This window comes from Halomonas eurihalina, from assembly GCF_008274785.1.
Lineage (GTDB): Bacteria > Pseudomonadota > Gammaproteobacteria > Pseudomonadales > Halomonadaceae > Halomonas > Halomonas eurihalina.
Window position 1 is genome coordinate 168757 of the sequence record NZ_VTPU01000001.1, and the last position, 54817, is coordinate 223573.

Below are 54817 nucleotides of genomic sequence, written 5' to 3' on the forward strand. Positions count from 1 at the left end.
TAAGTCACCATGCGGAGCAAGTACAAAACCGGTCTGTTACGCACCAACCTGCTGGTCGCGGCGGCGCTCGTCGCCCTGCGTGCCATCACCGCCGACGCCTGGACCGATGCGATCCTGCTGGGCGCGATGATGGCCTGGCTGATAATGACCAGCGTGCGGCTGCCACTCGGCCATCGGCGCCTCACCATCACACTCTGGCAGTTGCTGCCGGGTCTGTTGCTGGCGGCCTTGCTGTGGGCGGCGCCGGAGCGCCACATCACCTGGATTTGGGTCTGGGCGATCCTGCTGATGTGGCCACAGCCATCCTGGATGCTGCTGTTTCACGGCTTGCTGGCGGTCGCGACCTGGTATGCCCAGCGCGAACTCCTCGGCAGCGAGCAGTGGTGGCTGGCCGGGCTATTGCTGGCCGGCCTGATGGTCCTCGGACTATCGCGCTCCCGAGCACTTCAGGCACGGCGCTTCGCCACACGCCATCGCGCCAGGCTGATGGCTGGCTGGCCGCTCTGGCCGCGGGCCCGGCTAGAGCGCGACCTCGACCGCGAACGCCGGCGTTCGACCCGTGAGTCATCGCATGTCGAACTGCTGCTGTTGCGCCTGCCGCCGCGCCGCCTGCTCCCCGCGGCCGGCCGACTGCGTCATCATCTCCAGAGCTTCGAAAACTGCTATCGTCTTGACCGCAGCACCCTGGGCGTACTGCTGATCAGTCGCGATGCCGAACAAGCGGCACAGCGCCGCCAGCGCCTGCTCGACACGCTGGAGCCTCCACTGAAGGCCCGCGCCATCCCGCTACCCTATCTGGTGTCACTGGCCCACGAGCGGCATGCCCTTGCACGACAGTCGCCCACGCTAAGGATCAAGGAGAGTCCGACGCATGCGTGACATCCGCTACCGACCACTCACCCTGTTGCTGGCCATCGGCACCCTGCTGCTGTTGGGCCAGGCCCTGTGGTTCTACCTGGCGGGCGAATACCACCGCATTCCACCACCGGCTCTGCTCGCCCCCATCATGCTGGTGGCCACCCTGCTCGCTCCGGCGGGGGGCGATCACACCCGCGCCGCCGCCGGCCTAGTACTGATCTGTGGCTTCCTGCTGATCGCCGTGGAACTCCCGCGACCGACAGGCCTGCCATCACTATGGGTCGGCCTGCCCCCGGTTCTCGCCCTGTTACTGCTCCCCCCGGCGCCAGCCCTGCTGCTCAATCTCGGCTTGACGCCGGTCTGGATGGTGCTATTGAGCGCCCCCTGGCCAGACCTCGATATACTGCTGACCTACCTGAGCCTGGTGGCCGTCACCACCCTGGTGCCCTGGGGGCGCCTGCGCCAGCGAGCCCTGCTGCATGCCACCGACCCCCGGGACCCGGAGTGCCGAGCCGTCAGCCGTGCGCACCTCCGGGAACGTCTGGCCGGCGAGATCGACCGGACCACGTTACTCGGCCAGCCTCTGTCCGTTCTGCTGATCCACCTGCCCCAGCTGGAGATCGCCGAGGAGCAGTTCGGCCACAAGGCCCGCCAGGCATTACTCGATGGCCTGTGCCAGACCATCGCCGGACGCTATCGCGCCCACGACATCCTGGGTCGAGCCGAGGACAACGTCTTCTGGTTGGTCATGCCGAACACAACCGAGAGTGGCGCCCAACTGGTCCGCCAACGACTGTCTCGGACCCTCGAACCCGTAATACTGGTGGAAACCGGCCCACTGGAGATCCTCACCGGCCTCGTCATACGACACGCCGGAGAAAGCGGCTCGTCTTTCGAGCAGCGCCTGCACGCCGCGACCCGAAGCCTGGCGACCGCTCGAGCACCCGATCCACGGAGAGCGCATTGAACTTCACCGACACCCTCTACCAGCTCTCGCCCTCGCCGCCCCTGCTGCTGCTGATTGTCGCCGTCATCGCCCTGGCGGAATCGCTGGCGCTGGTCGGCCTGCTGGTCCCCGGCGTGGTACTGATCACTGCCGCCGCCTCCATGGCCGGCCATCAGGAACTTTCCGTGACGCTGGTCATCATCGCGGCCTTTCTCGGCGCCGTGGCCGGTGACGGCCTGAGCTTCTGGCTCGGCTACACCCAACGCGAAAGGGTCACCGCTCTCTGGCCGCTCTCGCGTCACCCGGAGTGGCTCGCACGCGGCGCGCGCTTCTTCCAGTCGCATGGCTCCCTGTCGGTCGTCCTGGGCCGCTTCGTTGGTCCCGTGCGCCCTATCATCCCGATGATCGCCGGCATGTTGCGCATGCCGCCCCGCACCTTCACCTGGGCCAACCTGATCTCGGCGGCGCTATGGGCACCGGCCTATGTGCTGCCCGGCTACCTGCTCGGCCACGCCTGGCAGCGGCTGCCCGGCCTGCCCGAGGGGCTCAGGCCATGGCTGGCCGGTCTCGGCGGCCTCGTCGTGGCGCTGGCCCTGATCTTCTCCTGGCTGCGCCACCAGACCTACCGCGACGGCCATGTCTATCGCGGCCTGGCCTGGCTGTCCCGGCATCATGCTATGGGGCGCATGACCTGGCGGCTGCTGGCCATCCAGCGCGACCGCGAGCCCCCGCTGGCCTCCTGGCTGCTGCTGCTGTCATCGCTCGCCGCGCTGTCGGCCTGGACGCTGGTAGTCCTTCAGCACGATGGGCCGCTGCCCATGGACCAACGTCTCAACGCCCTGCTCGGCACCACCTCGATGCCCGGCCTGAATCGGGCCGGCCACATCCTCGCGGAAGTCGGCGACATCCTCGGTATCATTGCCTTGGTCCTGCCCTGGGTACTCTGGTGGTTATGGAAACGACGCTGGGACATCCTCGGCCACTTCGGCGCCGGTCTGATCGGCATCGCCCTGCTCAATACCCTCGGCAAGGCGCTGATCGGTCGGGCACGCCCCCTGACACCGGAACACCTGACCAACTCGCTCTCCTACCCCAGCGCCCACACCTCCACGAGCATCGTCCTGCTCGGCATGGCCGCCGCCTTCACCGCCCGCGAGCTGCCGCCGACGCAACGCTTCTGGGCCTATTGGGGAGCGATCGCCCTTGCCGTGCCCATGGCGCTATCCAGACTGGTGATCGGCGTGCATTGGCTGAGCGACCTGATCGGCGGCGCCCTGCTGGGACTGGTGGTCTGCGCCCTGGTCCAGCTCGCCTGGCAACGACGCGAACGCGCCCCGCTCTCGCCCTGCCCCTGGCTCGTACTGGGCAGCGCTTCCCTGGTGCTCGTCATCGCCAGAGTCATCGGTTTGGCGCCGGTATAGCCGTAAGACGTAAGACGTAAGACGTAAGACGTAAGACGTAAGACGTAAGACGCGAGCGTCGAGCCACGAGATTCGAAGGGCAACCCCAAGGCAATGTAGCTCGTAGCTCGTAGCTCGTAGCTCGTAGGCAGCATACCCCCAGCCCTTTTCGGGTCCAGGGGTTTCTTACCGCTTATAGCTTACGGCTTATAGCTCCGGGTTATCCCAGCGCCAGCCAGATGCCGACGCCTACCATCAGCGTGCCGGCGATGCGGTTGAGCAGGCGAACGTTGCGGCTCTTGCCCAACAGGTGACGCAGAGTTTGCCCGCCGGTGGCGTAGGTAACCAGCGCCAGGAACTCGATGGTCAGGATAAGCGCGACCAGCATCGCCAGCTGCCCCGCCAGAGGCCGGGAGGCATCGAGAAACGGCGGCAGCAGGGCCACGAAAAAGGCCCAGCCCTTGGGATTGGCCACCGCCGTGACGAAGCCTTGCACCGCCAGTTCGCGTCGTCCCGCCCTGGCCCGGGTGTCCAGTTCATCGGGCACGGCCATGCGTCCCCGTGAACGCCACATCATCACGCCCAAATAGATCAGGTAGGCGCCTCCCAACCACTTGAACACGGCGAAAAGCTCGGGTTGGCGCAGCATCAGCGTGGCCACGCCGGCTCCCGAAGCAACAGCCACCAGCCCCACGCCGGCCAGCTCGCCGACCATCATCCACAGGGTTCGTCGCACCCCCTGGGTCATGCCCAGCACCATGGCCAGCGTCATGCACATGCCTGGCGTCAGGGAAACGAGCAGAAAGGTCGGCACAAAGACCGACAGCAGGGAAAGGTTGAGCATGTCCATATCCTTATGGGCCCGCGCGAGCGACCGTCAAATGATGACGAGGGCGCATGTCGCTGCCGTTACGACGATTCGCCCCAGCGTGGCATCAGGCAATGCGGGATACCCAGTTGATTGAGGATACGCGCCACGATGAAGTCGATCATGTCCTCCACCCCGCGCGGATGATGATAGAAGCCCGGAGCCGCCGGCATCACCACGGCGCCCTGGCGAGTCAAGGCAAGCATGTGCTCCAGATGAATCGCCGACAGGGGCGTCTCGCGAGGCACCAGCACCAGGGTGCGGCGCTCCTTCAGGGCCACATCCGCGGCGCGCTCGATGAGGTTGTTGCTGGCACCGCAGGCGACGGCCGAGAGCGTGCCGGTGGAGCAAGGACAGATCACCATCGCCGAGCTGGCCCCCGAGCCGGAGGCCACCGGCGCCATCCAGTCCTCGCGGCCGAAGCAGCGGATCTGGCCGGGTCGCGCGCCATAGCGCTCGGTGAGTGCCTCGGTCAAGCGTTCGGGGCGCGCCGGCAGGTCATGCTCGGTCTCCGTGGCGATGACCATATGGGCCGCCTTGGAGATCATGACCCAGACCTCGTGCTCGGCGGCCACCAGCACCTCGATCAGACGCAGCCCGTATTGGGCCCCGGAAGCGCCGGTGATGGCCACAGTGACGGGTGGTTGCAACTCATCGTCCATGGGTTTCCTCCAATGAAGCCAGCAGCCGTTCATGGATTCCGCCAAATCCCCCGTTGGACATCACCACGATACGATCCCCGGCCCGGGCCTCGGCAACCAGCGCTGCCACCAGGGTTTCCAGATCGTCATAGGCTCGACTCGGCGTCGTGGCGGACTCGATCACCGGCGCCAATGCCCAGTCCAGTTCCGCCGGCTGATACCAGTAAGCCAGGTCGGCGCTCGCCACGCTGGCGGCGAGACGCTCCCGCAGAGCGCCCAGCCGCATCGTGTTGGACCTGGGCTCGATCACCGCCAGCAGGCGCCCCTGGCCATCGGCTGCACGCAGCCCATCGAGAGTGGCGGCGATCGCCGTGGGATGATGGGCGAAATCATCGATCACGCGAATGCCCGCGACCTCGCCTCGCAGTTCCTGGCGCCGCCGCGGGGTTTCGAAGCGCGCCAGGGCCTCACCTCCCCGGGCCAGGGAAACGCCGCAGGCATGGGTGGCAGCCAGTGCGGCCAGCGCGTTGTAGGCGTTGTAAGTGCCGCTCAGGGCCCAGTCGACCACGACCTGTTCGTCACCATGGCTGACCCGGAAGCGTCCGGCATCGTCCCGCTCGAGCGTCAATCGCCAGTCGCTGTCCGAGGACTGGCCGAAACGCTCGACCGGCGTCCAGTAGCCCTGTTCGAGCACGCGATCCAGCGCCGGCTCACCGTCGGCCACCAGCAGCTTTCCCTTGCCAGGTACGGTACGAACCAGGTGGTGGAACTGGCGCTCAATGGCCGCCAGGTCGGGGAAGATATCGGCGTGATCGAACTCGAGATTGCCCAGCACGGCGATCTCGGGACGGTAGTGAACAAACTTGGAACGCTTGTCGAAGAAGGCGGTGTCATACTCGTCGGCTTCGACCACGAAAGGTGCGCCCGGCGCCCCCAGGCGCGCCGAGATACCGAAATTGCGCGGCACGCCGCCGATCAAGAACCCCGGCGACAGGCCCGCCGCCTCCAGCAGCCAGGCCACCAGGCTGGCCGTTGTCGTCTTGCCGTGGGTCCCCGCCACGGCGATCACCCGACGCCCTGGCAACACATGCTCCGCCAACCATTGGGGGCCCGACACATAGGGCAACCCCAGATCGAGCACGGTTTCCACTTCGGGGTTGCCGCGCGACAATGCATTACCGACCACCACCAGGTCAGGGCGTGGCTCGAGGTTGTCGGCGCTGTAGCCCTCCATCAGCATGATGCCCGCGTCCTGCAACTGAGTACTCATGGGCGGATAGACGCCCGCGTCGGAGCCGCTGACCCGCAGCCCCTGCTCGCGAGCCAGCAGAGCCAGGCTGCCCATGAAGGTGCCACAGATGCCGAGGATATGAAGATGCATGCTGTCTCCGCAGGAAAGTCGTGCCAGGCGGCCTGGCGGAAAGCGGCAGACTAGCATGGCGCCCGCGCCCCCTCCAGCCATCGCGAGGCAAGGCCATGGGATGCAGCCCCCGGGCCGATAAGCTAGAATCCTCGCCTGCTCCGACCCTTCGGCGGCGCTGATACGCGACAGGAAAGTCGCCGCGCGCCCTTTGATGCGACCAGCAACAGGAAAGCCCCATGGCTCAGCACAACGCCTTTTATGCCCAGTCCGGCGGCGTCACCGCCGTGATCAATGCCAGCGCCTGCGGCATCATCGAAGCCTGCCGGCGCCACGACGACCAAATCGGCAAGGTCTATGCCGGCCACAACGGCATCATCGGTGCCCTGACCGAGGACCTGATCGACGTCAGCCAGGAGAGTGACGAAGCCATCGCGGCGTTGCGTCACACGCCGGCCGGCGCCTTCGGCTCCTGCCGCTACAAGCTCAAGGACATCGAGACCCATCGCGCCCAGTACGAGCGCCTGATCGAGGTCTTCCGCGCCCATGACATCCGCTACTTCTTCTACAACGGCGGCGGCGACAGCGCCGACACCTGCCTGAAGGTCTCGCAGCTTTCCGAGAAGATGGGCTATCCGCTTACCGCCATCCATGTCCCCAAGACGGTGGACAACGACCTGCCGATCACCGACAACTCGCCGGGCTTTGGCAGCGTGGCCAAGTACATTGCCACCTCGACCCTGGAGGCATCCCTGGATATCGCCTCCATGTGCGCCACCTCCACCAAGGTCTTCGTGCTCGAAGTAATGGGCCGCCACGCCGGCTGGATCGCCGCCGCCGGTGCCCTGGCCGGCCAGGGCGAGGGCGATCCCCCGCATCTGGTGATCTTCCCCGAGATCGACTTCGACCGCGCCGCCGTCATGGCCCGCGTCGAGGAGTCGGTCAAGAACTACGGCTACTGCGTGATCGTGGTCTCCGAGGGGGCTCGCTACGAAGACGGCACCTTCCTGGCGGATTCCGGTAACACCGATGCCTTCGGTCACCGCCAACTGGGCGGCGTGGCACCGACACTGGCCGGCATGATCAAGCAGGACCTGGGCTACAAGTACCACTGGGCAGTCGCCGACTATCTGCAACGCGCCGCGCGCCACCTGGCGTCCAAGACCGACGTCGACCAGGCCTACGCCGTCGGCGAAAAGGCCGTGGAACTGGCGCTGGACGGACAGAACGCCAAGATGCCCGCCATCAAGCGCATCAGTGACGACCCCTATGCCTGGACCGTCGAGGCTGCACCGCTGGCCGACGTGGCCAACCGCGAGAAGTTCATGCCCCGCGACTTCATCCGCGAAGACGGCTTCGGCATCACCGAACAGTGCCGGCGCTATCTCGCCCCGCTGATTCAGGGCGAAGACTTCCCGCCCTTCGAGAACGGTCTGCCGAAAGTCGCCAAGCTCACCAAGCATCGCGTCGAACGCAAACTGCCCGAGTTCAAGCTTTAAGCTTGCGAGCTACGAGCTACGAGCTACGAGCTACGAGATTCTCGTATCGTGGCTCGTGGCTCACCACTCACGGATTCCCTGCCTGATTGCTGCCCTCTTTCCATCCCGCTTAGAGGAAGCGCTGATTTATGTCGCGAGCGACGAGAGGCTGGCCACCGCCGGAACGGAAAAACCGCAGTTTACATGATGGTAAATGAAGATTTTGAGTACTGCCGGTGGCCAGGATATCGAGCGCAGCAATAAATCAGTGTTGTCCTAACGCAACAACCAGGACAACACCAACAGCAACAACAAAATCCCCGCCACGCCCTGCCAGAAGCGAGTCGGCTCGCGGGACGACTCGACCGCCTCCGATAACTCTCGTGCATCGCCGCTCGGCCCCCTCAGGGCATGAAGAAATTCCGAAAGCCGCCGGAAGCGCAGCGCACGCTGGGGAGCCAGGGCTCGGCGTAGGGTGTCGTCCAACGCCGGCGACACCTCAGGATTAAGGGTCCGGGCGCTGCGATAGGTCATCTGCTCCAGGTCGGTGTGTCGCAGCAAGTCCTTGGTCGGCAGCGAATAGGGCAATTCACCGGTGAACAGCCAATAGATCGCGGAGGCCAGCGAATACTGGTCGCTGCGCCGCCCCACTTCGTCATCAAGGGCATATTCCGGAGCACTGTGCTCGGTCAGCCCCACCTGGCGCACCAGGTTACGGGAACGTCGATGGCCATCGACATCGCGCATGTGGCAGGCACTGAAGTCGGCCAACACCACCTGGCCGTGCTTGTCGATCAAGATGTTATCGGGATGCACCTGCTGGTGCAGCAGATCGCGATGGTGCAGCGCCTGCAGGGCCTTGCCCATCTGGATGGCGATATCCAGCCGCTGCGCCAGGCTCGCCTGAGGATGCCGACGCGCCCAGGCGGTGAGCGTTTCGCCTTCGACATAGGTCATCAGATAATAGAGGAAACGGCGTGGCCGCGAGGGTTCCATGACCTTGACCACGAAGGGCGAATGCACCCGTTCGACCACCCACTGCTGCAGCAGGAAATGCTCCAGGTAGGCATTGCGGGTGGAAAGCTCGGGGCTCGGCGCCTTCATCACCATTTCCCGGTCGCTGCGCACGTCGCGAACGCGATAGACGCGGGACTGCGCCGTGCGCGACAGCACCGACAGCACCTCCAGACCATCCAGACGCTCGCCCACCGACAGCTCCGGCGGGATCGGCAGGTCACCGTAGACCTTGCCGGGCTGATCCTCTTCCTCCTCGGGCAACTCGTCGATGCGCACCAGTTGAAAGCAGAACTGGTCACCGCCGTAGCCTCGCTCTTGAGCACGCTCCTGAGCCGTCTGGGCTAGGCGCTCGCAGGCCGCATCCAGGTCGCTGGCGTCCTGGCGAATCAGGCCGACATAATCGGACGGCATCAGGGTACCCTGCACCGCCTGGGTGGTGAACAGGAAGATATCGCCCTGCTTGAGCGGCAGGCTCGCGTAATCGATGTCGATGCTGGCATCCATGCCCAGCGCCCGGGACGGATAGCGATAGCCCCCGAGATCGGTGACATGATCGCGCGAGAGCTGCTCGAACTCGGCGCCACGCAGGCGGAACACCAGGGTATCGCCCATATGAAAGAGGTGCGCCTCACGTCCGCGATAGATCATGGCGGACAACGAGCTCACATAGCTGCCATCGCTCACCTGGCGGCTCTGTCCGTAGCACCAGCCATTGAGCGAGCGCAGCACCCGGTTGACCGAGGTCTTCACGTCCCAATGGTCGGGCGTCGAGAAGTAATCAGCCAGAAAGCCACGCACACTGATGTCGCCAGCTTGTTTGGCCAGCGCATTGCGGGAAGTAGAATCACTGATCAGGGCACAGGCGCCCTTGGTCGACAATTGCAGTACCTCGGGCGTAAGGACCGACATCGAGCTACGATGCCGACGCCGATCCGGCGCCACGAAGGCCTGACCATAACTCAGAGACAGTTGCGCGGATGCCAAGATATTCTCCTCGGGCTCGCGACGAATCGCCGGCTGGACCGGCTCAACAGGGGGCCATCATACACGTCGTCCGCGACGCTGGCTCGTCCACCAAAGCCGTAACTGCCTAAAAACCATTCCCCCGGGGATTGGTAATCCCCGGGGCGGCTTCGTATAATTCGCCACATTTACTCCAACTCGACCCGGACACTCGCCAGAAAAGGACGCCCTAATGAACTTCGACAACATCCCCGCCGGCAAGGACCTGCCCAACGACGTCTACGTGGCGATCGAGATCCCCGCCAACCATGCCCCGGTCAAGTACGAGATCGACAAGGACATGGGGGCGCTGCTGGTCGATCGTTTCATGGCCACCCCGATGTTCTACCCGGCCAACTACGGTTTCATTCCCCACACCCTGGCCGATGACGGCGACCCTCTCGACGCCCTCGTGGTAACACCTTACCCGGTCACGCCCGGTAGCGTGATCCGCGCCCGCCCGGTCGGCATCCTCAACATGACCGACGAAGCCGGCGAAGACGCCAAGCTGGTGTGCGTGCCGCATGCCAAGCTGTCCAGCCTCTATGACGACATTCAGGAAGTTACCGACTTGCCGGAGCTGCTGCGCCAGCAGATCGCCCACTTCTTCGAGAACTACAAGGATCTCGAGAAGGGCAAATGGGTGAAGGTGGAATCCTGGGAAGGCGCCGAGGCCGCCCACAAGGCCATCGAGAAGTCCGTGGCCGCCTACAACAAGGCCTGATCGACCGGATCACGTGTAAAAATGACAAGGGGCCGCCCAGTGGGCGGCCCCTTTCGTTTCAACGTTCCCTCATCCCTCGTGCGATGGCCCTTCGGCTTCCGCCTCCTCCTCTGGCGCCGCCAGCCCCTCGGCCAATTCCCGCACCAGATCGCGAGCCCTGAGCACATGACTGGCCATCACCAGTGAATGATTGGCAAAGATACCAAAGCCCGAACCATTGAGCACCACCGGGCTCCACAGGCGACGCTGGCTGCGCTCCAGCTCCACCGCCAGCGCATCCCAACGCTCGGCAAGCCCGGCGGCTTCCAGCACGTCCGCCTGATCGCGACGCACCGACGCCAGCAGATGGCGCAGCGCCCATGCCTGCCCTCGAGCCTCGAAGAAGATATTGTCGACGCGATACCAGGGCGTCGACTCCGGCAGCGATGCCACCGGTACGCCCAGCTCGGCAAGCCGCTCCTTGTCGCCGACACTGGCGGAAAGCCGCCCTCCCATCTCGTCGAGCTCCTCGGCCACCTGCGACAGCCAGGGCGCCAGCCCCTGCCCCGCGTCACCGAAGCCGGCATGCCCAGGCTCACCGAGCTGAACCAGATAGGCGTCGAGATCGTCGAGCGCCTGGCTAATACGGTGTTCCGTGGACGGATAAAGCCAGTCGCGACCATCACCACGCAGCCGGGTCGCCGCCGCCTCGAGCGTCTCGGCCGATCCATCCGCCAGCGCCGGCATGGCGGCCATCAGGGCGCGCGCCTGACGCAACACGCCATACTCCCAGGCCGGCATGTTATCGAGCCACAGCCCCGGTGGGGCGATATCATTGCGCAGGTAACCGCCGGGCTTGTCGACCAGGGTTGCCAGGGTGGTCCGCAAGCCAGCGACAGTCACTGCACCACGCGCGGCCGTACCGCCACTACGCTGCTCGGCGACCGTCTGCTCCACATCGAAGCCCGCCGGTGTCCGGCTCCACCAAATGCCCAGCGCCACCGTCACCACCAGGTACAGGACCAGCAACACCAGTAATGGCTTCCAGATCCAGCCATACTGCGGACGCTCCAGCACCTCATCCTTGCTGCGACGGCGAATCGTGGTCTTTTTCGTCAATCCCATTTGCGCGGTTCCCTGCCGTAAAGATGAAGAGTCGAACGACCATGACGCCATGCCGCTCGAATACGTTATCCTGACACTTCCACGAATGCCTCAGCAGTTGAGCATAGCGGCACAGGCCCGGAACCCCAAGCCATCTCGACAGTCTCAATCGCGCCATCTATATCCCGGAGAAAGGAAACCCCGTGTCACAGTTTCGTCGTCTTGCCTGTCTCGTCCTGCTGCTCTTGCCGATGGCGGCCCAAGCCGAATGGTTTTCCTCGAACGACGGGGCGGACTTCCTGCCGGTCATGGAGGCGTTCCAGCCCAGCGTCTGGCATGACGGCGACACCCTGAAGATCGGTTTCGAGAATGCCGACGGCTACTATCTATACCGCCACCAGTTCGACGTCGCCTCCCGGGATCCGAACGTCACCCTGGGCGAACTCGAGCTCCCTCCCGGCGAGGCCAAGACCGATGAGTTCCTCGGCGATGTCAACGTCTACTACGACCGCGTGGTTCTCGAAGCTCCTCTCGACACGCCTCACCAGGGCCCCCTGGATCTGACGCTGACCTTCCAGGGATGCGCCGACGCCGGCCTGTGCTATCCGCCCGAGACCATCGAGCTCCAGGCGCCGGAAGGCCAGGCGCCGGGCGCCTTCAGAGATTGGCCATCACCCTCCGGGGACGGCGAGGCGGCCAACGGCTCGACGGCCTCCCCAGCATCCGAAATGACAGGCGGCGAGGCGCCCCGCAGCGAGGATGGCCACTTCAACGCCCTGATCCGCGATGCCAGCCTGCCGCTGGTGCTGGGCCTGTTCCTGCTCGCCGGCCTGGGGCTGACCTTCACTCCCTGCGTGCTGCCCATGGTGCCGATCCTGTCGTCGATCATCGTCGGCCAGAATCCCAGCCGCCCTCGCGCCTTCGCCCTCTCGGCCAGTTACGTGGCCGGCATGGCGATCACCTACGCCATGGTCGGTGTACTCATGGGCCTGTTCGGCGCCGGCCTGAACCTGCAGGCCAGGCTGCAATCCGCGCCGGTGCTGATCGTCTTCGCCATCCTGTTCGTGCTCTTCGCGCTGGCCATGTTCGGCGTCTTCGATCTGCGCTTTTCTCCACGCCTGACACGTCGTCTCGACGCCTGGCAGGACAGGGCCCAGCGCAGCGGCCCCTTCGGCCTGGCACTGGCCGGCTCGCTCTCGGTATTGGTGGTCTCGCCCTGCGTCTCCGCTCCCCTGGCTGGCGCCCTGGTTTTCATCTCGTCGACCGGCGATGCCCTGGTGGGCGGTGCCGCCCTGCTCGCCCTCGCCCTGGGCATGGGCATTCCCCTGCTGCTGGTCGGCACCTTCGGCACCACCCTGTTGCCGCGCAGCGGCCCCTGGATGAACGGCGTCAAGAGCGCTTTCGGCATTCTCCTGCTGGGCGTGGCGATCTGGCTGGTTGCACGTCTTCTGCCGGGCGCTATAGTCCTGTTGCTGTGGGCCGCGCTGGCCACCGGCACCGCGCTGGCGCTGGGTGCCCTGAACCCCGGCCAGGCCCAGGGTTGGCCGCGGGTTCGCCAGGCCGCGGGGCTGTTGTTGCTGACTTGGGGCATCACCCTGGTGATCGGTGCCTCACGCGGCGCCCAGGACCCGCTCCAACCCCTCGCGTCAGCCGGCACCACCCTCTCCGCCGCTTCGGCCGGGCAGGCGGCCGCCCCGCAGGAAGCCACCGTGGTCGAGAGTCTCGAGGAACTGCAGACGGCGTTGGCGGCCTCCGACAAGCCCGCCATGGTCAATGTCACCGCCGAGTGGTGCATCTCCTGCACGATCATGGAACGCGACGTCTTCCCCGCGCCCCGGGTGATGGCCGCCCTCGAGGGTTTCCGACGCATCGACGTGGATGTCACCGAAAGCGGCGAGACTAGCCGTGAGGTGCTCGACCACTTCGGCCTGTTCGGCCCGCCGGGCCTGCTGTTCTTCGACGGTAGCCGCGAGCTGCGCGAAGCACGCATACAAGGCGAGGTAGACGCCCCCGACCTGGCCACTCACCTGAGCGAAGTCGCCGCCTGGATTCAGCGGGACCAGGCCTGATCGGCCAGCTAAACGAACAGCGTTCGTCGCTGGCTGGACATCCACATCGATTTTCGGCAAACTCCGCTGATATCAGCCATCACGGCACCTAGAGACGGCAAAGCACGCCAACTTGCCGCGATCTATTAAGAAATCGCCCGAGTTGACAGCGCCGGGCAATCCCAGAAACCACCGATCGAGACAACGTCATGGACATCCGCAAGGTCAAGAAGCTGATCGAGCTACTGGAAGAATCGAACATCAGCGAGATCGAGATCCAGGAAGGCGAGGAATCGGTTCGCATCAGCCGCCACCCCAATGGCACGGAATATCCTCAGCCCGCCGCACCTGCCTGGCCGGCACAGGCCGCCGCGCCGGCACCGCAGCCAGCGGCAGCGCCCGTGGAATCTGCCGCCGGGGCCGATGAAGGCCCTGCCTATCAGGGGCAGGCGATCGTCTCCCCGATGGTAGGGACCTTCTATCGCGCACCGGCACCGGGCGCCAAGGTCTTCGTCGAACTCGGCCAGAGCGTCAAAAAAGGCGAGACCGTGTGCATCGTCGAAGCGATGAAGATGATGAACCAGATCGAGGCCGACCGCGACGGCGTGGTCGAAGCGATCCTGGTCGAGGACGGCGAGCCGGTCGAGTTCGAGCAACCGATGGTCGTCATTTCCTGATCTTCCCACAACACTGGCGGACTCCATCATGCTGGACAAGGTTCTCATCGCCAATCGTGGCGAGATCGCCCTGCGCATCCTGCGCGCCTGCAAGGAACTGGGCATTCGGACAGTCGCGGTCCATTCCAAGGCCGATCGCGAACTGATGCACGTACGCCTGGCTGACGAGGCCGTCTGCATCGGCCCCGCCTCATCGGCCCAGTCCTACCTCAACATCCCGGCGCTGATCAGCGCCGCCGAAGTCACCGATACCACCGCCATCCATCCCGGCTACGGTTTTCTCTCCGAGAATGCCGACTTCGCCGAACAGGTCGAGCGTTCCGGTTTCACCTTCATCGGCCCGGCCGCCGAGACCATTCGCCTGATGGGCGACAAGGTCAGCGCCATCAACGCCATGAAGGAGGCCGGTGTGCCCACGGTGCCCGGTTCCGATGGCCCGCTCGGCGACGACGAGGGCGAGATACTCGCTACCGCACGGCGCATTGGCTACCCGGTCATCATCAAGGCCGCCGCCGGCGGCGGTGGGCGCGGCATGCGCGTGGTGCACACCGAAGGCCACCTGCTTTCCGCGGTCAACGTGACCCGCACCGAAGCACACTCGTCCTTCGGCGACGGCACCGTCTACATGGAGAAGTTCCTCGAGAACCCGCGCCACGTCGAGGTTCAGGTGCTGGCCGATGGCCAGGGCAACGCCATCCACCTCTATGACCGGGACTGCTCCCTGCAACGCCGCCATCAGAAGGTGCTCGAGGAAGCCCCTGCACCCGGCCTGGACCAGCAAGCGCGCGAGCAAGTCTTCAAGGCCTGCCGGGATGCCTGCATCGAAATCGGTTATCGCGGTGCCGGCACCTTCGAGTTCCTCTATGAGAACGGCGAGTTCTTCTTCATCGAGATGAACACTCGGGTACAGGTCGAGCATCCAGTGACCGAGATGGTGACCGGTGTCGACATCGTCCGCGAGCAGCTTCTCATCGCCTCCGGGCTGCCCCTGTCGATCCGTCAGGAAGACGTCAAGCTGTCCGGGCATGCCTTCGAGTGCCGCATCAACGCCGAGGATCCCAGGACCTTCATGCCCTCCCCCGGCCGGGTCTCGCTCTATCACCCTCCCGGCGGGCTCGGGGTGCGCATGGATTCCCACGTCTACACTGGTTACACGGTGCCACCCTACTATGACTCGCTGATCGGCAAGCTGATCACCTGGGGTGATGACCGCGAAACGGCGCTGACTCGCATGCGCAACGCCCTGGACGAGTTGCTGGTCGAAGGCATCAAGACCAATACTGACCTGCACAAGGATTTGGTCCGCGACGGCTACTTCCAGCAGGGCGGCGTCAATATCCACTATCTGGAGAAGAAGCTCGGCCTGTAAAAAGCCGGCCGATGACTCCTCCCCCACGGGGCGGCGAACGCCGCCCCGTCGTCGTTTCCGCTATCGCATTCAATCCCCCTGGGAGTCCCCATGCCCTGGTTGCAACTCAAGGCCCACATCGCACCGGAACACGCTGAAGTACTCGAGGAATTGTTGCTGGACGAAGGCGCCACTGCCATCACCTTGCAGGATGCCCAGGACGACCCTCTCTTCGAGCCCGAGCGCGGCACCACGCCGCTCTGGAACGAGACGGTGCTCACCGGCCTCTACGACGATCTCGAAGGCCTCTCGGCCATGCTCGAACGCCTGGCAGCCGCCTGGGCCGAGGCCATGCCCGGCGAACCCTTGCCCGAGATCGAGCACGAACTGCTCGCCGACCGCGACTGGGAGCGGGAATGGATGAGCGACTTTGAACCCCTGCGCATGGGGCAGCGACTGTGGATCGTGCCGAGCTGGCATAAGGCGCCGGACCCTCAGGCGGTCAACCTGCTGCTGGATCCGGGTCTGGCCTTCGGCACCGGCACTCACCCCACCACCGCCTTGTGTCTCGCCTGGCTGGACGGCCTGGCGGTGGACGGCGAACTAGACGATCTCGGCGTGCTCGACGTAGGCTGCGGCTCCGGCATCCTGGCCATCGCCGCCCTGCGGCTCGGCGCCCGCCACGCCACGGGAACCGATATCGATCCCCAGGCACTCACCGCCAGCCGCGACAATGCCGAACGCAACGGCATCGCCGAGACGGCACTGCGCCTCGAATATCCCGAATCGCTCGAGGCCGAGGCACGTTTCCCGCTGGTGGTGGCCAACATCCTGGCCGGCCCCCTGGTGGAGCTCGCCGACGAGATCGCCGAACGCGTCGCGCCCGGTGGCCGGCTGGCCCTATCCGGTATCCTGGAAACCCAGGCCGACGAGGTCCTCGCCGCCTATGCCGCACGCGGCCTGACGATGGATGAACCGGAGACACGCGAAGGTTGGGTACGGCTTACCGGCCGACGTTCGACTTGAGTGGCCTTCACCATGGATAGCGGGGGGCGTATGATGTGTCCCCCTTTCTCAGCAGCCGATCGCAAGCATGTCCGATTCCAGCCCATTGCCACGCATTGGTCGCCATACCTTGTCCAGCCGGGTCATCATGGCACCCATGGCCGGCGTGACCGACCGCCCCTTCAGGGCGCTCGGTCGTCGCCTGGGCGCGGGCCTGGTGGTCGGCGAGATGGTCACCTCGGACCCCAACCTGTGGCATACCCGGAAGTCACGGCTGCGCATGGATCACCGCGGAGAACCCGGCCCTCGGGCCGTGCAGATCGCCGGCGGTGACGCCGCCATGCTCGCCGAGGCCGCCCGCCTCAACGCCGAGATGGGCGCCGAGATCATCGACATCAACATGGGCTGCCCAGCCAAGAAGGTCTGCAACAAGGCAGCCGGCTCGGCCCTGCTGCGCGACGAGGCCCTGGTCGCCGAAATCCTCGATGGCGTGGTCGCCGCTGTGGACATCCCGGTGACACTGAAGATTCGCACCGGCTGGTGTGCCGAAAGCAACAATGGCGTACGCGTGGCCCGCCTGGCCGAGTCGGCGGGCATCCAGGCGCTCGCCGTGCACGGCCGCCATCGCCAGCAGCGCTACGGTGGCGAAGCAGAGTACGATACCATCGCCGCCATCAAGGCAGCCGTGGGTATCCCGGTATTCGCCAACGGCGATATCGACTCTCCCGAGAAAGCTCGCCGAGTCCTCGACTATACTGGGGCGGATGCGGTGATGATCGGTCGCGGCGCCCAGGGCAATCCCTGGATCTTCCGCGAGATCGATCACTACCTGCGCCATGGCCGACGCATGGCGCCTCCCGACGACACCGAACGTGTCGCGGTGCTGCGCGACCACCTGTCGGCCCTGCATGACTTTTATGGTGAGCACATGGGCGTGCGCATCGCACGCAAGCACATCGGCTGGTACCTCGCCAGCGATGCCCGCTTCGACGATGCCCTGCGCAAGTGCCTGCGTGCCACTTTCAACGGCCTGGACAACGCCAACGCCCAGAGCCGCTTCATCGACGAACTGTTTCGTCATGCTCCCCCCGACACGATGCCAGAGGTCGTCCGGGGCATGACATCGGATGGAACCTGTGCCGCATGACCAGCAGCCAAGCCTTTACCCAGTCTTCCGCGCTGCCCGAGATTGAACCCCGGGCCTCTCGTGACGCCGCCGATGATGGTGCTTCCGCGCCCGGCGACGACATGCTCCTGCGTGATGCCGTGGACGCCGCCATGCGCCGCTACTTCGCCCACCTGGATGGCTGCGAGGTGACCGACCTGCACGCCATGGTGATGGCCGAGGTGGAAGCCCCCCTACTCGCCTCGGTGCTGGATCACGCCCAGGGCAACCAGACCCGAGCCGCCGAGATGCTGGGGCTCAATCGGGGCACCCTGCGCAAGAAGCTCAAGCACTATGGATTGATCTGAACACGAGGGCGCCACGGCGCCCTCACTCCTCTCCCTGTCACGCTCCCATGCCCGCAATAGAGTGATCTTCATGGCCCAATCCTCTTCCTCCGTCGCCCCGGTACGCCGCGCCCTGATCAGCGTCTCCGACAAGACCGGCATCGTCGATTTCGCACGCGGACTGCGTGATCGAAACGTCGAATTGCTCTCCACGGGCGGTACCTATCGCCTACTGCGCGAAAACGGCGTTCCCGTCACCGAAGTCTCCGAACACACCGGTTTCCCGGAGATCATGGACGGTCGCGTCAAGACGCTACATCCCAAGATCCACGGTGGCATTCTCGGCCGACGCGGCCAGGACGACGCCGTCATGGCCGAACACGCTATCGCGGCAATCGACATGGTAGTGGTCAATCTCTACCCGTTCGCCGCCACCGTGGCACGCCCGGACTGCACCCTCGAGGACGCCATCGAGAACATCGACATCGGTGGGCCGACCATGGTGCGGGCCTGCGCCAAGAACCATGCCCACACCACCATCGTGGTCAACGCCGACGATTACACCCGGGTGCTCCATGAACTGGACCAGGGCGGTATCAGCCAGGCGAGCCGTTTCGACCTGGCGGTGAAGGCCTTCGAGCACACCGCCGGCTACGACGCGGCCATCGCCAACTACCTGGGCGCTCGCGCTGAGGGCGGCGAGGAAGGCTTCCCGCGCACCTACAACCTGCAGTTCCACAAAAAGCAGTCCATGCGCTACGGGGAAAACCCGCACCAGGCCGCTGCCTTCTATGTGGACCCCGCCAGCCACGAACCCGGCGTGGCCACGGCACGCACCCTGCAGGGCAAGCCACTGTCCTTCAACAATGTCGCCGATACCGATGCCGCCTTCGAATGCGTCAAGGGTTTCGACGAGACCGCCTGCGTGATCGTCAAGCACGCCAACCCCTGTGGCGTGGCCGTCGGCGAGAGCGCACTTTCCGCCTATGACAAGGCATTCGCTACCGACCCGACCAGCGCCTTCGGCGGCATCATCGCCTTCAACGTTCCCCTCGACGCCGAGACGGCCCGGGCGATCATCGACCGCCAGTTCGTCGAGGTGATCATCGCCCCCGGCGTTGACGACGCCGCCCGCGAGATCGTCGCCGAGAAGAAGAACGTGCGCTTGCTCGACGTCGCCGAGCACTGGCCGGGCGAGCGCGAGCAGAGTCACGACCTCAAGCGCGTCACCGGCGGCCTGCTGGTCCAGGACCGCGACCTGGGCATGGTCGAGCGCAACGACCTTCGCGTGGTCTCGGATCGAGTGCCGAGCGAGCAGGAAATGCGCGACCTGGCCTTCGCCTGGAAGGTCGGCAAGTTCGTCAAGTCCAACGCCATCGTCTATGCCAAGGGCGGCCAGACCATCGGCGTCGGTGCCGGCCAGATGAGTCGCGTCTACTCGGCCAAGATCGCCGGCATCAAGGCCGCCGACGAAGGTCTTTCCGTGCCCGGCTCGGTCATGGCCAGCGACGCCTTCTTCCCCTTCCGCGACGGCATCGACGCGGCAGCCGCCGCCGGCATCACCGCCGTCATCCAGCCCGGCGGCTCCATGCGCGACCAGGAAGTGATCGACGCCGCCAACGAGGCGGGGATTGCCATGGTGTTTACTGGGATGCGGCACTTCAGGCACTGACGCCTGCAGCCAGACACGAGTGGCGAGATACGAGCCGCGAGCAAACAGAAGCTCGAAGCTCGAAGCTCGAAGCTCGAAGCTCGAAGCTCGAAGCTCGAAGCTCGAAAGCAGCGTAACGAGCCTCTATTCGAAAAAATAAACCCTCCCCGCCATGGCGGGGAGGGTTTTCTTCCAGGCGCGTAGCGCCGTTCTTCAAGCGTCCTGCTTAGTCCCCGAGATCGATACACAGGTACTTGGTCTCGAGGAATTCCTCGATGCCCTGGTGGCCGCCTTCGCGGCCGAGCCCCGAGGCCTTGACGCCACCGAAGGGGGCAGCGGCATTGGAAATCAGCCCGGTATTGATGCCGACCATGCCGTATTCCAGCGCATCGGCCACGCGCCAGACGCGTCCCAGGTCGCGGGAGTAGAAGTAGGAAGCCAGGCCATATTCGGTGTCGTTGGCCATGCGCACGGCGTCCTCTTCGTCCTCGAAGGGGAAGACGGCGGCCAGCGGGCCGAAGGTCTCCTCGCCGGCCACCTTCATGCCATCGTTGGCTTCGGTGATCAGCGTCGGGGTGAAGAAGTTGCCGCCCAGCGGATGCGGATGGCCACCCAGCAGCAATTCGGCGCCGTGCTCGACGGCGTCCTGAACGTGTTCGGAGACCTTCTCCACGGCCTTCTCGTCGATCAACGGGCCGATGTTGACGCCAGCCTTCGTGCCGTCGCCGACCTTGAGCTCGCTGTTCATGGCCACCGCCAGCTTTTCGCAGAAGGCATTGACCACGCTCGACTGCACCAGGAAACGGTTGGTGCACACGCAGGTCTGGCCGGCATTGCGGAACTTGGCCGCCATGGCGCCTTCCACGGCAGCATCCAGATCGGCGTCCTCGAAGACGATGAAGGGCGCATTGCCGCCCAGCTCCAGCGAGATCTTCTGCACGTGGCGCGAGGCCTGAGCCATCAACTCACGCCCCACTTCGGTGGATCCGGTGAAGGTGATCTTGCGTACGATCGGCGATTCGGTCAGGGCGGCGGCGATCTGCGAGGCGCGACCGGGAACCACATTGAACACACCGCGCGGAATGCCGGCACGTTCGGCGAGCATGGCCAGGGCGGTGGCCGAGAACGGCGTCTGGCTGGCCGGCTTGACCACGAAGGTACAGCCCGCTGCCAGGGCCGCACCAGCCTTGCGGGTGATCATCGCGGCCGGGAAGTTCCAGGGCGTGATGGCCCCCACCACACCCACCGGCTGCTTGGTGACCACGATACGCTGGTTGCTGGAAGTGGCCGGCACCGTTTCGCCGTTGATGCGGCGCGCCTGTTCCGCAAACCAGCGCAGGAAGCTTGCCGCATAGGCGATCTCGCCCGCGGCTTCCTTCAGGGGTTTGCCCTGCTCATGGGTCATGATGGTGGCCAGGTCCTGCTGATGCTCGAGCATCAGGTCATGCCACTTCATCAGCGCATCGGCGCGCTCCAGGGCAGTCAAGGATCTCCAGGCAGGTAGAGCGGCATCGGCGGCGGCGATGGCCCGCTCGGTTTCCGCCCGTCCCAGGCGCGGCACACTGCCAACGATATCGCCCGTGGCCGGGTTGGTCACCTCGATCTGTTCACCGCTGTCGGCAGCGACCCAGCTCCCATCGATATAGGCGAAAGGGCAATACAGCTGGGTTTCCTTCAGGTTCTCCTTCAGGGCTTCCATGGTCGACTCCTGGCTCAAGCGCTTGGTGAGGATTGATCTCCATGCTAAGCGTATGGAGGCCGAACGCCAACCGCCTGGCGTCACCATGACGCTGCCGGATTCAGTTGCTTCGCCTCGGCTCCCGGGAATCCGACAGGGTAATCGACACCGAGTCGGCGAAACGCAGGGCATGGGGCTTGTCGATTTCCACCTGGGCGGTGAGGACCTGTTCGAAACTCATGATCAGGTCGAGCACTTCCCGGGTCATGCGCTCCAGCAACTGGAAGCGATTGTCCTCCACATGAGCGATGACCTGCTTGGTGATGGTGCGGTAATTCAGCGCCTGCTCGATGTGGTTGAACGCCAGCGCCTTGTCGGCGCGATAGCGAATCACCGCATTGATCACCACATCCTGGCGATTGCGGATCTCGTCGTCCTTGATGCCGATGTAGGTCCGCAACCGCAGGTTCTTGATGCGAATCGTGGCCAGGTCGTGATCGAGGTGCTGATCACCCAGGGCGAGCATTGCCATTGTTGTCTCCTACCTACCTTGGACCAGCGTCAGGAATTCCTGCCGCGTACTTTGCGACTCCCGGAAGGCGCCCAGCATCACCGAGGATGTCATGCTCGAATTCTGCTTCTCGACGCCACGCATCATCATGCACAGGTGACGCGCCTCGATCACTACCGCCACGCCGCGCGCGCTGGTGACCTGCTGGACCGCCTCGGCAATCTGGCGAGTCAGGTTCTCCTGGATCTGCATGCGCCGCGCGTACATGTCGACGATGCGCGCGAACTTGGAAAGACCCAGCACCTTGCCGCTCGGCATGTAAGCGATATGGCACTTGCCGGTGAACGGCAGCAGGTGATGCTCGCAGATTGAGTACAGCTCGATGTCCTTGATCAGCACCATCTCATCGGTGTCCGACTCGAAGACGGCACCATTGACGATCTCCTCCAAGGACTGGAAATAACCACGATTCAGGAATTGCATGGCCTTGGCGGCACGCTTGGGCGTATCGCGCAGGCCTTCCCGGTCAGGATCCTCCCCGATCTCTTGGATGATCTGGCGGTAATGGTCGGCGAGTTGTTCGGTCATTCTCAGGCCCCATGCAGAATCGTTATGGCGATGCATCAGCGCGGCCATCACGCCTCTGCCATCGAATTGTTACCCCGTGTTCATCTTCCCCGGGTCGAAAGGACACGATTCTAGCGCATGCCATGCGCCAACGCAGTCCCGACCCAGCTCTCGGCAACATGGATGAATCTTGCCGTACTTCACGCTTGCCCGGATACCGCGCGATCCAGCACCCGTCGTTGCTGCTCGAGCTGACGGATGTGGTCGTCCCAGTAACCGGCATCGGCCAGCCAGGGAAAGGCCACGGGGAAGGCGGGATCCTCCCAGCGCGCCACCAGCCAGGCACTGTGGCGTATCAGTCGAAAGGCGCGCAGCGGCTCGATCAGGGCCAGCTCGCCCCGGTCGAAGTCTCGGTGCTGCTCGTAGCCCTCGATCACCTCGGAGAGCTGCATCTGCCATTCGCCTTCTTCCTGCCCGGTCAAAAGCATCCAGATATCCTGCACCGCCGGGGCCATCAGACAATCGTCGAAGTCCACCAGGCCGAAGGCCTCGTCGCGCCCCAGCATATTGCCGAGATGGCAATCGCCATGCACGCGGATACTGCGTTCGGGCGCCCAGCCACGATCCACCAGCGCCGAGCGCAGGCTATCGGTCACCCGGGTATAAGCACGCCGTTGACGCTGATCGAGCCAGGGGCTGGAGAGTACGCCATCGCACGCCTCGGCCAGCATGTCGTCCAGGTTCAAGGTGCGGCGATGAGCGAAGCGGCCGCTCTCCCCCACGGCGTGCATCGCACCGATGACCTCACCCAGGGCGAACAGATGGGCCGGGTTTTCCAGCTCGGGCGCCTGCCCGGGCAATTGCGGATAGAGCGCGAAACGGAATCCCTCGGCACGATGCAGACTGACGCCCTGCTCGTCGCGCCAGGGGGCGGCAACCGCGACATCCGCCGCTGCCAGCTCGGCCAGGAAATCATGCTCCTCCTGGATCTGGGCATCGCTCCAGCGCCCCGGCCGATAGAATTTCACCACCCAGCGCCGGCGCTCGTCGTCATGCACCAGATAGACCCGGTTCTCGTAGCTGTTCAGGGCGAAAGGCTCGCCGGGCAGCCAGAACCCCAGGGACTCCACCGCCGCCACCACCCGGGCAGGCTCGAGACGGGCAAAGGGATGGATCGAGGTTTCCATTCGGCGCTCCTGATTCAATCGACTCATCAGGCATGCTAACAGCCTGTCGGACTTAGAGCGCTAGGCGTGTCGCCGGAAAAGTCCACCTCCATCCATGGGGTCTTGAAGGAAACTCTCGATCAATGGCGTTCAATAGCGCAAGGGTCGACACGCTTGCCTTGCAGCGAACGCTCGGGCGGGTTCAAGGCAATGGCGTGCGCGCCACGGCCCAGGCCTCGACCCGCTCCGCCCCGGCTTGACGACAGGCACGGGCCAGGGCATCGAGGGTCGCGCCGGTGGTCATCACATCATCGAGCAATGCGACCTCGGACGGCAGTGCCGTCTCCACTCGGAAGGCGGCACGCAGATTGCCGCGTCGTCGCTTGCGGTCCAGCCCCCGCTGGCTCGGGGTATCGCGCCGACGCTGCGCCACCACCAGCGGAATGTCCAGGCGTGCCGACAAGCGTTCGGCAAGCCAACGCGCCTGGTCGAAGCCACGTTGCCGGGCGCGCCGAGGGTGCAGCGGTACCGCCAGCAGCGCCTGGGGACGCGGCTTATCCCTCAGCGCTTCCTCCAGCAGCGCCAGCATCAAGCTGCCGGCGCGCGGTGAGGCATGGAACTTGAAGCCTTGCATCAATCCCCTCAACTCGCCCTCGTAACGCAGCGGCACGCGAGCCGTATCGAAGGCCGGTGCACGTTGCAGACAACGTCCACAACGTCGCGCCCGCGACCCAGCAGGCTGCGGCTCGGCACATGCCGGACAGGCCGGCAGATTCCACGGCAACGCCAGGTGGCAGGCCCGACACCAGGGAGCCGTCGACTCGCAGGCGGCGAGACAGAAGGCGCAGCGACCAGGCAGCAGCCGCCGCAGCCAGTCGTCAACCTTAAAATCATGAACGGTTGACATAAACCGGCGACGCCTTACCCTATCGGTCAACCGTGACCAATCCGAAAAGTTGACCAAAAGCGAGCCCTCCCATGCCAGCCCAACACCACGACGCCCATGCGGTTGACTTGAACCTAGACGCCTCGCACGAACCGCGCCACGACTGGCGCCTGGAAGAGATCGAGGCGCTGTTCTCGCTGCCCTTCAACGATCTGCTGTTCCGCGCCCAGCAGGTTCATCGGGCACACTTCGATCCCAATGCCGTGCAGGTCTCGACGCTGTTGTCGATCAAGACCGGTGCCTGCCCGGAGGACTGCAAGTACTGCCCCCAATCCGGCCACTACAACACCGGGCTCGGCAAGGAAAAGCTGCTCGAGATCGAGAAGGTAGTGGAGCAGGCCCGTGCCGCCAAACAGGCCGGTGCCAGCCGCTTCTGCATGGGTGCTGCCTGGCGCAGCCCTCGGGAACGCGACCTGGACGTGGTGCTGGAGATGGTCGGCCGGGTCAAGGAGCTGGGCCTGGAAACCTGCATGACCCTGGGCATGGTCGACACCCATCAGGCGAGCCGATTGGCCGAGGCGGGCCTGGACTACTACAACCACAATCTGGACACCTCGCCGGAATACTACGGCGAGATCATCACCACCCGCTCCTACGCCGACCGCCTGGACACTCTGTCCAACGTTCGCGATGCCGGCATGAAAATCTGTTCGGGCGGCATTCTCGGCATGGGCGAGGCGACTCGGGATCGCGCTGGCCTGCTGCAGCAACTGGCACGCCTGAATCCGCATCCGGAGTCGGTGCCCATCAATATGCTGGTCAAGGTACCGGGCACGCCGATGGAAAACGTCGAGGACCTGGACCCGCTCGAGTTCATCCGCGCCATCGCCGTGGCTCGCATCCTCATGCCGGCCAGCCACGTCCGCCTGTCCGCCGGACGCGAGCAGATGGACGAATCGACCCAGGCCATGGCGTTTCTCGCCGGCGCCAATTCCATCTTCTACGGCGACACCCTGCTGACGACGGGCAATCCCCAGGTCGAACGTGACCGGGCGCTGTTCGACAAGCTCGGTTTGCATCCCGAGCACGTCGAAAAGAGCGCGTGCGACACCCGCAGCGACGATGAACAGGCCGAAACCGCACTGGCCCATGCCATCCAGCGCCAGCGCGACGACGCCCTCTTCTACGACGCCGCCCAAGCCTAAACCATGATGCCACGCGCGGACCTCTGGTCGAAGCGACTGGCTAGCGCCGCCACGCAACGCCGTGCGGAAGGCGGCTGGCGCCAACGCCTCACCCTGGACGACGCCGCCCCTCTCATCGACTTCGCCGGCAACGATTATCTCGGCCTGGCCGGCGACCCGCGCCTGGCCGAGGCTCAGGCCGAGGGGGCGAAACGCTTCGGTGCCGGCGCCAGGGCCTCGCATTTGGTCACCGGGCATCACGCGGTCCACGAACGACTCGAACAACGTCTTGCCGAGTTGACCGGGCGCCCCCGCGCCCTGCTGTTCTCCACCGGCTACATGGCCAACCTCGGCGTATTGCAGGCGCTGTGCGACCGCCACACCCGGGTGTTCCAGGATCGTCTCAATCACGCCTCGCTGCTCGATGGTGCCCGCCTGGCCGAGGCACCCTCGCGGCGCTTCCACCATCGCGATCTCGCGGATCTCGAGCGCTTGCTGGAGCGCACACCCCAGGATGCGCCGGCGCTGGTCGTCAGCGATGGCGTCTTCAGCATGGATGGCGACACGGCCGACATCGCCGGCATCGCCGGCACCTGCCAACGACAAGGCGCCTGGTTGATGATCGATGACGCCCATGGTCTCGGCGTGCTCGGCGAACATGGCGACGGTTGCGTGGGACGCGCCCACGATCAACGCCAGGTGCCGATACTGGTCGGCACACTCGGCAAGGCACTGGGCAGCGCCGGGGCCTTCGTGGCGGGCGATGCCGCCCTGATCGACCATCTGATCCAGTTCGCCCGTCCCTACATCTACACCACGGCCCACCCCCCCGGCGTGGCAGCGGCCACCCTGACTGCCCTGGACATCCTCGAGCAGGAGCCCGAACGTCGCGACCGTCTCCATCGGCATATCGCCGAGTTCCGGCGCGAAGCCGCGAGGCTCGGCCTGCCGCTGACCGACTCCACCACGCCCATCCAGCCCATCGTGCTGGGCGACAGCGCGCGCGTCATGCGCTGGGCCGAGCGCCTGGCCCGGGCCGGGTTACGCGTTGGTGCCATCCGCCCGCCCACCGTGCCGCGCGGCCAGGCACGACTGCGGATCACCCTGAGCGCCGCCCACGACGCAATGGCTCTCGACGCCTTGCTCGGCGCTCTGAATGCCTGTCGACGCGAGGACGCCTCATGACGCAGTTGATATTGCTCAGCGGTTGGGGCTGCGACGCCCGAATCTGGCGCCCTCTCGCCCCCTATTGGCCTGATGATCTCGAGGTCAAGGCACCGGACTGGCCCGGCTATGCCGGTCGCTTGCCGCTCGCCGACCCCACGTCGCTGAACGAGCTGGCCAACGCCCTGGCCGACGACCTGCCGGCCGACGCCGTCTGGGTCGGCTGGTCGCTCGGCGGGCTGCTGGCTGGCGCTCTGCTCGAGCATCTTCCGACTCCGCGCGCCTTGGTACTGCTTGGCATCGGCGAGCGCTTCGTCCACCCGCAGGGGGTGAGCGACACGGCCCTGGCCGATTTCCGTCGCGCTCTCGAGCGCTCCCCCACCGCCGCACGGGAACACTTCCTGCGCTGGCAACTCGGGGGGGAGCCCGACCCACGCAACGCGCACCAAACCCTGCGCCAGTTGCTCGACACAACCCTGCCGGCATCCACGGCCACCCTGGAAGCCGGCCTCGAGCATCTGGCATGCCTGAACAATCATTCGCGCCTGAGTGCCGCACCGTGCCCGGTGTATCGCCTCGCGGGCGCCCGCGACCCCTTGCTCGCTCCAGAGGTTCTCGCCCAAGCCGACCAGCGTCTCGACGACGCAGGACACTGTCCGATGCTCAGCCAACCGCAACACCTGGCGACACGGCTGGCGAGCATCGCCGCGCAACACCCGTCCGAGGCCGGGCGACCGGAGCTGACATCATGAACACGGCCTTGATCACCACCGAGCCGACCGACCATGCCGATGCCGCCGACTGGCGCGCCCGCGTCGCCCATGCCTTTTCCCGCGCCGCTCCGCATTATGCGCAGCGCGCGACCGCCCAGCATGCCATGGGCGAACGCCTGATGGCGCACCTGCCCGCCAGGGCCGACAGCATCCTGGACCTGGGCTGCGGTCCCGGCGAACTGACCGCTCGCCTGGCCCGGCATTATCCCAGCCATCGCTGGATCGAGGGCCTCGACCTGGCCCCGGGCATGCTCGACGAGGCGCGTCGACGCCACCCGGAACCGATCCGCTGGGTCTGCGGCGATGCTGGCATGCTCCCTCATTCCGCCGAAGCCTTCGATCTGGTCATCTCCAATTTGGCGATCCAGTGGTGCCGGGACCTGGACCGCGTACTCGGCGAGATTCGACGGGTGCTGAGGCCGGGAGGACGCGCCCTGCTCAATACCCTGGGCCCCGGCACCCTGCGCGAAGTGAGCCAGGCCTGGTCGCATCCCGAGCGTTCCGCCGCTTTGCTCGATTTCCACGACGCTCCCCGGTATCGACGGAGCGCGCGGCGTGCCGGCTTTCGGCGCGTCGCCATGGAGCAACGCGAGGAACGCTTCCACTATCCCGACCTGGATGCCGTGATGGCCTCCATCAAAGGGGTCGGTGCCCAGGTGGCTCGGCCAGGGAAGCGACTGACCCGAGCCGATCTGGCACGGGCCAGGCATCGATACGAGACGCTACGCGAATCACCTGGCCTCCCTGTCACCTATCACCTTGTCACCCTGATCCTGGAGCGCTGACATGCCCGCCTATTTCGTTACCGGCACCGACACCGATGCCGGCAAGACCCTGGTAGCCAGTGGCCTGCTGGCCCTGGCACGACGTCGCGGCCACACCACCCTCGGGCTCAAGCCGGTGGCCTCGGGCTGTGACGCCACGCCTCAAGGACTGCGCAACATCGATGCCCTGACGCTCGGCGAGCAGAGCACGCCCGAGGTGCCATACGACGTCCTCAATCCCTACGCCTATGCACCGGCTATCGCCCCGCATCTGGCCGCACGGCGTGCCGGTGATGTCCCCACGTTGGACGACCTGGTCGCGGCCACTGCCGACCCACTAGCCTGGCAGCGTGACCTGACCCTGGTGGAAGGCGCCGGCGGCTGGCGGGTGCCACTCAACGATGACGAGGATCTCGCCGGCCTGGCCAAGCGGCTCGAGCTTCCGGTGATTCTGGTGGTGGGGCTCAAGCTCGGTTGTCTCAACCACGCCATACTCAGTGCCGAGGCGATTCGCGCCGATGGCCTGCAGCTGGCCGGCTGGATAGGCAATCTGGTCGAACCGGGCCTGTCCTTCGACGAAGCCGGCGATGCGGCCCTGTATCACGACAACCTCGATACCCTGACACGCCGTTTGTCGGCACCGAACCTCGGCATCCTGCCGCACCTGGCCGGCGAGAGTCCCGCCGCTCGTGCCGAGGCCGCCGCCGATTACCTGCGTCTTCCCGGGAGCGATTGACTTGTGGGAGCCCGTCCGTAAAATATGGACGCCTGCCTGACCCGTGCGGATGTGGTGGAATTGGTAGACACGCCAGATTTAGGTTCTGGTGCCTTCGGGCGTGGGAGTTCAAGTCTCCCCATCCGCACCATTCTCAATACCCCAGCGTCACCTGACGCTTCCCTAACCCCTTGCCCCTCGTGGTTTTTCGCTCCACGCTTTAACCTGACATCACCATGAATATGGGCCACAGCCCGCGTTATGGTGTATGCCTGCGTGTATGCCAGAGTTCGAGGCATACAAGAAGAGAACGGGGAGACAGGGGATGAAGCGTTCACAGATCAAGCGCCGGCCGCTGGCCGATACCGTGCTCGCATCACTCGAGCCTGAAGACAAGGACTACCGCGAGCTTGATGGCCAGGGCCTCTACTTCCGGGTCAAGCGTAACGGCGCGAAGTCCTGGGAGCTGAGGTATAGGCGACCGAATGGTCGATGGTCATGGAAGGGGCTGGGCGGGTTCCCGGGGAAAAGCGGCAAGGCGGCGCGGCGCGAGGCCGAAGACCTCCGCCGGCTGGCCGCTGACGGCATCGACCTGGCTGCCGTCGATCGGGAAGCCAAGCCGCGCCACCTGTTCGCTGAGATCGCCGAAGACTGGTACCAGCGGAAGCTGGACGCCGGCCGATCACTAGGCACCACTCGCCAGATGCGGTTGTATCTCGACCGTGACATTCTCCCCGCCCTGGGCCGTAAACCGCTCGACGAGATCACGCGACAGGACTGCACCGAGTTGCAGCGGGCGTTCGAGGACCGAGGGGCCCACAATATCGCCGAGAAGGTGCGTAGCTGGGTCGGCCAGATCTTCTCCCTGGCCATTGCCGAAGGGAAGTGCGAGATGAACCCGGCGAGCGAGCTGCGTCATGTGGCCGCCACTCCACCCAAGACCACGCACTACCCTCACCTCCTCGAGGCAGAACTGCCCGGATTCCTGCAGGCCCTCAACCGTTCGCGCAGCCGCCCGATCACCGTCGCCGCGGTATGGATGGTGCTGCGTACCGCATCGAGGCCCGGGATGGTTCGATATGCAGAGTGGAGCGAGATTGACCTGGAGGCCGAGACCTGGACGATCCCGGCCGAGAAGATGAAGACGCGGCGCGACCATGTGGTCGCCCTGCCGAAGCAGACCGTAGCTTCGCTGCGTGACGTCTTCCAGCAGACCGGGCGCCGGCGACTGGTGTTCCCCGGCCAGGGCCCCAAGCATCCGGTGCTGGGCAACAGCACGCTGAACCAGGCCATCGGCCGAGTGGGCTACAAGGGCAAGCTCACCGGGCACGGATCGCGTCATACGGCTAGTACTCTACTCCGCGAACACGGCTGGCCGAAGGATCACGTCGAGGTTCAACTGGCCCACAAGGAGCCCGGCGTGGCCGGCGTCTACAACCAGGCGTCCTATCTCAAACATCGGCGCCGGATGATGCAGTGGTACAGCGACTATCTCGACGCCCTATGCCGCGGCATCACCGACGAGGAGAAGGCCACATTCAAGAAGCGGGTCGAGGAAGACGACCAGGGGGACGGGTAGCATACCCCGATGATGGCCTAACATGTGGATTCATCCAGTGTCGTCACGGCAATTTCCGCGCCGTTGACGGCTCTATGCAGGGCCCGCCAAGCACCCGCGTCAACACCAAATAGCATAGAATGGCGTCCGGTTTGCCCCATGCATGCCCCATTAACAGCGGAACTTTATGGATAGTGGATAGGGAGGAAACACCATGAAGATACTGGTGACAGGCGCCGCAGGCTCTGGCACGTCGACGTTGGGAGAGTTATTGGCGAGCTACCTTGGAGCTTCGTTCCAAGAGGCCGACGACATTTACTGGCTGCCTACCACCCCACCCTTTCAGGAAAAGCGCTCCAGCGATGAGCGTCGAGTAATGATGGCCAAGACCCTCAGCGAGTCTGAAAGAGTCGTGGTTGCTGGATCAGTAATGTCATGGGGTGAAGCGATTGAGGATGCTTTTGACATGATCGTATTCCTCACAGCTCCTGCTCAGACACGACTTGAGCGAATCAGGCACAGGGACATCCAACGGTTTGGGGTTGTGGATCCGGCATTCCTCGAATGGGCGGCTCAATATGATGATGGGGAGATGTCAGGAAGGAGCCTGGCTCGACACAAGGCTTGGCTTGCAGAGCGGTCATGCCATGTCCTATCGATCGAATCCACAAAGGATCCAGACACACTTGCGCAGCAAGTTTGTGACGCAATGAGGTAGCCCAATGGTAGAGCCGCACCTGGCTCGAATCCCCTTCCCGATCAGAACCCTACCTGACCCGCTGTCTCACGATTCGCCGACTGTCTCACGCCCTCGCCGCCAGGTGGTGAGCATTGTGGTGCGCGCCTGATCGCCGCAACCAGGTTGCCGTCCAGGTCTTTGCCTGATAATACTGTATATATGAACAGCATCATCAGGAGACCAAAGCCATGGCCAAGAAACCCTCCTCATACGAACTCCTCGGCCAGCGCATCCAGATCGAGATCGCTGCAGCAAGCCGCCGCGAGAAGCGCCAGGTGCACCTGAAACCCGAGAACGGCGATAGCCCCGACGACTGGGATCGGCTAATCGACGAGATCAGCGAGAACGAGAACGTCGACGTGACCAGAACCGACGAGGGCTGGCTGGTCAGTTGGGTGCCGGTCGAGGCGTGACGTGGCCACGCGGTACCAGATCACCCAATGGCGCAAGCGACTCGAGCGTAAAGGCTGGATCGGGCTCAAGCGTGCGCCTGCACCACGCGGCGAGCTCATTGAGTACCACGTCATCAGGCGGGGGTGGCTGTACAGCGGACGCTGCCAATTGAGCGACTACAGCCCGAGCGATTGGGCCATCGAGGGCTCGCTCGTCTGCATGCTCGAGCGCCGATACGGCATCGTCGATGGGGTCTGGCGCCGGGCATCGCCCGATGCCGGACCGAAAGGCGGGATCGTGAGGAGGATCCATTAAAGGCGGCCATCCATGGCCTGGAGCTGCCCTAAATCGCGGTGACGCGACTGCCTTCCCTGGCGGCGACGCTCGTCCATAAGCGCCGCATGCTGTGGGCGTCACGGCCTCAAGGATAAGCTCTACATGAACGGGCTGCTGTGCGACATCCTCAACGGAGCGTGTAGGAAATCGCCGTCACTCCCCCGGAACTACAGGCTGCACACCATACCGCTGGCCTCGATGTCCTCGACTCTCGACGGACCAATACCACTCACCCGGGTCAGCCCACCGACGTTCTCATAGGGGCGGGAATTGATGACATCCTCAGCCCTGGCCGGCCCAACATGTGGCAGCTCATCCAACCGGCTGACAGTTGCCTCGTTGATGTTGATGCACCGAGGGCCGGAGTCCGTACTGGTCGTTTCATCCAGATCAACAATGCCGACATCGCCAACACCGATATAGACAGGGGCATGGTCCGAGACAACGTCGCGGGCCTGCTCATGCGTGAGATTTAGTAGCTCAGGGAACCGCACGATGCCGCTGCCGGTAAAGTCGAGAGCATCCCGGTCGAACCACAGATTGTCGTAGAGATTCGCATACTCGCCGTCAGTCGAGCTGAGCGTCGTCGCGCCTGACGTGATTGCCGGGGACGCACCCAGGTCACGCAGCAACTGCCACGCCTCATGATCCGGCTCGAGGTTGAAATCACCGGCAATGATGCGATCTGAGTCAGGATAGACCTCCCTCATCCAGTCCCAGATTTCGGCGAGCTGCCGGATTTCCAGCGTGCGATCGGCACGGCTATCCCCGTAAAGAATGTGCACGACCGCTATTGCTATGGTGTCGCCCGTATCGACATCGCGGAACTCAGCAAGATACGGCTCGCGAGCGAACTCGTCGCCGGGGTCCATATAGACGACGGCGCCCTGGGTGTACTCCACTTCGCTGTCGCGCCAGATGTAGCTGTAGCTCTCCTGGTACGAGGAGCGACCCACTTCGTGAGATGTCATTGACGACCAGCTCTCTCCCGTCTGGGCCTCAAGCTCGCTCTCAAGCTGCGATACGGCAGCCTCGTCCATAACCTCCGTCAGAGCCCAGAGATCTCCGCCTTTCGCTATATGAGCGACATCATCTAGTCTCTTGCCATTGTCCCACCCCAAATGCTCGAGGTTCCATGTTCCGATCGTCATGTTCGCCGCGGCTGTCGCCGGCAGGCCCAGTGCGATGGCGAGCGCTACGGTAAATCCCTTTGCCATTGCTTCCTCATGGGTGGTTGGTGGCGCATCCATATTAGCGGTAATTCAAGTAAGTATCGAGGGCAAGGCGCAGTGCTATGCTGAACAGAGTACCCATGCAGTGATGAGCGCTGGAGGATTTATGGCATACGATTTTCGAAGCCCACATTATTGTCTTAACCATGCTGAAAGACACATACAATCATTTTCGGAAGAAATGAAAAAATTTGTTGATTCATCGCCTTTCAAACGGGTTATGGAGTTTGATCCTAACGGCCCGAGAGACATACACAAAATAATACTTGAAAAAGAAATGCCGGAAGCTCTATCCGGAATATCCGCCGACATTGTGCTAAACCTACGAGCATCCCTTGACCAGTCCATGCATGCAATTGGAATGTCTTTTTCTGGTAAAGGATTAAACTTTCCAATAAGAAGCGGAGAAAATGATTTCTTAGGATTAAAGGACAGAATAGTAAAGCGGGCATCAGAAGAGATTTTTAACACAATATACAGCCTCAACCCATACCAAGGTGGAGACAACCTTTTATGGGAGATGAATAGCTTATGCAATTCACAAAAACATGAAATAATAACTCCAATAGCAACATATGCTAGAATGGAATCAGCTTATATAAAAAATATAGAATCATCCCACAACTTCAGCTTCCCTCCAAAATGGGATCCAGAAAATCAACAAATGATTTTAGCAATTGTAGACCATCGCACGGAGGCTAGCATTAGCGGAAAAATAATATACCAAATTGTAATAGCTAAAGAAGGAAACCTCTCAGGGTTGCCCGCTCTCGATGTATTTAAAAAAATGCATGAACGTACACAAAAAATAGTGGACGCACTAGAACAAGAGAGCACTTCTCTCGGCATAATATCTTCTTGATAACAATAGATGCCTTCTCATTTAGAGTCAGGGTATATGCTCGCCAACATCCCCCCCCCTACACCTGGTGTAGCACCTAGCCCATCAACAAGAGCGCAGGCGCTGAAATTTCCAAATGGCGCCAACGCCTGGAGCGCAAAGGCGGGATCGGCCCACGCCGGTCACTGCCACCCACGGACGAGTGGATCGAGTTTCACGTCATATGGCGTGGCTGGCTCTACAGTGGCCAGTCCCGGCTGTCGGGCTACGATCACGGCCGACTACTGGCGAGAGGGTAACAAGACCTATCTGCTCTACCGGCAGGAGGGCATCACCGACGGGGTGTGGCGGCGGTGCCAACCGGGTAGAGCGGGAGTGGCTAAAAGGCAGTGGAAGAGCTAGCCTTTAGCTATGCCTTTCGCAATCTTCATGCATGGTTGTGAATGGGCTGGATAGGTGCTACCAAGGAGTGCTCTAATGATAAAAACACCGAAAGAACCTAAAGACCCAAAAACCATAAGCATTACAATAAAATGCCTGCACTGTGGAGAAAAATTTCCATCACCCATGTTCATGACGACCCGAGGGGTCTTTAGTACTGCCACACTGACAGGAAACAAGGCGCAATGCCATTATTGCAATAAAATGACGAATTGCAATAAAGAGAATTTTGTCGCCAGATTCGAAGATGGTGGCTTTATAGGAAACGATGCATTATAAAAAAATAGACATGCAGGATGGTGACCAAACGGCGTCATGATGTTTCTAACGCCATCACAAATCACAGCCCGCTCAACGCGGGCTTAAGCGAAACATATACAAGTACTTCTTATGATATAGTGAACCTCCCTCCACGCTCGATTCTATCCCGAGGCAGACCGTGGTCGTGCTGCTCAACTACCATAAGCCTATTGCGGCGCCCAGCCGCGGGCTGCGTTGAGCAGCAGGGGTTGGTCCGCCGCTTCAGCAGAAAATAATCGACAACCTTCCTGTCGAATGGTAGGGTTTCCTATACTTACAGACTGTCACAACAAATAACAAAACAATCAATCCTAAATAAAAAAACATTTAACTATACGCAGAGGAATGCAATGACTTTTAACGACTATGACGATATAGTCAGTGCGGCTATATCAGGCAACGAACACCTTGTTGATGAATTCAAAGTTTATTTCGACCCATCTTTGTCTGGATATATTGTATTTAAATACAAACTCAAAGACAGAGAAGTAAAAGCTTCATTCCTCGGGATGAACGATTTTTCCAATAAAGGACTAGATTGGAGCTGCGAATGGGTCAGGCATTGCTTTGATGGGTTCGTCGGAGGCGATTCGTAACGAGAGTTTTTATCCATGGCAATGCCACTATCTTTGATCGTCGAGTGCTGGAGCGAGCGCCCAGTACTCGATCATGATCACGCCGGCGGCGTGGCGTCGTCGTAATAGTACACACGCGGGTCATCGATCACGGCTGACACCGACACCCCCTCGTTTCCGCGCGGCTTGATGTCGGTGATCAGCGCCTGCCAGGACCACGTCTCAGTCGTGCCAAAATGCACGAACGGCGGTTGCATATCGTCGCTGATCGTCGGGGCACTGGGTGCCGTAGCCACGACAAGGAACGGGTCGCTGCCGGGCTGGGCCGGGTACGGCGGTGTCAGCTTGCCGTCCGGTTTGCGCCAGGCAATCACGTGTGACGCCCCATCAACCCAGTCGAATTCTTCGCTCACCTCCAGGGTCACCGTGCCGGCCTGGTCATCGTATGCCGCGGCCTTTACCCAGGCGGACTGGCCATAGCCCGGCACGTCCGAGGCAATGCCGGCGTGGCTCATGTAGCTGGAGTTGAGCGCGTCGAGTTCCGTCGGGAACTTGAACTGCGTGCGGCGGTACGCCAGGCGGGCTCGCTCGCGCATCCCCAGGCGGTAGGCCTGAGTGCGGCTCATGGCAGCGTCGAACTGCACTTTCTTCGCCCTGATCCCTTGGTCACCGGGCAGCCGGCACTCGACGGTCTCCTCGGTCCATGTATCGGGATTGATAAACGTCACGTCGATACCGTCGTTGTCGTCCGGTTTCGGCATGGCCGTAGTGCGGCGTAGCGGTCCACTCATGTTCTGGGCGCTGTAGCCGTGCTGGGGCAGCCCACCGCGTGGCTCGTCGCGTACCGGGCGGATCTGGCCACGGTCGATGGTCAGCTCGGCGAACCCGACGCGGAGCGCCGCGTTGATGATCTCCTTGACCGTACTGTCATCGCGATGCACGGCGTTGTACTCATCGCCCCGGCTATCCCAAATGCCGGCCAGGCGGTCGAACTCGCCCAAGTTCAGCTTGTCATCGGTGTAGCCCACCGCTTTCGCCACATGCATCGCATACGCCGCTGGCAAGCGTGTTGGCTGTGGCGCAGTCCAGGCCCCGTTCTCGCGCACCGGTAGCTTGCGTGTCAGCCGCACCGAGATCTGGTTTTCGGTCTGGCTGGCGATGGTATCGCTGCCAGTAATCGTCAGCGCGATCACGGTCACACCCGGATAGCTGGTGGCATGCGGGTGCCGGGAACGCAGGCCGTACCACTCGAGTCGGTCCATGTCCTGCGTCGAGTTGCTCTCCGCACTCACCCGGCGCATCTGCACCTCGGGCGTCATCGCCGGGATCGACTCGCGGAACGTCCAGCCCAACTGGTCGCGGGTCGCGCCCTCGACGGTCCGGCTCACCGTGGTCCAGGTCGTGGTGCCCTGCTCGCGGTAGCGAAACTCAATGGTCCGCTGCACGCGATCCACGTCACCACCGTCAGCATGACCCAGCCCCTGGGGGGCAAATACGTCGAACTCCAGGGTGTCGGTCGTTTCGCCCTCCGGGCACGCCAGGAATATGGATGACCAGATGCCGGCGTACTCCTGATCGTCCACCTCGACTAGGGCATTGCTGGTGGTGACCAGCGGGAACCCGGCCCAATTGCTGACCGGCGTGCCGTCTATCTCGTAGCGCACCGTAACGCCGTCCTGGGTGATCGACTCAATGACATGCAGCGCACGAGGGTCGGCGTAGTTGGGCCGGCGAATGACGCGGTTGTAGCTGCCCGGCGTCCAGTCGGAGACGGGCTCGGCTGGATCTCCGCCCTCGAGCGTCATCTGATCAGGACTGCCAGGCGTATAGGACGTGATGCGCAGGCCGTTTCCTGATTCGTCGCCCGGCTGGTGGATATAGATGATCGCCCCGACCTCGGGCTCGAAATGCGCGAATGATCCATGGAACACATTGGGATCGCTACCGCCGCCGGTCACGTCGAAATCGATGGGCAGCTCGATGGTCAACTGCGTGCCCTCTGCCCAGCTATCCGGGGGGCCATCTGGCGTAGTGATCGAGGTGCCGTCGAACGTGTGCGTCCCGGTCCAGGATTTCTGCAGATCCCGGGACGATTTGAGGCGCAGCCCGCTGCCGCCGGCGCTCGGCCCCACCTCGGGGGCGTTGTACCAGTTTTGGTGGGCAACGTGGCCAGTCACGTCCTCACCCGGGCCGAACGCGCTGAGATCCACCGCTGTGCCAAGTGACGTCACCGGCGTTTCACCGATCTTGATGTCGCTCGGCTGGATGTCGAATTCTCCCAACCCGACACACAGCAGCAAATCCAGGGCCTGTTTTTTGGGCTCGACGAAATATCGACGCGTCGCCGAGATGTAGTCGGGGTTCATCTTGACGCGCCCGGCGATGTCGGGAATCAGATCCCCCAGCCGCACCTGGTTGCCCTCGGCGCTCACCTCGAGCAGCTTGCTGCCCTTGCTCGAGCTGTTGCGCTGGGTCGGCAATGAGGGCTTGAGGAACACGGTGGCGGCGATGGCCACCACCGCCGCGATGGCTGCTGCGATCAACGTACCAGGATCGCCCGGGTGCGGTCGCAACTCGACGGTAGTATCAGCCCCCAGCCACACGCTCTCCCATTCGCTAGGCGGCACCAGACGGTCGTTGACGGCAACGATCAAGGGGTGATGATCAGCATCGTAACACCGATAGCTTGGCGAGCACTCGCGCAGCCATGCGTTCAGGGTCTTGCCCACGACCTCCCATTCTTTAACCGGGGCGCTGGGCATATCGGAGGGGTACAGGCGGATCAGTGCCATATCAGGTCCATCAGTGATAATAGAGAACGCGCAGGTTGCGGGCCTCGAAATCCGGCAGGTAATCCCAGCGTGGGCCGGTGGCCTTTCCTGTTTCGAGCACAGCCAAGCGGCCATTGAGCTCGACAACAACGGCAACATGAGTGCACAGCCGTCCATGCCAGACCTCGGCAATCGCTCCTGCCCTCGGCTCGCACGGCGACAGTGAACGATTCGCATGCCGTGCAGCAGCGGTCATCGCCCGCTTGTCGTCGTCACCGGCGAACCGGTAATGCGGCATCCACGGCAGGCCGAATATCTCGGCACGCACCGCGCGGACCAGGCCGTAGCAGTCATACGCATCGGGACCGCGCCCGCCGAACTCGTAGCGGGTCTGCATGTAGCGTTGCAGAGGATGCATGATCAGCCTATGTGCTTGAGCCCAGGGAATCGCTGGACGGTATAGCGCTCGCGAGGATAGCCCGTGCCGATGATGTCGAAGAATGACGACGTCAACTGGGCGCGGGCATCCTCGAAGTCGGCATCGTAGAGCACGAACTGGATCGGCGGCTTGGCGGGTGCACTGAGATCCGAGGACAGATACTCGCGGTAGATGACATCGACCGGGATCCCATCCGCCAGCGCTGCGTCGATAGCCCGCTCCGCCTCACCGGTGACGTTCTCGACAGCGAACGTCAGGGGCTGCTGCCCGCTGGCATTGCGCTCGGGCAGCACCACCTTCATGGCCGACGCGAGGAACCCGACCGTCTCACCGGTTTCCAGGGTCACCACGTGGTCTTCATAGCCGTCACAGATGCGGATGGTCTGCGACGGCGAGATGATCTCGAGTGTGTCGATACGCACGTGGCCGGACAGTGCCGAGGCATAGACGGTTTCGAGAAGGTCGTCCATATTCACCCCGGCTCAGATGGCGATACCTAGCTCAGACATACGCGTCTGACTGCGTTGGTACACGGCAGTCAGCTCGGATGCCGTCAGCGCGTGATCGAACGCAATGAACTCGGCAAAATCGAGCGTCGACGCCGGCAGGTTGACGTTGGTGTAACGAGGGTTACCCAGACCAATCGGCGTGTCTGAATTGCTGTATTCCCCCGCCACGCTGAATACGCTCTCAACCGGCGACTCACCGCCCAGCAGCGCCGTGCGCCGCATGTTGTTGGTGTCGGAGAAATCCCGCGCCGAGGCGACGAAATACCACTTCCCCACTTCTGGGGCTGAACTACTGAGCTCCATTACACCCTGGGTAGAGCCGCGGTAGTTGGTGACGATCTTGGCGCCGGTGTTATCCGTGTAGGCACTGCCCCCGTTGTCGTCACCGATATTGCCGAAGATCATCTGGAACTCGATGTCGCTGACAAAACGCACCACAGCGCAGAACGTATCGATGGGTGCCGGAGTGTCATCAATGATGTCGGTCAGCAGCGCATTGCCCGCCGTGTTGATGAGCGTGACATGGTTGTCGGTGTAGCTCGCCGATCCTCCCTGGTCGGTGAGCTGTCGCCCATTGACGCGTCCCATCAGGCTATCGACGCCTCGGGTGAACACCCAGTGGTCATATGACTGATCCTCGAGATTGTCGAGGCGCCGGACGTCCTCCGAGGGAATGACCGGCAGGCTGGCGTCGCCGGAGACGACCGGCAACTTGAAAAAGAGGCTCATGATTACTCTCCCAACTCGATGGCTTGCAGCTCAAATGCAGGGCTGACGTGGTATAGAGGGCGTTCGATGGATTCGATGGTGATGGTGTCGGGCGTGCTGTCCCGCAGATTGCCGGATCCGCCACTCTCGATGCCGAGGCCAGTGCCCAGGTGATCCAGGGCGTAACGGACGATGACGTCGCCCGTCGGGGTGCTGGCAAGATCGAGCACCACATCGTCGCCATCAATCGAGATACTGTTGATCGTGGCAGCGACGCCGCCATCGGTGATCTGGAACCCGTTATCCGTGGTCGCTGCGAGCGTGGTGTCGTCGAGCACCAGGGGCCGCGTCGGCACATCGAATCTGACGCGGATCTGTGTCCCTCGATAGGTGGCCGATACGGGGCTGAGCCAGCGCGGTTTCTCGCCGCCGATCATCCAGTCGGTATAGGCACGCCCGAAGTAGGCGCCCATCCACTTGTACCCTGCGGCGGTCAGATGCAAACCATCTGCATTGTGCGGGAGGTGGTAAGTGGGCGTGGCCAGCGCGATCAGCGAATTGCGCTGTGCCGACGCGAGCTGCGCCAGAGCGACGCCATCATTCTCCTGTACTCGGCTGGAACACTGATACGTCAACAGGGGGACGGTGGAGGTCTGGCCAGTGATGCCCCGGGCATCGGCATCAATGTCGGCCTGCAGCGTCTCCAGCTCAGTCAGGTACTCGCTGAAACTCAGCCCATCGGACGTGGCATCCGCCTCGCCCTGGACCCAGGCCAGCACACGCAGTGCATAGTCATTTTCGAGGGCGTAGGCGTTACTGATATGAGCCAGCAGGTGATCGCTGTACCAGGCTGTGCCGCGCTTGAGGCCGAGAATCGAGGTGCCGCCCTGGCCGGCAGAACTGGACAGGATGGTGTGGTCGGCAGGGCGCACGCCGTGATTGATCGCCATGGTGGTGCTGGCGTAGTTGGCTGCCCCCGAGCACGGCGTCTCCCCGCGGTTAGTGCCACCATCCGGAGCCTGCAGCTCATCCTCGACCAAGGGTTTGAGGCTGGAGAAATCACCGTCGGCGGCGCGTGGGCCGCCCGCGAATGTCAGGTTGCCGTAGGGCTGGGAGGTGCTGATCACCGGCGTCCCCTTGGCGCCAATCGACAGCGACTGGCCGTAGAACAACATATGGTTGACTGCGCGCACCACCGAGACGAGGCGATTGAGCCCAGCGCCGACGAGCTGGCCGTTATCCTGGTCATACCCCAGCAGGATGCGCCCCGCCGCATCCGTGAACATGGGCAGCACAGGGCCAGAGCCCACATACTCCGCGGAGCCGTAGTCTCCCAGGGAGTAGTCGATCGATGCCCGGACGCCAGGCTTTGTGGGGAGCCCCTTGCCGAAAATCAGCTTGGAGGCGGTGTCATACCCCAACAGGATGCGGTAATCCTCGTCAGTCACGATGGGGATGTGCTGGCCGGCCCCGGCGTATTCCGTGACTCCCGACCCCAAGTCCATCTTGGCGTTGGCCGCCACTACCATCGATAGGATGACCGCCGCCGCGCTGGGGTAGGATTTGACCAGCGTGGCTTCCCCCGCATCATTGCGATACAGCGTCAGGAAGTCGTCGTCACCGGTCGACGGCACGCTGAAGAATTGGCCGTCTACCGTCAACCCCAGCGCCGTCGCGGTATCCGGGTACACCGCCCCGGCGACCAGGCTCTCGCCGAGGGCTTCCATCCAAGACAGCGTTTTACGGGTGTTCCCCAAGCGATCAACCCAGGTTTTGCCACCCTTGTCCAAGAGTGCGCGGTCCAGCCCTCGGGCATTGTCTTGTAGATCGCGAGGATCGGCCGAACCGATGGGGTTGCCAGTGTTATTGGCCATGGCGTTGTCCTGTCATCCGGGCACAAAAAAGCCGCCCGGAGGCGGCTTGTGGTCTATCGGGTGTCGGGAGCGGCTACTGCTCGGGCCAGTCCCGGTTCATGGCAATGTCGAAGATACTGCCGAAGCGCACGTACTCGGGACCGTAGAGGATCCAGTCGCGGTCCATGGTGGGGCGTTCGCGGATCTCTAGGCGCGCCCGCATCTTGTAGTAATTGGCGACCAGCTGAGGGCCCTGGTACATGCCGAAGAAGTGGCACTCGTATTCACGCATGCCCATCGGGGTGCGCAGCGGGCAGTTGAACCAGAGCGTGCCGTCATTCAGCGACTCCTTGAACCAGCCCTCGAAGTAGAGCGCCTGGCCCTCGTCCAGCAGCCACGTGACCGTGACCCGGCTGGGCACCGAGGTGAAACGCTGCCGGTAGCGGCTGCGACCGCTCTCCATCTGGGTCCGCATCATCGGCGAGACATGATTGAGGTCGTAATCTTCGCGCAGCGGTACCGGCAAGAGATCACGCGGATACGGCTCGGCCATCAGTCGCCCCTTGGACCCAGGTTGTATTTGGTGGTGATGAGATCATGCAGCTCCTGCTCCCCGCTGACGTTGGCCAGAACCACGTCGATGATGCGCTGGTCGCCCTCGAAGCGGTCGTCGACACGGCGCACCGCCATTGGCTCGCCTTCGTTGCGAACGTTGACCTCCAGGGGGCCGCCACTTCGACCGCCCGACTCCTGGCCGGCGATCACGCGATCCAGCGTGCGATCGAGCTTGTCGCTGGTCTCGCTGGTGGTGACGCGCTCGCCCTCCTGGAGTAACCAGGTGCCCGTCTCCGGGACAGAGTCGATGCCGTCGTGGGCCATCCCGGCCAGCGCCATCCCTTCTGCCACCGCGGTTGTCGCTGTGATCCCGGCAGTTGCCGCCGCCGCGTTGCCACCGAATGACGCCAGAGATGCCATGGCAGCGGCAGGCGCGTAGGCAGACGCAATGGATGTGCCGGTGGCCGCCGCCTGGGTCACAGCGGCCGTCTGCGCGGTCGTTGCCATAGATTGCGTGGCTGCCTGCACGGCTTGATAGGCCAACCATTGCGCTGCCATCTCGCCCAGGGCATTAACGACGGATCGCGCCATGCCTTCAAAGACACCCCGCGTCGCCTCACCCAGTGACTTGGCATCGAAGATGACGGACTCAAAGGCATCACCGAAGCGGGACGAGAAATTGTCGATGGTGTTGCCGGCAAGTTCATCAAAGTCGGTGAAGGCTTCCTCCGCCCCCTGGAGCCACTGCTCCCAGTAGCCGCCCTCCTCCCCATCCATCCTTATGCCGGATGGGTCCAGAATATCGTAGGCTTGCCCAGGCTCCTGTTCGCTTCGCTGGTTCTCCTTCAGTCGATCCAGGGCATCGGCATAACGATCAGCGCTGATCTCGCCTTGCTCATATGCAGCGGACAGAAGCTGTTGCTGCTCCAGGTACTGCTGCTGCATTGCCTCGACGGGATAGAGCTCCTCAAGCAAGCCACGATATGCTTCCTGTTGGCGCTCTATTTCACGAGCTGCCTCCCGCGCAGCTTTCGAGATGCCATCACTACTGCCGTCGTCATCATTGTCCCCGGTCCCGAGACTGGGGATGTCCGACTCCCTCAAGAACCACTGATCCAGCGGCTTGAACTGATCCTTGTAGGCGTTGCTGACGATCTCGTCCCGGCGTCGCTCGACCTCGTCGAAGAACTCGTCAAGGCGTTTTGAAGGAGACTCTGCATCTAAGAGGTCATCCAACTCAATACGGGACAGGTTTCTATTCCCCAAAGCCTTTTCAAACTGCTGGTCTATCCGATCCATAAATTCGGAATCGCCAAACTTCCCTAACGGCTCAATCTCTCCGACACCAGGCAGCTTGTTAAACAACTCAATAAGGTGATTAACCTTACTTATCGTACCGTCTAGAAATTCACTAACAGACGTCCATGCTTCCCTCGCAAACTCTGCAACGGCAAGGTTCATGTCATCCGTCCCCACCTCTACGCGCTTACTCAATATGCGAAGATCATGGTATTTATCTAGCAGGAGACTAATAGATTGCAAGCTTGATTCGATAGCAGCTTGAATGGCCTCACCCATCCCTCCAGCATCTCTTGCCGCTTCATTAAATCGGTCGGCAACTTCGAGAATGACAGGAGAAAGCTCCACAGCCAGAGCGTCACGCGCTGAATCCGTAACCAGTGTCGTCCTGTCCAGCGCGTCGTTGGCAGCCTCAATCACGGAGGCATCGATCATGTCGATGGCAAGACCGTAATCCTCGATCTCCTGAACAGCATCGCGAATCGCATCGCCACCACTCTCGAACAGCTTCACCGTTTCTCGACCGCCGGACATCAGCTTGTCCGCTATCGATGTTCGCGCGGCTGTCGAATCCAGCTGAGAAATTCTGTCCGAGATCAATGCCAGCTGGTCAGGCAGTGGCATATCTGCCAGCTCAGAGGCTTCAATCCCAAGCGCCTCATACGCTTCTTTCGCCTCGCCAGTTCCCCGAATGGTGTCACCAAGGCGCTTGTTATAGGAGAGCAGCGATCCCTCGAGGCGGCCCTGCGCGATACCCGCATCTTCGGCCGCACGTGTGACGCCTCGCAACTCACCAATGGTGGCATCCACCTGGCGCGCCAGCTTGACCTGAGTGTCGATGCTATCCATGCCTGCCTTGGTGTAGGCATAGATTCCCGCGCCAGCAGCAGCCACAGCGGCCGTTGATGCAGCGACGGTGGCGGTGACCGCTTTCACCGATGAAGAAATATCCTTCATCGTTTTCTTGGTATGACGGGCAGCCTTGTCCAGTGGACCAGTAAATCCACCTGTCCGCGTAACCAGGTCGAGCGTCAACTGGCCAAGAGATCGAGTAGACATGCTTACTCCAGGCACAAAAAAACCGCCCGAAGGCGGTTAGTTGTATTCAATAACGAATTATGCGTCTATGAGCTCAAGCGCTCTACGCCGAAAATCGAGAGGCGCTTTTACACCAGAAACAGGGGTACGGCCAGCGCCAGTTCCATTCACATTCAAGGTGCCATAATTTAAAAGGCGCCCTAGCACAGACTGATCAACATTCATCCCCTCAACCTTACTGTGGTTGAGCTCGGCAGTTTTCCTCCTGATCAATCCCTTCTTTGCAATCACTCGCCTACTCGTCACTGCCAGCTCGGTGGTGAAGTATGTAATGATTGCCGAAATCTCCTTCACGATAAACACTAGCATTGCGAAGGTTCCCAGCATTGCGAGGATCGTTGATGATTCCTCACTGACATCAAGGGTAAATAAATAATAGGCTACAACCAGCCATGTCAGCGGCACTACCAAGATGATCCAGTGAAGGCGGGCGCGGTGTTCCACCTTCTCTCCAGACATCAGCGTTGAATCTACATAGGCCATACAGTTCCCCTTCATTTAGTTATGAAGGGAATTATATTACCAGCACCCCCTCATGGCGAACATCTCAATGCCATTCCTCCATGGCCTCCTCCAAGCTGATCGCCCCCTCGTCTTCGCGGTCATGTGGCATGAAGTCGCTGATCGCATGGGGTGGCGTATGCGGCTTGCGGTGGTAGTTGGCATAGAGCGTTGCCAGCATCGCGGCATCACGCTCGGATCGCATTCCCCAGTGGAGCGATCCTCGCTTTCGGCGGAAGGCGACCCACTGGAGGAACTCGGTATAGCTCAGGCGCTGCTGAGCTTCGGCGATCGTCCGACCGCCGATGCCACACATCACGAGCTCGTGCCAGATCTCCGCTTCGTCGTCGACGTCCCCTGGCGAGGGGGCTTCGCTTTTCCCAGGCCGTTCACCTCGGCGATCACGTTCAAGAGCGCCATGACGAGATTTTCATTGAGGGCACCACGCTCAGGGTCTGCCTCACCGGTGACGTCCTCTGCAGTGAACACCGATTTGCCGTCCGCATCGCAGATGCAGGCAGCAATGCGACCAGCGAGACCATCATGGGCGCCGCGCGCGGCCATCACGTCGCTACGGGCGGTGTGATAGGACATTTTGCGGACGTACACGGTGGCCGTCAGCTCCTTGTCGCCCTGCTTCCAGGTGACCTCTTTCTCGACCGGGGCGCCTGTGAAGGCGCCCATCTCCTGCAGGTTTTCAATGCTCAGGTTCATGTTGCTGCTGCCCCTTTCGGAATCCATTGAGACCCGCCGCTGCGCTGGATCGACGCCTGGGTGGCCACCACTGTGTTGCCTTGGAAGTCCAGCGGGAAGTCGGCGACGTAGCCCTGGAACCGGAACCAGGTCCGATCGGTAGGCAACTCGAAATCATCGCCAGCGGTGTTCACCGTGGGCGGCGAGGTACCATCACTCCACCCGACGACCCACTTCAGGTTGGGCAGGGTGTCATCCTGCGACATGGCGTGTAGGCGTACGTGGCTGGCCTTTTGAGGGTCAGCGTTGATACCGAGGGACGCCTGGCCCGGAGTACGCAGACCGCGCTTGTACGCTTTGGCGTCACGCTCCTCGAGGCAGGTATCTTCGATCTGATCAGCCGGTGCGCCACCCGGATTGAGTGAGGTCGCGCACTCGATCTTGAGAACGGCCGGCCCGCCGCTCGCATCGGGGTCGAGCACGAACACTTCCGTGCCCTGGGTAAGAATCGACATGGGTGCTCTCCTGTGCCCCTGCGGGGCGGTGGGTTATCGGTGGACCATCCAGTCCACGTCGAAGCTGATATGGCGATGGCCCGTCTCGGGGCTCGTATCTTGGGCGCCCCATCGAACGATGTAGGCATGCCTCTCGATGGCATCGCGCAGTGCCTGCGTCACGTCGTTGACGCTGGCATCAGAGTTGGCGTAGACATCGACCTGCAGCGTGAAGCTGTCGATGTCAGGGCGATCCGCCAGGAAGTTCTCGGGAGCGCCACCCGGGATGATCTGCCACACGGCATAGGGCAATACGCCGTCCTGGGGCGCTTCACCAAACGGCCAAAGCCGTGTCGGGTTGGTTCCCAACTGCGCGGTGACGGCAGCGTCGGCTGCACAGACGGAGAAGATCGGCGGCTGCATCATTTCCCCTTCTTGGCGCGTTTGATGGCGCGATCAACAGCCCTGTCCAACTGACGCACGAATACGTCTGTCGCTGGGTCGATACTCTCGGCCAGCGCCGGGCGCATGAAGGGGCGAGCGCGGATGCTTTCGGTACCGAACTCCAGGAATCTCCAGTAGAAGGTGTCGCCGCCAGGGAGCGCGGCATTCTTCGCCTTGCTCTTGGCGCCACCTCGTACCCCGACGCTCATCTTGAGATCGCCGGTTCGACGGTAGTGCTTGGTGTCCTGGCGAACCGCGATGTTGTCCGAAATGCTGTTGGCGGTTTCGGGGTCATCCAGTCGCTGTGCATTGTCCCTCGCGCGATCGCGCACCAGGTTCGCGGCCTTGCGCAACGCGAAGCGCGTAGCCTTCTTCTTCGGCAGGCTCTCCAGCTCTTTCAGCTTGTCCAGGACGGGCTCGAGCCCCTGGATGTCAAAGCTGACATTCTCAGCCATCGTTGACGCCCTCCGAGACAGGCAGGGTCAGGTAGTGACGACCGCTCTCGGGGTCGGGCAGAACGCCGGCGACGTTGAAGACCTTCCCCCGGTGCACGATGCGCATGGTGGCGTCGATACCGTCGCGATAGCGTATGACCACCCGGGCACTGACCTCGCTTTGCGATGCCTGGGCGGCGATGAATTCGCGGGCACTGAGCGGCTCGATGCTGGCCCACACAGTGGCCACCAGCACCCAGTTGGTCACAGGCCCGCCGGTAACCGGGTCCTGCCCCTGCTCGGGCCGCTCGATGCGCACACGATGCCGCAGCTTGCCCGCTCGCATGTCACCCCCTTGGCGTGCCATCGAGGTAGGTCGGAGACTCGCGCTCCTCGTCCACCTCATCCGCCATTTGCTCGGCCAGCAGGTCGACCATGGCGCGGTTGCTCTCGGCTAGGTCACGCATGGCGGCGGCCGACTCGCGCTGTGCGGCGGCCGATTCCTTCAGCGCCTCGACAAGCGCCTGATCCTCGGCACTCATCACTTCACCCGACCATATTTCTTGAGGCGCTCGTAGGTACCGCGCGTCATGCGCACCTTGTCACCGGCCTTGTGGGCTCGGCCGCCGCTGGCCCAACGGGCCGTGAGGGTGGCCTCCACCATGCCGGCAGACGTGGCCGGCTTGGCCTGACCGGTTTTCTTCGGGGACGCCGGGGGCTTGGCCTGCTCGCTTTCCTTGGCGTCAGCACCAGCATCGGTGCCCGCTGCCTGTTCCGGCGCTAGTGATTCTTCCGATCCGCTCCCCTCGGCGGCGGCGTCTTCGCGTGTTTCGGCGACGGCCTTGGTGGCCGTGGTCTGTTCCGGTTCCGGCACCGCCGTGGCCTCGGGCTCGAGGGTGGCGGTTTCCGCCTGTTGGGCAGCGCGCTTGGCCTGCGCCGCTTTCGATGTCCTAGCCATGTTGGCCTCCTTAATCGAAGTGGAAGTGGCGATAGGGAGTGATCAGCGCCTCGACCGCCATCGGCACCTGGGTCGCGGTGGTACCCATCGCCACAGCTTCCCGGTTCTCGTACCAGTGCCCGATCAGCAGCAGCATGGCCGTGGTCAGGTCATCATCGAGCACCAGGGCGTGCTCATCCGTGATGGTGCCCTCGCTGTCCGTCGGGATTTCCGTCTCGGTCGCATAGAGGGTGCGCCCCGCATGGTTCTCGACGTAGCGGTGAGCGGCAGTGGCATAGGTGTCGAGGAGCGTATCGTCCTCGTCGAAGTCCGGCTCGAGCCGGACGTGTTGCTTGATGATGTCCAGCTCGAGCATCTCGGCTCCAGAGTGTCAGGGCCGTCGCAGCGACCCGGTGGGTTACGCGGCTGCGCCCTGCAGCGCCTTGATGGCGGCCGCGTCCTGCAGCACGCAGTCGAAGCGATGGAAGGCCAGGAAGGCAGTCTGGTCGTACTCGGCATACCGCTCGACCAGGCGCTTGAGCACCATGTAGCGGACCCGGCGGATGATGAACTGCTGGAAGTCGCCGGCGAACAGGAACTTGGCATCGACTCCAATATCGGCGAAGCCCTGGTCGATGAAGTACTGGCGACCCAACACGGTGGCCGGGGCGGCGCCAGCCACCTCGGGTAGCCACAACGGCCGACCGTTGGCATCCTCCATCTCGGTCATCAACTTGAGCGTGTTGTCGTTCATCCCCAACCGGAAGCTGGCCGCCCGGCGGAAGGCCGGATCGATGGCATGGATCAGGGCGTTGGTCTCCTGCCAAGTGAACTCGGCGGCACTCGCGGCTGTGACAGTGTTAGTCACCGAAGCCTGGAGGCCGGTGGGCTGGGCGGGAGTCCCCGCGCCGGTGCCCTGCACCAGATAGCGAGCTTCGCCTCGGCCGATTCGGCTGCCGATCCGGTTGGCCAGGAAGCCCTGGATGTCGATGCCGCTATCGTTGAGCAGCTCATTCGATACGCGGATGATCTTGGAACTGAGCTTCTTGGCGCCCAGCGTCTCCATCCCGAAGTCGACATCTCCTTCGCTGGCAGCCGAGTTCTCGCCCAGCAGCTCGCCTTCCTCGGAGGTCCCGTCGCTGGTCGGCCAATCGATGGAATTGCCACTATCGGTGGTAATGACCTGCGCCACTGACGCCAGGCCGCCGTAGTCCTTCATGGCTTCGTAGATGCGATTGAGCATCTCGCGCGGCACGGTATAACCGCCCTTCTCGTCCGGCGCAGTACCCTGGGCACGCAGCTCGCGCAGCGCTTGGCGCTGCTCGGTCGTCATCTCGGTCATCCCGTGGCGCAAAAAGGTGTCGAACGCCTGGGCTCGCTCCTCGTCCTGAGACTGTCCACCACGCTCCTCGCCATCGAGGCCGTCGCGAGTCTCTTCCTCGGTTTCTTCGACGAACCGCTGGTCGGCATCGCGCAGCGCTTCCTCGCGCTTGATCTGCTCGTCCAGGCCATCCAGATCGGATTTCATCTTCTGCCACTGGCCGCGCTGCTCGTCGGTCCAGGCTTCGTCGCCGATGTTTTCGTGCAGCGCCCGCATGTCCTTGGCGATGGCGCTGTATTTCTGCTTCAGCTCATGGAGTGTCATGATGCCCTCCTGGGCGTTGGTGGTGATCAGGCATGGATCAGCTCAAGGAAGCGCTCGCGGGCGCGGCGCTGGTTGATGGCCTTCTGCGCCAGGCCTTTCACCTCGGCGCATCGGGCTTCGAGGGAGCGCTTGGCAGCGCCCGCATCCGGGTAGGCCGGGTAGGTCACCGGCGAGACATCGAGAAGGCGACTGAACTTGGTGATGGTGCGCACGATCAGGCCGTCGTCTTCCTCGTGCCATTCGTCGCCATCGGGGGCGACACGGAACGCAAAGGAGCTGCCGGTGATGTCGCCGCGCTGTAGCGGCGCCAGCACCTGGTCACGCACCGTCTGGGTATCGGGCGGATTGATGTCATAGCGCAGCCCCTCGGCATCGATGGAGAGCTCGAGGGTGCCGCTGGTGGTCCGCCCCAGCACGAAGTTCGGGTCGTGGTTAAACAGGGCCCGCACGTCATCTCCGAGCACGTCATCGAACGCGCCCGGGGCGATCTCTTCCTTGAACAGGCCCATGATCATCTCGCTGCGCGAGTTGAAGACGGCGCCATGCCCGACGATCCGCGCCGGCTGCCCCTCCTCGCTTTCTTCCGCGCGCACTTCGCAGACGAGCGCGCGTTTCTCGACATCGCTCATGAGGTCGGCTCCTCGGGGTTATTGGGCTGGCCCAGTTGACTGGCCGGCTGGGCGTTGACGCTGATCAGCATCTCGTCGAGGCCATCGCGCGGGTTCATGTCCTCGAGCACCCGGGCCTCGTTGCGATCCATCCAGCCGTCGGTGATGGCGTAGTGGTAGAACTCAGCACGCTCCTTGGCGGTGCCGCGCAGCAGGCCGGCGAGGTTGAACTTGCAGTAGTAGCCGGCAGCACGCTCCGCGCGAGTGAAGATCCGGCGGTTGATCTCCTGCTCCCAGTTCACGATCCAAGGCATCATGGTGTGGCGCACGAACTGGATGGCCTGCTCGCTGATGTTCGAGAACGTCGCTTTGTCCAGGTCGTTGATCATGTGCGCCGGCACATTGAAGATGCCGGCCACCTCGGACCGGTTGAACTTGCGGGTCTCCAGGAACTGGGCATCTTCCGGCGGGATGGTGATCGACTTGTAGTCGAGGTCCGCCGGCAGCATCAGCGTTTTGTTCTCGCTTCCCTTGAGCCGGCTGACCGACTTTTGCCACGTGTCTTTCAGCCGCTCCCAGCTGTCCTTCTGCAGCGTGTTCTTGACGGTCACCAGCCCGGTAGGACGCCCGCCGCCACCGAAGAAATCCTTGCCGTACTGCTGGGCCGCGAGGCCCAGCCCGATAGTTTCGGCATGCTGACGGATCAGGCTCTTGCCGGTGCGGCCGTCGGAACCCAGGGCCCGGACGTGAATCATGTCCTCGAGCTGCACCGCCCGGGCACCTTCGTCCTCTTCCACGACGGCGTACAGCCACCGGTTGCCGTTCTTGACCAGTTGGGTTTCCCAGGGGCGGCGCATGACCAACTCACGCAGCTCGCCGCGATTGGACCGCACCACCTGGGTGAACCCATTGCCCCAGCCCAGGACGTGGCCCTGCTTGGTCTCGCGCCACTTGTAGCTGGTCTGCCAGGCATTGGGCTCGTCGTGGAGCATCCAGTAGGCCGGATGGTCCTTCGCCGCCTCGATGCTGTCGCCCTGCTTGCGCATGACATGCAGCGGCAACTGGGCGATGGACGACGACAGCACATAGATGCAGGCATAGACGGCCGACAGCGTCATCGCGTTCTGGTTATTCACGCTGATGCCGGCTTCGCCGAGGTACTCGTCCAGCGACTGCCCGGTGATCGGCTCGTCAGGGTTCTCCAGGGATCGGCCCTCAGCTCCCGGCGAAAACAGTGCATCGAGAAACATGCTCTCTCCTTACCGTTTACGTGGAGGCTGGGCGGGGGTTTTCTTTTGCGGATCAGGCACTGGCGATCGCTTGATAGCCCGAGCTCCGACCAGCGCCAGCACCAACAGCAGTCCGCCGGACACAATCAGGGCATCCGCCAGGCCGAACCGCAGATACAGGCCATAGGTCATCGCCCCGAAGCCGGACAGGCCCAGGGTGTCGAACAGGAAGTGGCGCATTTACATCACCAGGACGTCGTCATCGGTAAGGGTGTCGAGGACGCTGTCGCCCTCTTGCGCGGCCGCCATGGCACGGCCGATGGCCATGATCAGCGCGACCGCGCCGTCGATCTTGCTGTAGTCGCCCTGCTTGATCGGGCGCACCACGTCGTCATTGCCGGGCAGATGCTTGCCGACCACATTGCCCACACACCAGGTCATGATCGGGTTGCCGTCGTGATGGAAGCGTCCGGCGACGATCGCCGCCTCGAGTTCCTTCATCGGGTCCGAGAGATTGGTGTAATTCTGCTGGGTGGTGATCGGCGTCAGCCCCTCGTCATCCAGCTGGTGCGACAGGTTGGCCGCCCCATGTGGATCGATCGGTGACTCAGTGGCCGGCGTCTCCAGGTTCGCTTCCTTGGCGCACTCGAGGATCTCGCGGTAATCGACCTCGCAACCGTCGGTGGCATCCAGGACTTCGGCCTCGATCCACCCCTGGTAGCGCTCTGCCGTGCGCCGGTCCTCGTTGTCGAAGGCGGCGTCCTCGGGCACCCAGAAGCGCGGGCCGACGCTGTAGTAGTGCGTCTTGCCGTCGATCACGCGCGTGAAGACCCGTGCCATCGCAGTCAGGTCCAGCTTGCGCGCCAGGTCGAACGCCAGGATGCAGCTCTCGCCACGGAACTGGTCGATGGTCAGCGACCGATCCTCGCAGCGCTTCCAGTCCTCCATGTTGAAGTACCCCTCTTTCGAGGAGACCCAGACATTGAGGTGCTTGGTCTTGATCTGGTTGGCGTAGCGCGCCCGAGCGATCGCTTTGTCGCGCTGACTGCGCAGGTAGTCGAGCTTGACCGAGATGCCGGCGTTGGGATTGGCCTTGAGCAATGCCGCGTCAGTGGTCCAATCGTCGTCCTTGTCGATCGTGTAGATGATGCCGAACAGCTCGTCGTCCTGGGTCACGCCATCCAGCATCTCGACGACGCGGTCGCGCATCTCGTAGCACGGCCCGGCGATGTCATAGCCGGCGGTGGTGATCACCCAGGCCAGTGGCTGGGAGCGCGCCCCCATACCGGTGACCATGGTGTCGTAGAGACGCGAGTCCAGGTGCTCGTGGTACTCATCGATGATCGCAAAGGATGGGCTCGAACCATCGCCGGGGTCGCCGATCACCGGCTCGAAGACGCTGCCATCGGTGCGTTCGAGCTTCTTGGCCCAAGGGACAATGCCGAATTTCTTGCGTAAGTTGGGCAGTTTCTTGGCCATCTTCATGGCCGGCCGGAAGACTTCCCACGCCTGCTTTTCGCTGGTGGCGCCGCAGTAAACTTCGGCGCCATATTCACCATCCGCGCAAAAGGCATACAGCCCTGCACCAGCGGCGATGATCGACTTGCCGTTCTTGCGCGGCACCTCGATATAGACCTCTCGGAACCGCCGCATCTTGTCGGCTTTCCGCACCCAGCCGAACGCCACGGCGAACAGGAACAGTTGCCAGGGCTCCAGCTCGATGCGCTGGGTGCCGCGCGCCCACTCACCTTTCGTGTGCGGCAGCAACTGGATGAAGCGGCAGGCACGCTCCCCCAGGTCGCGATCGAACCGGTACGGGTAGCTCTTGGCCTTAGCAGCCTTGAGGTCATTCAGGTGACGGGCGCACGCGGCTTTGACGTAGCTGCATGCCACGATCCGGCCGCTGACCACGTCGCGCGCGTACTTCTGCGCCGCGTTCACGTTGGGGTATGCGGCCATGGATCAGAACTCGTCGAATTCGTTGCCCTCGTCTTGCTCGCCGTCGTTATTTCCCCCGCCGAGCATGCGTAGCCGCGTCAGCGGGTCCAGTCCCAGGAGCGAGCCCGTGCGCGTCAGTTGGGCAATGCAGTCATTGCGAACCGCGACATAGGGCGACTTCTTGATGCTGCCGTCGGCAGTGGGAACGGTCATGCCCTGGGCGGCGATCTCCTGCTCGGCCTGGAGCATGTAGGCAAAGCTGTTGCAGTAAGCGATCAGCAGCGGAGCGTCCTCGAGCTCGAACGTGCCGCGCTCGATCAGGATCTTGGACTGGGTCTTCCAGACGCGGACGGCCACCTCATCGATCAGGTCATCCGGTGGTGCGATGCGAGTCAGCGAGCTCTTGTGCTTCTGGCTCGACTTGCGCTTGCGCCCCCCTCCCGAGGCTCGAACCGGTGCGGCGTTGCTCATCCGAGCCCCCGAAAAAACTTTCGTTATTTCTCGCGTAAAAAAATCTGATTAGGCGGGCGGTGTCCGGCGGCCAGGGCGGTAGAGATTTGACCACCCCCCGGGGTCGTCAGCCGCCGCGCTGACGGGCCCGCTGGGCTTCCTCCAGCGTCTTCGCCTTGTGGCACGGCCCGCATAGGGCCTCGAGGTTGTGCCCGGCTGTGGCGCCGCCCTCAGCCGTAGGTACGATGTGGTCCACCTCGCTGGCTTCGGCTGCCCGGCCGGCTCGCCGGCATCGCTGGCACAGGTACTGATCGCGCTCGAGGACTTGGCGACGCAGTCGACGCCAAGGCCGGCCGCCACGACCGCGACCGCCACGCCCACGGGTCCACGGCTTGGCCAGATCCGCGTGTTCCTCACAGTAGCCGTGGCGCTCCCGGGTGAGGTTGCCGCACAGTCGTGCGCGACATGGACTAGCAGGACGTCGAGGCATGGAATGTGATCACCTCGACGTGGCCACGCAACGTCTCACGCAGCACGCGCTTTCTCCACTTGTCCGCGCGAAGCGGCGTGCGGCACCTAACCAGCTTCCCCTTCGAGGTGTCCGCCATTACCACATGGCTCACCTCGCGGCCGTTCAGCAGCACCTTGCTGCCTGGCTGTGTGTTGTCCACGGTATAGAGCATCACTTAACCCTCGTCTTGACCGCATCCATGAAGCCTTTGCCAGCGGTGCCGCGAGCGATCTTCTCCCCGGAGCGGCCGGCGATGTAGCCACCAACGCCCAGCGTCATCAGATCCCACATGCGCTCGGGCAGCTCGAGTTGCAGGCCTA

Annotated in this window: 59 protein-coding genes and 1 tRNA gene (1 of these 60 cut by a window edge); 23 read left to right on the forward strand and 37 right to left on the reverse strand. The window is 63.1% G+C overall.

What is annotated here, in order from left to right:
• The first annotated feature begins 9 nt into the window (after nucleotides 1-9).
• The 3 genes from FZZ93_RS00850 to FZZ93_RS00860 are packed head-to-tail and all read left to right on the forward strand — an operon-like array spanning nucleotide 10 to nucleotide 3225.
• Entirely contained in the window at nucleotides 10-879 is an 870-nt protein-coding gene (locus FZZ93_RS00850) for a hypothetical protein (RefSeq protein ID WP_149320439.1), read from the forward strand.
• On the forward strand, nucleotides 872-1825 hold the full coding sequence (locus FZZ93_RS00855; protein ID WP_149320440.1) for a diguanylate cyclase domain-containing protein: 954 nt from the start codon (nucleotides 872-874) through the stop codon (nucleotides 1823-1825). Before FZZ93_RS00850 ends, FZZ93_RS00855 begins: the two co-directional genes overlap by 8 nt.
• The gene (locus tag FZZ93_RS00860) at nucleotides 1822-3225 is read left to right on the forward strand and encodes a bifunctional DedA family/phosphatase PAP2 family protein (RefSeq protein ID WP_149320441.1); all 1404 of its coding nucleotides are present in this window, start codon (nucleotides 1822-1824) and stop codon (nucleotides 3223-3225) included. The genes FZZ93_RS00855 and FZZ93_RS00860 overlap by 4 nt, the downstream gene beginning before the upstream one ends.
• Before the next feature lie 199 nt (nucleotides 3226-3424).
• On the opposite strand, the gene FZZ93_RS00865 is transcribed toward FZZ93_RS00860, so the two are convergent.
• The 3 genes from FZZ93_RS00865 to mpl all read right to left on the reverse strand — a co-directional run bounded on the left by FZZ93_RS00865 (nucleotide 3425) and on the right by mpl (nucleotide 6094).
• A complete protein-coding gene (locus FZZ93_RS00865) occupies nucleotides 3425-4048 on the reverse strand; it encodes a LysE family translocator (RefSeq protein ID WP_149320442.1) in 624 nt (207 codons plus the stop codon).
• A gap of 65 nt (nucleotides 4049-4113) precedes the next feature.
• The gene (locus FZZ93_RS00870; protein WP_149320443.1) at nucleotides 4114-4734 is read right to left on the reverse strand and encodes a flavin prenyltransferase UbiX; all 621 of its coding nucleotides are present in this window, start codon (nucleotides 4732-4734) and stop codon (nucleotides 4114-4116) included.
• Entirely contained in the window at nucleotides 4724-6094 is a 1371-nt protein-coding gene (gene mpl / locus FZZ93_RS00875; RefSeq protein WP_149320444.1) for a UDP-N-acetylmuramate:L-alanyl-gamma-D-glutamyl-meso-diaminopimelate ligase, read from the reverse strand. The genes FZZ93_RS00870 and mpl overlap by 11 nt, the downstream gene beginning before the upstream one ends.
• A gap of 218 nt (nucleotides 6095-6312) precedes the next feature.
• Here mpl and FZZ93_RS00880 point away from each other — a divergent pair, with 218 nt between their 5' ends.
• On the forward strand, nucleotides 6313-7572 hold the full coding sequence (locus tag FZZ93_RS00880) for a 6-phosphofructokinase (RefSeq protein WP_149320445.1): 1260 nt from the start codon (nucleotides 6313-6315) through the stop codon (nucleotides 7570-7572).
• Nucleotides 7573-7827: 255 nt separating this feature from the next.
• Here FZZ93_RS00880 and FZZ93_RS00885 read toward each other — a convergent pair whose 3' ends face one another.
• The gene (locus FZZ93_RS00885; protein WP_149320446.1) at nucleotides 7828-9552 is read right to left on the reverse strand and encodes a bifunctional protein-serine/threonine kinase/phosphatase; all 1725 of its coding nucleotides are present in this window, start codon (nucleotides 9550-9552) and stop codon (nucleotides 7828-7830) included.
• 211 nt (nucleotides 9553-9763) lie between these two features.
• Here FZZ93_RS00885 and ppa point away from each other — a divergent pair, with 211 nt between their 5' ends.
• Nucleotides 9764-10294, forward strand: coding sequence for an inorganic diphosphatase (gene ppa / locus FZZ93_RS00890; protein WP_149320447.1), 531 nt, complete (start codon nucleotides 9764-9766; stop codon nucleotides 10292-10294).
• A gap of 69 nt (nucleotides 10295-10363) precedes the next feature.
• On the opposite strand, the gene FZZ93_RS00895 is transcribed toward ppa, so the two are convergent.
• Nucleotides 10364-11398 carry a DUF2333 family protein gene (locus tag FZZ93_RS00895; RefSeq protein ID WP_149320448.1) on the reverse strand — a complete coding sequence of 345 codons (1035 nt, stop codon included), beginning with the start codon at nucleotides 11396-11398 and terminating at the stop codon, nucleotides 10364-10366.
• A gap of 182 nt (nucleotides 11399-11580) precedes the next feature.
• On the opposite strand from FZZ93_RS00895, the gene dsbD reads away from it, so the two are divergent.
• The 7 genes from dsbD (at nucleotide 11581) to purH (ending at nucleotide 19579) form a co-directional block, all read left to right on the forward strand.
• On the forward strand, nucleotides 11581-13446 hold the full coding sequence (gene dsbD / locus FZZ93_RS00900; protein ID WP_149320449.1) for a protein-disulfide reductase DsbD: 1866 nt from the start codon (nucleotides 11581-11583) through the stop codon (nucleotides 13444-13446).
• Between the two features lie 188 nt (nucleotides 13447-13634).
• The gene (gene accB, locus FZZ93_RS00905) at nucleotides 13635-14102 is read left to right on the forward strand and encodes an acetyl-CoA carboxylase biotin carboxyl carrier protein (protein ID WP_149320450.1); all 468 of its coding nucleotides are present in this window, start codon (nucleotides 13635-13637) and stop codon (nucleotides 14100-14102) included.
• A 28-nt stretch (nucleotides 14103-14130) separates the two neighbouring features.
• Nucleotides 14131-15471: an acetyl-CoA carboxylase biotin carboxylase subunit gene (accC, locus tag FZZ93_RS00910; RefSeq protein WP_149320451.1), complete on the forward strand. Its 1341-nt coding sequence runs from the start codon at nucleotides 14131-14133 to the stop codon at nucleotides 15469-15471.
• Between the two features lie 90 nt (nucleotides 15472-15561).
• On the forward strand, nucleotides 15562-16476 hold the full coding sequence (gene prmA / locus FZZ93_RS00915; RefSeq protein WP_149320452.1) for a 50S ribosomal protein L11 methyltransferase: 915 nt from the start codon (nucleotides 15562-15564) through the stop codon (nucleotides 16474-16476).
• A 67-nt stretch (nucleotides 16477-16543) separates the two neighbouring features.
• A complete protein-coding gene (dusB, locus tag FZZ93_RS00920) occupies nucleotides 16544-17602 on the forward strand; it encodes a tRNA dihydrouridine synthase DusB (protein ID WP_149320453.1) in 1059 nt (352 codons plus the stop codon).
• The gene (gene fis, locus FZZ93_RS00925) at nucleotides 17599-17928 is read left to right on the forward strand and encodes a DNA-binding transcriptional regulator Fis (RefSeq protein WP_149320454.1); all 330 of its coding nucleotides are present in this window, start codon (nucleotides 17599-17601) and stop codon (nucleotides 17926-17928) included. The genes dusB and fis overlap by 4 nt, the downstream gene beginning before the upstream one ends.
• Before the next feature lie 70 nt (nucleotides 17929-17998).
• Complete coding sequence (gene purH / locus FZZ93_RS00930; RefSeq protein WP_149320455.1) at nucleotides 17999-19579, forward strand: bifunctional phosphoribosylaminoimidazolecarboxamide formyltransferase/IMP cyclohydrolase; 1581 nt, start codon at nucleotides 17999-18001, stop codon at nucleotides 19577-19579.
• 205 nt (nucleotides 19580-19784) lie between these two features.
• On the opposite strand, the gene FZZ93_RS00935 is transcribed toward purH, so the two are convergent.
• The 5 genes from FZZ93_RS00935 to FZZ93_RS00955 all read right to left on the reverse strand — a co-directional run bounded on the left by FZZ93_RS00935 (nucleotide 19785) and on the right by FZZ93_RS00955 (nucleotide 24387).
• Entirely contained in the window at nucleotides 19785-21257 is a 1473-nt protein-coding gene (locus tag FZZ93_RS00935; protein ID WP_149320456.1) for an NAD-dependent succinate-semialdehyde dehydrogenase, read from the reverse strand.
• A gap of 100 nt (nucleotides 21258-21357) precedes the next feature.
• The gene (gene folX, locus FZZ93_RS00940) at nucleotides 21358-21768 is read right to left on the reverse strand and encodes a dihydroneopterin triphosphate 2'-epimerase (protein WP_149320457.1); all 411 of its coding nucleotides are present in this window, start codon (nucleotides 21766-21768) and stop codon (nucleotides 21358-21360) included.
• Between the two features lie 9 nt (nucleotides 21769-21777).
• A complete protein-coding gene (folE, locus tag FZZ93_RS00945; RefSeq protein WP_149320458.1) occupies nucleotides 21778-22335 on the reverse strand; it encodes a GTP cyclohydrolase I FolE in 558 nt (185 codons plus the stop codon).
• A 179-nt stretch (nucleotides 22336-22514) separates the two neighbouring features.
• The gene (locus tag FZZ93_RS00950; protein WP_149320459.1) at nucleotides 22515-23501 is read right to left on the reverse strand and encodes a serine/threonine protein kinase; all 987 of its coding nucleotides are present in this window, start codon (nucleotides 23499-23501) and stop codon (nucleotides 22515-22517) included.
• Between the two features lie 181 nt (nucleotides 23502-23682).
• Nucleotides 23683-24387, reverse strand: a complete 705-nt coding sequence (locus FZZ93_RS00955; RefSeq protein WP_187774422.1) for a ComF family protein — start codon at nucleotides 24385-24387, stop codon at nucleotides 23683-23685.
• 71 nt (nucleotides 24388-24458) lie between these two features.
• Here FZZ93_RS00955 and bioB point away from each other — a divergent pair, with 71 nt between their 5' ends.
• The 10 genes from bioB to FZZ93_RS01005 all read left to right on the forward strand — a co-directional run bounded on the left by bioB (nucleotide 24459) and on the right by FZZ93_RS01005 (nucleotide 31971).
• Nucleotides 24459-25571 carry a biotin synthase BioB gene (gene bioB / locus FZZ93_RS00960; RefSeq protein ID WP_149320460.1) on the forward strand — a complete coding sequence of 371 codons (1113 nt, stop codon included), beginning with the start codon at nucleotides 24459-24461 and terminating at the stop codon, nucleotides 25569-25571.
• 3 nt (nucleotides 25572-25574) lie between these two features.
• Nucleotides 25575-26735, forward strand: coding sequence for an 8-amino-7-oxononanoate synthase (gene bioF, locus FZZ93_RS00965; protein WP_149320461.1), 1161 nt, complete (start codon nucleotides 25575-25577; stop codon nucleotides 26733-26735).
• On the forward strand, nucleotides 26732-27466 hold the full coding sequence (locus FZZ93_RS00970) for an alpha/beta fold hydrolase (protein WP_149320462.1): 735 nt from the start codon (nucleotides 26732-26734) through the stop codon (nucleotides 27464-27466). The genes bioF and FZZ93_RS00970 overlap by 4 nt, the downstream gene beginning before the upstream one ends.
• The gene (locus FZZ93_RS00975; protein ID WP_149320463.1) at nucleotides 27463-28272 is read left to right on the forward strand and encodes a methyltransferase domain-containing protein; all 810 of its coding nucleotides are present in this window, start codon (nucleotides 27463-27465) and stop codon (nucleotides 28270-28272) included. Before FZZ93_RS00970 ends, FZZ93_RS00975 begins: the two co-directional genes overlap by 4 nt.
• A 1-nt stretch (nucleotide 28273) precedes the next feature.
• The gene (bioD, locus tag FZZ93_RS00980; protein ID WP_149320464.1) at nucleotides 28274-28987 is read left to right on the forward strand and encodes a dethiobiotin synthase; all 714 of its coding nucleotides are present in this window, start codon (nucleotides 28274-28276) and stop codon (nucleotides 28985-28987) included.
• Nucleotides 28988-29032: 45 nt separating this feature from the next.
• A tRNA-Leu gene (locus FZZ93_RS00985) sits at nucleotides 29033-29117 on the forward strand.
• Nucleotides 29118-29291: 174 nt separating this feature from the next.
• Entirely contained in the window at nucleotides 29292-30545 is a 1254-nt protein-coding gene (locus FZZ93_RS00990) for a tyrosine-type recombinase/integrase (RefSeq protein WP_149320465.1), read from the forward strand.
• Between the two features lie 193 nt (nucleotides 30546-30738).
• Nucleotides 30739-31242, forward strand: a complete 504-nt coding sequence (locus FZZ93_RS00995) for an AAA family ATPase (protein WP_149320466.1) — start codon at nucleotides 30739-30741, stop codon at nucleotides 31240-31242.
• Nucleotides 31243-31451: 209 nt separating this feature from the next.
• The gene (locus FZZ93_RS01000; protein ID WP_149320467.1) at nucleotides 31452-31676 is read left to right on the forward strand and encodes a DUF1654 domain-containing protein; all 225 of its coding nucleotides are present in this window, start codon (nucleotides 31452-31454) and stop codon (nucleotides 31674-31676) included.
• 1 nt (nucleotide 31677) lies between these two features.
• Nucleotides 31678-31971, forward strand: coding sequence for a hypothetical protein (locus tag FZZ93_RS01005; protein ID WP_149320468.1), 294 nt, complete (start codon nucleotides 31678-31680; stop codon nucleotides 31969-31971).
• Between the two features lie 188 nt (nucleotides 31972-32159).
• Here FZZ93_RS01005 and FZZ93_RS01010 read toward each other — a convergent pair whose 3' ends face one another.
• On the reverse strand, nucleotides 32160-33209 hold the full coding sequence (locus FZZ93_RS01010) for a helix-hairpin-helix domain-containing protein (RefSeq protein WP_246146053.1): 1050 nt from the start codon (nucleotides 33207-33209) through the stop codon (nucleotides 32160-32162).
• A 121-nt stretch (nucleotides 33210-33330) separates the two neighbouring features.
• Here FZZ93_RS01010 and FZZ93_RS01015 point away from each other — a divergent pair, with 121 nt between their 5' ends.
• Entirely contained in the window at nucleotides 33331-34086 is a 756-nt protein-coding gene (locus FZZ93_RS01015) for a hypothetical protein (RefSeq protein WP_149320469.1), read from the forward strand.
• Between the two features lie 1393 nt (nucleotides 34087-35479).
• On the opposite strand, the gene FZZ93_RS01025 is transcribed toward FZZ93_RS01015, so the two are convergent.
• The 26 genes from FZZ93_RS01025 to FZZ93_RS18265 form a co-directional block, all read right to left on the reverse strand.
• Complete coding sequence (locus FZZ93_RS01025; protein WP_149320471.1) at nucleotides 35480-38173, reverse strand: host specificity factor TipJ family phage tail protein; 2694 nt, start codon at nucleotides 38171-38173, stop codon at nucleotides 35480-35482.
• Between the two features lie 10 nt (nucleotides 38174-38183).
• On the reverse strand, nucleotides 38184-38570 hold the full coding sequence (locus FZZ93_RS01030) for an NlpC/P60 family protein (RefSeq protein WP_223111745.1): 387 nt from the start codon (nucleotides 38568-38570) through the stop codon (nucleotides 38184-38186).
• Nucleotides 38571-38572: 2 nt separating this feature from the next.
• Nucleotides 38573-39061, reverse strand: coding sequence for a DUF1833 family protein (locus FZZ93_RS01035; RefSeq protein ID WP_149320472.1), 489 nt, complete (start codon nucleotides 39059-39061; stop codon nucleotides 38573-38575).
• A 12-nt stretch (nucleotides 39062-39073) separates the two neighbouring features.
• Nucleotides 39074-39829 (reverse strand): hypothetical protein, encoded by a 756-nt coding sequence (locus FZZ93_RS01040; protein ID WP_149320473.1) that lies wholly within the window; start codon nucleotides 39827-39829, stop codon nucleotides 39074-39076.
• Nucleotides 39830-39831: 2 nt separating this feature from the next.
• Nucleotides 39832-41682 (reverse strand): sialate O-acetylesterase, encoded by a 1851-nt coding sequence (locus FZZ93_RS01045; protein WP_149320474.1) that lies wholly within the window; start codon nucleotides 41680-41682, stop codon nucleotides 39832-39834.
• Between the two features lie 73 nt (nucleotides 41683-41755).
• Complete coding sequence (locus tag FZZ93_RS01050; protein WP_149320475.1) at nucleotides 41756-42214, reverse strand: hypothetical protein; 459 nt, start codon at nucleotides 42212-42214, stop codon at nucleotides 41756-41758.
• Complete coding sequence (locus FZZ93_RS01055) at nucleotides 42214-44574, reverse strand: phage tail tape measure C-terminal domain-containing protein (RefSeq protein WP_149320476.1); 2361 nt, start codon at nucleotides 44572-44574, stop codon at nucleotides 42214-42216. The genes FZZ93_RS01050 and FZZ93_RS01055 overlap by 1 nt, the downstream gene beginning before the upstream one ends.
• Before the next feature lie 57 nt (nucleotides 44575-44631).
• Nucleotides 44632-45096 (reverse strand): PH domain-containing protein, encoded by a 465-nt coding sequence (locus tag FZZ93_RS01060; RefSeq protein WP_149320477.1) that lies wholly within the window; start codon nucleotides 45094-45096, stop codon nucleotides 44632-44634.
• A 64-nt stretch (nucleotides 45097-45160) separates the two neighbouring features.
• Complete coding sequence (locus FZZ93_RS01065) at nucleotides 45161-45430, reverse strand: phage tail assembly protein T (protein WP_149320478.1); 270 nt, start codon at nucleotides 45428-45430, stop codon at nucleotides 45161-45163.
• The gene (locus FZZ93_RS01070; protein WP_149320479.1) at nucleotides 45430-45828 is read right to left on the reverse strand and encodes a phage tail assembly chaperone family protein, TAC; all 399 of its coding nucleotides are present in this window, start codon (nucleotides 45826-45828) and stop codon (nucleotides 45430-45432) included. The genes FZZ93_RS01065 and FZZ93_RS01070 overlap by 1 nt, the downstream gene beginning before the upstream one ends.
• Nucleotides 45825-46322: a phage tail tube protein gene (locus tag FZZ93_RS01075; RefSeq protein WP_149320480.1), complete on the reverse strand. Its 498-nt coding sequence runs from the start codon at nucleotides 46320-46322 to the stop codon at nucleotides 45825-45827. The genes FZZ93_RS01070 and FZZ93_RS01075 overlap by 4 nt, the downstream gene beginning before the upstream one ends.
• A gap of 33 nt (nucleotides 46323-46355) precedes the next feature.
• Nucleotides 46356-46727, reverse strand: a complete 372-nt coding sequence (gene gp17, locus FZZ93_RS01080; protein ID WP_223111746.1) for a tail completion protein gp17 — start codon at nucleotides 46725-46727, stop codon at nucleotides 46356-46358.
• A complete protein-coding gene (locus FZZ93_RS01085) occupies nucleotides 46724-47200 on the reverse strand; it encodes an HK97-gp10 family putative phage morphogenesis protein (protein ID WP_149320481.1) in 477 nt (158 codons plus the stop codon). Before FZZ93_RS01085 ends, gp17 begins: the two co-directional genes overlap by 4 nt.
• On the reverse strand, nucleotides 47193-47525 hold the full coding sequence (locus FZZ93_RS01090) for a phage head closure protein (protein WP_149320482.1): 333 nt from the start codon (nucleotides 47523-47525) through the stop codon (nucleotides 47193-47195). Before FZZ93_RS01090 ends, FZZ93_RS01085 begins: the two co-directional genes overlap by 8 nt.
• Nucleotide 47526: 1 nt before the next feature.
• Nucleotides 47527-47721: a hypothetical protein gene (locus FZZ93_RS01095; RefSeq protein WP_149320483.1), complete on the reverse strand. Its 195-nt coding sequence runs from the start codon at nucleotides 47719-47721 to the stop codon at nucleotides 47527-47529.
• On the reverse strand, nucleotides 47721-48137 hold the full coding sequence (locus tag FZZ93_RS01100) for a hypothetical protein (RefSeq protein WP_149320484.1): 417 nt from the start codon (nucleotides 48135-48137) through the stop codon (nucleotides 47721-47723). The genes FZZ93_RS01095 and FZZ93_RS01100 overlap by 1 nt, the downstream gene beginning before the upstream one ends.
• 10 nt (nucleotides 48138-48147) lie before the next feature.
• Complete coding sequence (locus FZZ93_RS01105) at nucleotides 48148-48492, reverse strand: head-tail connector protein (protein WP_149320485.1); 345 nt, start codon at nucleotides 48490-48492, stop codon at nucleotides 48148-48150.
• A gap of 42 nt (nucleotides 48493-48534) precedes the next feature.
• Nucleotides 48535-49761, reverse strand: coding sequence for a phage major capsid protein (locus tag FZZ93_RS01110; RefSeq protein ID WP_149320486.1), 1227 nt, complete (start codon nucleotides 49759-49761; stop codon nucleotides 48535-48537).
• 26 nt (nucleotides 49762-49787) lie between these two features.
• The gene (locus tag FZZ93_RS01115; protein WP_149320487.1) at nucleotides 49788-50390 is read right to left on the reverse strand and encodes an HK97 family phage prohead protease; all 603 of its coding nucleotides are present in this window, start codon (nucleotides 50388-50390) and stop codon (nucleotides 49788-49790) included.
• Nucleotides 50387-51619 carry a phage portal protein gene (locus FZZ93_RS01120; RefSeq protein WP_149320488.1) on the reverse strand — a complete coding sequence of 411 codons (1233 nt, stop codon included), beginning with the start codon at nucleotides 51617-51619 and terminating at the stop codon, nucleotides 50387-50389. Before FZZ93_RS01120 ends, FZZ93_RS01115 begins: the two co-directional genes overlap by 4 nt.
• Nucleotides 51620-51628: 9 nt before the next feature.
• Nucleotides 51629-51838, reverse strand: coding sequence for a hypothetical protein (locus tag FZZ93_RS01125; protein ID WP_149320489.1), 210 nt, complete (start codon nucleotides 51836-51838; stop codon nucleotides 51629-51631).
• A complete protein-coding gene (locus FZZ93_RS01130) occupies nucleotides 51839-53557 on the reverse strand; it encodes a terminase large subunit (protein WP_149320490.1) in 1719 nt (572 codons plus the stop codon).
• 3 nt (nucleotides 53558-53560) lie between these two features.
• Entirely contained in the window at nucleotides 53561-54007 is a 447-nt protein-coding gene (locus tag FZZ93_RS01135) for a phage terminase small subunit P27 family (protein ID WP_149320491.1), read from the reverse strand.
• A 106-nt stretch (nucleotides 54008-54113) separates the two neighbouring features.
• A complete protein-coding gene (locus FZZ93_RS01140) occupies nucleotides 54114-54476 on the reverse strand; it encodes an HNH endonuclease (RefSeq protein ID WP_149320492.1) in 363 nt (120 codons plus the stop codon).
• A complete protein-coding gene (locus FZZ93_RS01145; RefSeq protein WP_149320493.1) occupies nucleotides 54457-54672 on the reverse strand; it encodes a hypothetical protein in 216 nt (71 codons plus the stop codon). Before FZZ93_RS01145 ends, FZZ93_RS01140 begins: the two co-directional genes overlap by 20 nt.
• Nucleotides 54669-54817, reverse strand: partial view of a 3TM-type holin gene (locus tag FZZ93_RS18265; protein ID WP_187774423.1) — the end only. It continues 289 nt past the right edge of the window; the window shows 149 of its 438 coding nt (coding positions 290-438); its start codon lies beyond the right edge, outside the window; its stop codon occupies nucleotides 54669-54671. The genes FZZ93_RS01145 and FZZ93_RS18265 overlap by 4 nt, the downstream gene beginning before the upstream one ends.

Excerpts from the sequence above, each read along its gene's own strand:
- FZZ93_RS00850 (WP_149320439.1), top strand. The coding sequence starts at position 10 with ATGCGGAGCAAGTACAAAACCGGTCTGTTACGCACCAACCTGCTGGTC.
- FZZ93_RS00855 (WP_149320440.1), top strand. The coding sequence starts at position 872 with ATGCGTGACATCCGCTACCGACCACTCACCCTGTTGCTGGCCATCGGC.
- FZZ93_RS00865 (WP_149320442.1), bottom strand. The coding sequence starts at position 4,048 with ATGCTCAACCTTTCCCTGCTGTCGGTCTTTGTGCCGACCTTTCTGCTC.
- FZZ93_RS00870 (WP_149320443.1), bottom strand. The coding sequence starts at position 4,734 with ATGGACGATGAGTTGCAACCACCCGTCACTGTGGCCATCACCGGCGCT.
- mpl (WP_149320444.1), bottom strand. The coding sequence starts at position 6,094 with ATGCATCTTCATATCCTCGGCATCTGTGGCACCTTCATGGGCAGCCTG.
- FZZ93_RS00880 (WP_149320445.1), top strand. The coding sequence starts at position 6,313 with ATGGCTCAGCACAACGCCTTTTATGCCCAGTCCGGCGGCGTCACCGCC.
- ppa (WP_149320447.1), top strand. The coding sequence starts at position 9,764 with ATGAACTTCGACAACATCCCCGCCGGCAAGGACCTGCCCAACGACGTC.
- FZZ93_RS00895 (WP_149320448.1), bottom strand. The coding sequence starts at position 11,398 with ATGGGATTGACGAAAAAGACCACGATTCGCCGTCGCAGCAAGGATGAG.
- accB (WP_149320450.1), top strand. The coding sequence starts at position 13,635 with ATGGACATCCGCAAGGTCAAGAAGCTGATCGAGCTACTGGAAGAATCG.
- accC (WP_149320451.1), top strand. The coding sequence starts at position 14,131 with ATGCTGGACAAGGTTCTCATCGCCAATCGTGGCGAGATCGCCCTGCGC.
- prmA (WP_149320452.1), top strand. The coding sequence starts at position 15,562 with ATGCCCTGGTTGCAACTCAAGGCCCACATCGCACCGGAACACGCTGAA.
- dusB (WP_149320453.1), top strand. The coding sequence starts at position 16,544 with ATGTCCGATTCCAGCCCATTGCCACGCATTGGTCGCCATACCTTGTCC.
- fis (WP_149320454.1), top strand. The coding sequence starts at position 17,599 with ATGACCAGCAGCCAAGCCTTTACCCAGTCTTCCGCGCTGCCCGAGATT.
- purH (WP_149320455.1), top strand. The coding sequence starts at position 17,999 with ATGGCCCAATCCTCTTCCTCCGTCGCCCCGGTACGCCGCGCCCTGATC.
- FZZ93_RS00935 (WP_149320456.1), bottom strand. The coding sequence starts at position 21,257 with ATGGAAGCCCTGAAGGAGAACCTGAAGGAAACCCAGCTGTATTGCCCT.
- folX (WP_149320457.1), bottom strand. The coding sequence starts at position 21,768 with ATGGCAATGCTCGCCCTGGGTGATCAGCACCTCGATCACGACCTGGCC.
- folE (WP_149320458.1), bottom strand. The coding sequence starts at position 22,335 with ATGACCGAACAACTCGCCGACCATTACCGCCAGATCATCCAAGAGATC.
- FZZ93_RS00950 (WP_149320459.1), bottom strand. The coding sequence starts at position 23,501 with ATGGAAACCTCGATCCATCCCTTTGCCCGTCTCGAGCCTGCCCGGGTG.
- FZZ93_RS00955 (WP_187774422.1), bottom strand. The coding sequence starts at position 24,387 with ATGTCAACCGTTCATGATTTTAAGGTTGACGACTGGCTGCGGCGGCTG.
- bioB (WP_149320460.1), top strand. The coding sequence starts at position 24,459 with ATGCCAGCCCAACACCACGACGCCCATGCGGTTGACTTGAACCTAGAC.
- bioF (WP_149320461.1), top strand. The coding sequence starts at position 25,575 with ATGATGCCACGCGCGGACCTCTGGTCGAAGCGACTGGCTAGCGCCGCC.
- FZZ93_RS00970 (WP_149320462.1), top strand. The coding sequence starts at position 26,732 with ATGACGCAGTTGATATTGCTCAGCGGTTGGGGCTGCGACGCCCGAATC.
- FZZ93_RS00975 (WP_149320463.1), top strand. The coding sequence starts at position 27,463 with ATGAACACGGCCTTGATCACCACCGAGCCGACCGACCATGCCGATGCC.
- bioD (WP_149320464.1), top strand. The coding sequence starts at position 28,274 with ATGCCCGCCTATTTCGTTACCGGCACCGACACCGATGCCGGCAAGACC.
- FZZ93_RS00990 (WP_149320465.1), top strand. The coding sequence starts at position 29,292 with ATGAAGCGTTCACAGATCAAGCGCCGGCCGCTGGCCGATACCGTGCTC.
- FZZ93_RS00995 (WP_149320466.1), top strand. The coding sequence starts at position 30,739 with ATGAAGATACTGGTGACAGGCGCCGCAGGCTCTGGCACGTCGACGTTG.
- FZZ93_RS01000 (WP_149320467.1), top strand. The coding sequence starts at position 31,452 with ATGGCCAAGAAACCCTCCTCATACGAACTCCTCGGCCAGCGCATCCAG.
- FZZ93_RS01010 (WP_246146053.1), bottom strand. The coding sequence starts at position 33,209 with ATGGCAAAGGGATTTACCGTAGCGCTCGCCATCGCACTGGGCCTGCCG.
- FZZ93_RS01015 (WP_149320469.1), top strand. The coding sequence starts at position 33,331 with ATGGCATACGATTTTCGAAGCCCACATTATTGTCTTAACCATGCTGAA.
- FZZ93_RS01025 (WP_149320471.1), bottom strand. The coding sequence starts at position 38,173 with ATGGCACTGATCCGCCTGTACCCCTCCGATATGCCCAGCGCCCCGGTT.
- FZZ93_RS01030 (WP_223111745.1), bottom strand. The coding sequence starts at position 38,570 with ATGCATCCTCTGCAACGCTACATGCAGACCCGCTACGAGTTCGGCGGG.
- FZZ93_RS01035 (WP_149320472.1), bottom strand. The coding sequence starts at position 39,061 with ATGGACGACCTTCTCGAAACCGTCTATGCCTCGGCACTGTCCGGCCAC.
- FZZ93_RS01040 (WP_149320473.1), bottom strand. The coding sequence starts at position 39,829 with ATGAGCCTCTTTTTCAAGTTGCCGGTCGTCTCCGGCGACGCCAGCCTG.
- FZZ93_RS01045 (WP_149320474.1), bottom strand. The coding sequence starts at position 41,682 with ATGGCCAATAACACTGGCAACCCCATCGGTTCGGCCGATCCTCGCGAT.
- FZZ93_RS01050 (WP_149320475.1), bottom strand. The coding sequence starts at position 42,214 with ATGGCCGAGCCGTATCCGCGTGATCTCTTGCCGGTACCGCTGCGCGAA.
- FZZ93_RS01055 (WP_149320476.1), bottom strand. The coding sequence starts at position 44,574 with ATGTCTACTCGATCTCTTGGCCAGTTGACGCTCGACCTGGTTACGCGG.
- FZZ93_RS01060 (WP_149320477.1), bottom strand. The coding sequence starts at position 45,096 with ATGGCCTATGTAGATTCAACGCTGATGTCTGGAGAGAAGGTGGAACAC.
- FZZ93_RS01065 (WP_149320478.1), bottom strand. The coding sequence starts at position 45,430 with ATGTGTGGCATCGGCGGTCGGACGATCGCCGAAGCTCAGCAGCGCCTG.
- FZZ93_RS01070 (WP_149320479.1), bottom strand. The coding sequence starts at position 45,828 with ATGAACCTGAGCATTGAAAACCTGCAGGAGATGGGCGCCTTCACAGGC.
- FZZ93_RS01075 (WP_149320480.1), bottom strand. The coding sequence starts at position 46,322 with ATGTCGATTCTTACCCAGGGCACGGAAGTGTTCGTGCTCGACCCCGAT.
- gp17 (WP_223111746.1), bottom strand. The coding sequence starts at position 46,727 with ATGATGCAGCCGCCGATCTTCTCCGTCTGTGCAGCCGACGCTGCCGTC.
- FZZ93_RS01085 (WP_149320481.1), bottom strand. The coding sequence starts at position 47,200 with ATGGCTGAGAATGTCAGCTTTGACATCCAGGGGCTCGAGCCCGTCCTG.
- FZZ93_RS01090 (WP_149320482.1), bottom strand. The coding sequence starts at position 47,525 with ATGCGAGCGGGCAAGCTGCGGCATCGTGTGCGCATCGAGCGGCCCGAG.
- FZZ93_RS01095 (WP_149320483.1), bottom strand. The coding sequence starts at position 47,721 with ATGAGTGCCGAGGATCAGGCGCTTGTCGAGGCGCTGAAGGAATCGGCC.
- FZZ93_RS01100 (WP_149320484.1), bottom strand. The coding sequence starts at position 48,137 with ATGGCTAGGACATCGAAAGCGGCGCAGGCCAAGCGCGCTGCCCAACAG.
- FZZ93_RS01105 (WP_149320485.1), bottom strand. The coding sequence starts at position 48,492 with ATGCTCGAGCTGGACATCATCAAGCAACACGTCCGGCTCGAGCCGGAC.
- FZZ93_RS01110 (WP_149320486.1), bottom strand. The coding sequence starts at position 49,761 with ATGACACTCCATGAGCTGAAGCAGAAATACAGCGCCATCGCCAAGGAC.
- FZZ93_RS01115 (WP_149320487.1), bottom strand. The coding sequence starts at position 50,390 with ATGAGCGATGTCGAGAAACGCGCGCTCGTCTGCGAAGTGCGCGCGGAA.
- FZZ93_RS01120 (WP_149320488.1), bottom strand. The coding sequence starts at position 51,619 with ATGTTTCTCGATGCACTGTTTTCGCCGGGAGCTGAGGGCCGATCCCTG.
- FZZ93_RS01125 (WP_149320489.1), bottom strand. The coding sequence starts at position 51,838 with ATGCGCCACTTCCTGTTCGACACCCTGGGCCTGTCCGGCTTCGGGGCG.
- FZZ93_RS01130 (WP_149320490.1), bottom strand. The coding sequence starts at position 53,557 with ATGGCCGCATACCCCAACGTGAACGCGGCGCAGAAGTACGCGCGCGAC.
- FZZ93_RS01135 (WP_149320491.1), bottom strand. The coding sequence starts at position 54,007 with ATGAGCAACGCCGCACCGGTTCGAGCCTCGGGAGGGGGGCGCAAGCGC.
- FZZ93_RS01140 (WP_149320492.1), bottom strand. The coding sequence starts at position 54,476 with ATGCCTCGACGTCCTGCTAGTCCATGTCGCGCACGACTGTGCGGCAAC.